The organism is Marinilactibacillus sp. GCM10026970 (genome assembly GCF_042660675.1).
Classification (GTDB): Bacteria; Bacillota; Bacilli; order Lactobacillales; family Carnobacteriaceae_A; genus Marinilactibacillus.
This window is the reverse complement of sequence record NZ_JBHSUL010000010.1, coordinates 1-57,671: the sequence shown is the minus strand read 5'-3', so window position 1 is coordinate 57,671 and position 57,671 is coordinate 1. Positions and strand designations below refer to the sequence as shown.

Genomic DNA, 57,671 nt, shown 5'->3' with positions numbered 1-57,671 from the left:
AATGCATAAAAAATGGTTCATTTTACCTGTTGGTTTAATCGTCCTTGCAGGCTGCACGCCTGCAGATCAAACACCAATAGAGGAAACATCAAAGAGTTCCAATGGGCAAAACACATCTTCTGAAACATCTGAACAAAAAGAGGAAACAACAGAAACACTTACCGAAGAAGAAATTGCGCATCTTGAGATTTTGGAATCGTTACCAGAAGATGCAAATTCCAAAGACTGGAATCTTATTCTAGTGAATAACTGGAAGCCATTACCAGACGATTTTGAACCCAACCTTGTAGAAGTAGAACCAGATAAAGAAGTAGATGCAAGAATCGTAGAACCATTTAATGAATGGATATCTGCTGGTCTTGAGGCTGGTCATCGTCTATTTTTTGCTTCAGGTTACCGTTCTGTTGAAAGACAGCAAAATAACTATGATAATAGTATCAATAAATTCAAGAAAGAAGGCTTTACGGAAGAAGAAGCCATTTCTAAAACAGAAGAATATATCGCTATACCGAAAAGAAGTGAGCACCATACCGGTTTGGCGGTAGATATCGTTGATCAACAGTGGATTGCTGATGGTAATAGTCTGACACCAGATTATGATACTCAGGAATCGCAACATTGGTTACTGGAAACAATGACAGACTACGGCTTTATCTTAAGATACCCTGAAGGGGCAGAAACATTAACAGACATTAATTATGAGTCTTGGCATTTTAGATACGTTGGTAAAGAAAATGCCCAGTTTATCGAGGAGCACGAGCTTGTATTGGAAGAATTTATAGAATTGCTTGAAGAAAGAGAAAATCTATAAGACTAAATTATAGCGGAATCATTTTAAAGGAGTCGTTGGTTTTGGCTAAAAGGAAAACGAAAGCACGTAAGAGGGGCAAAAGAAACAAGCAGAGTCCACTTATGCTACTATTTAAAATCGGGCTAGTGTTTTTACTGTTTTTTGTTTTCTCTATCGCTTTTGTCGGTAAAAGGTTGCTAGACGATCCAGTTGGCATTTCTTCTTCTCGTGAGGAAGAATTTATTGATGAAGTTGGTGAGAACGCAGTGATTTTAAACGCAACCTATGGCATTCGTCCAAGCATCGCGATTGCTCAGGCAATCCTTGAGTCAAACTGGGGAAGAAGTGAGTTAGCGCAACGTGAAAATAATTATTATGGTATTAAAGGAACGAATGAAACAGATTATACTACAAAGGAATTCGAAGATGACGAATGGGTAGAGATCAGAGCTGAATTCAGAAGTTATAACACGTTGCTGGAGTCTATGGAAGATTATGCGAAGCTTTTGAAAAATGGAACAGATTGGGATGACAGCCTCTATACAGATGTTATTGAATCTTCGAATTATCAGGATGCTGCAAAAGCCCTTAAAGATGCGGGCTATGCTACTGACCCGGACTATCCTGATAAAGTCATCTCGCTAATTGAAACTTATGACCTTCAAAGGTTTGATAACGATACTATTGAAAACGAGGGACAAACTAATGACCAATAAAAAAGAAGTGCCAGTCGTTGAGACTAATCTAAGAAAAGATTATATTGCAGTACCTGATGTCATAAGAAATGCTAGTGGTATCAACATCAATGGCAAAAGATTTAAAGCCATGATGTTTACGACGGATATTGCGATTATCATGAACAATAACGCGGATGCCATCATGGCAGTTTATCCTTTCACGCCGCACCCAGCAATCATTGAGGCAATTACTTCTGTCTCGACAATACCTGTCCTCGCTGGAGTGGGTGGTGGAACGACACAAGGACCAAGATCAGCAAATATGGCGCTCTTTGCCGAAGCTCACGGGTGCTTGGCAGTTGTAGTGAATGCACCGACACCTATTGAGACCATTGAAGCCATCAATGAAGTTATAGATATTCCAATCATTATGACGATTGTTTCTGAATATACAGATATAGACGAAAGACTGGCTGCTGGAATCGATATTTTAAATATCTCAAATGCTGCGAATACCGCAGAACTTGTCAGAGAAATCAGAAGCAAGTATCCTAAGCTTCCCATCATTGCAACTGGTGGTCCGACAGAAGAAAGTATCAAAGAGACCATTGAAGCAGGCGCAAATGCAATCACTTATACACCACCTTCCAATGGGAAATTATTCAGCAAAAAAATGGATAAATATAGAAAAAAAGAAAAAGACATATTCGATCAATAAAAAAACAACCAATCATAGTTGAATCATTAGAAAGTAGGTAGGAATATGAAGCGATCTTCAAAAGGATTTACAAAAAATGGTAAAAGTAAAAAAATCTGGTTAATCCCCGTAGCTGTCATTCTGATTGTTCTGGTATGTATTGGAGGATATATTGGCTATACTAGATGGCAAGAAAATCGCGAAGCTCAATTAAGACAAACTCGAGCAGAGGATATTACCGAAAATTACTTAGAAGCGCTTAGATCAGAAGAAATCTCAGATATGGTTGACCTTCTATCAGAAGACTCAATTTCAAATTCTTCTTATTCAGATGAAGAAATTGTTGAAAGATATCAAAACGTTTTTTCAGTAATTGGTGCAACAAACTTGAATGAAACGATGTCACAATTAAGACTAGATGAAGAAACGGATACTTATCACTTTAACTACACATTGTCTATGGACACTTCTTTAGGCACGATAAACGATCTAGCCTACGAAACAACTCTTCATGAAGAGGGAGAAACCATGTCGGTTAACTGGGATACAACATTGATATTTCCGGATTTGGAACAGGGAGACCTTGTTAGAATCAGTTATGAAGAAGGGGACCGTGGAAGTTTGAATGATCGCAATGGCAATCTGCTTGCTGGCAACGGAGACGCTTGGCAAGCGGGACTCTATCCATTATCTTTAGGTGAAGGTAGTGCGAGAGAGGAAAATCTCAGCCGTATTGCAGATGCCTTAAATCAGGAAGTTCCAGCACTAGAAGGGTTACTCGAACAATCATGGGTCAATGAAGATAGCTTTGTACCCTTTACAGTTGTAGATGAAGGGAACAGACCGGAGCTTGCAGGCGTCCGCTATCAACAGACTGCTGCGCGTATTTATCCCTTATCTGAAGCAGCAGCTCACCTAACAGGATATGTTGGTCAAGCGACTGCCGAAGATATAGAAGCTAACCCTACCTTGCAAGCTGGAGACACATTAGGAAAATCGGGTTTAGAAGCAGCTTTTGATCAGAGACTTAGAGGAACAAAAGGTGGAAGAATCTTTATTGAGTCAGAGGAAGGCGAACAAAAATCTGTATTGATTGAATCAGAAATTAAAGACGGAGAAAATATTCGTCTTACAATAGACATCGACCTACAACAGTCATTTTACGACCAGTTACAAGGCGAACCAGGAACAGCTGTTGTGATGGAACCTGAGACAGGAGAGTTACTGGTAGCAGCTAGTTCACCTTCTTATGATCCGCAACTTTTTGTAAGAGGAATTTCAAATGAAGCGTATCAGAGTTATAACGATGATCCTAATACACCCTTTATCGCTCGTTATGCAGCAAGATACGCACCAGGTTCAACTTTTAAAATATTAACCTCTATGATTGGTTTAGATACAGGCATTACGACGCCTGAAAAACTCCACACAATTGAGGGACTACAATGGAGTCCAAATGATGATTCTTTTGGAGGACATCAAATTACTCGTGTAAGTGACGCGGTGACAGAAGTTGACTTGCAAGCAGCCATTACGTATTCAGACAATATCTATTTCGCAATGGAAGCACTCGAAATAGGTGGAGATAGATTCGTTAAGGAACTAAGTCAATTCCCATTTGGTGCCAGTATGAATCTTCCATTCAGTATGCAACCGGCTCAGATATCTAATGATGGCGCATTGAATAGACCAACTTTGCTGGCAGATACTGCCTATGGGCAAGGTGAATTATTGATGAGCCCGATTCATCAGATTTCATTTTACTCTGCTGTAGCCAATGACGGGATGATGACATTCCCTACAATCGTTATGGATGAAGAAGCAGGCGCAAATCAACTCACTCCAGTATCTTCAGAGTCTGCAGAAATTGTCAGAGAAGATCTGATTAGAGCTGTAGAAGATACAAATGGTACAGCGCATCCTTTTGCATCTCTGCCTTTCCAAGTAGGTGCTAAAACAGGAACAGCTGAAATAGAAAAAGATGGCGAAAATGTCACGAATGGATTTGTTTACGCACTGGATGCAGAGGATAACGATTTCACGTTTATTGGTTTCCTGGAAGGAAAGAGCAGTGGGGATGTAGTTGAGCGATTCTTACCCATTCTTCCAGAATTAAAAGATACTGAATAAAAAATAAAAGCAAAAAAGCCTACACTGAATGCTATTGTTCCAGTGCTCAATATGTGATATAGTGACTTTGATTTTGATAAATGAATTAAAGTGAACGTAAAAAAAGGAGAAAATATATAATGAATTCTGATCCTGGGAGTCTGCAGCCCTTAATTGGGCATGTAGCACTTATTGTTTTGTTGACGGTTGTCTATGGCATTTTCGCAGCAGTCGAAATGTCATTGATTTCACTGAATCAAACCAAAATTATCGAGTTATCAATTGAAGGAAACAAGAAAGCCAAAAAGGTGTTACTGTTGTTAGAAAAGTCGGATGATTATCTGATTGCAGTTCGTATTATTCTGACACTAGCTGCGCTCTTTAGTAGTGCGTTAGCGTCATTTTACTATACTGACTACCTGGCTGGTATGATGGGAGAATTTGCTTCTGCCAGAATTTTGAGTATGATCATTATTACATTGATTGTCTCATCTGTGTTTCTTGTATTTGGAGAGCAGCTGCCTAAAGCGATTGCTGCTCAAGACCCCGACCAAACTGCAATGTTGCTCGTAGGGATCGTTCTTATTGTTCGCAAATTATTTATCCCAATTGTTTGGACTTTGAAAATGATCACAAAACTAATGAAAAAAATGATTCCAATTAATTTTGATGCGCAGGAAGACACGATGACAAGAGATGAATTCCGTACATTTATAGAACAGAGTCATCACCATGAAGTCATCGATCTAGAAGAATTTTCAATGTTAAAAGGGGTCTTATCTCTGGACAACAAAATTGCCAGAGAAGTGATGGTTCCAAGAACCGATTCATTTATGTTGGACTACGAAGATTCGAATAAAGAAAATATTGATGCTATGTTGAACACCCCGCACTCTAGAGTGCCGCTATATTTTGAAGATAAAGATAACATACTAGGGATTGTTCACGTAAAGAACTTGTTGAAAGCTTCGAAAGATCAAGCCTTATATGATATTGATTTAAAAGAAATCAGTAATGAAGCGTTATTTGTACCGGAGACTATCTACATTGATGATTTGATTTTTCAAATGAAACGAACTCAAAACCAAATGGCTGTATTGAACGACGAATATGGTGGTGTGGTTGGTATCGTTACACTAGAAGATCTTCTTGAAGAAATCGTTGGAGAAATCGATGATGAATATGATCAGACGAATAGTTTGTTTGAAGAAGTTTCTGATCAGAAATATATCGTAGATGGATCAGCACCGATAGAAAAGTTTAATGATTATTTTGGTACCAAGATAGAATCAGAAGATGTTGATACGATTGCCGGATACTTCATAACGGAGTTTGGTAGTGTGCCGAGCAAAAACGATGAAGCATTTTTGAAATTAGAAGATTTATTGATGAAAGTAGATTCACTTGAAGGCTCCCGAATATTGACTTTACGCGTTGAAAAAATTCAGCTTGAAGATACTTTGGGAGAGCTAGTTGAAGATCAGGGATAAACAAGATCTATGGCTGAATTAGAAGAAATAACCATTCTTTTAATGAGGGAAATAGTCATATAATAAAAAGGCTGGGATGGGTCATACTTGTCTCAGCTATTATAGTATGTAAAACTTAAGGTAGGTAAAAAAGATAGGAGATTCTTGTGGATTTAGATTGGACAATGTTAATAACAATATTTTTAATAAACGTCGTTTACGTTACGTTAAACACACTTAGAATGATGCTGACTATGAAAGGGTATCAGTCGATTGCACCTTTTATTGCAATGGTTGAAATTTCTATTTACGTTGTTGGATTAGGATTAGTGCTAGACAACCTAGATAATGTCATAAATATATTCGTGTACGCCCTAGGATTTGGAGTGGGGATTTTTGCGGGTATGAAGATTGAAAATTATTTAGCACTAGGTCATATACTGGTTACAACAATTGTTCCAGAAGATGGATGGGAAATCGCTGACAAACTCAGAGATCAGGGATATGGGGTCACTACTACGCAAGCTTATGGTAGAGAAGGTAATCGATACGTACTTGAAATATTGACACCTAGATCAAATGAGCGTGATCTTTATAAAAAGATTCACCAAATCGAATCAAAAGCTTTCATCGTTTCGTATGAGCCTAGATATATTAATGGCGGTTTTTGGACGAAAAAAATTAAGAAAAATAAACTATCAAAATCCAAAAAATCTGGAAATAGTCCAAAAAGTTGAAGCAAAAAGAGTCAACAGAAGTAAGGAGCGAATATGATGATTGAATGGATTCAACCTGGAAAGACGATTGGAATTGTAGGGGGAGGGAGTGTAGCTAGATTGCTTGCACTTTCTGCGAAAAAAATGGGTTATAAGATTGGACTATTAGATCCTGACCCAATCTGTTCTGCGAGCAGCATTGCTGATTGGCATCTTAGAGCAGAACTTACAAACGAGAAAGCTTTCAGAGACTTAGCCCTCAAAAGTGATATGGTCATTTATGAAACTGAAGCCTTTCACACAGATTATTTGAGAATGATGAAACGCTCACTTCCGGTACCACAAGGAGAAGATTTACTGGCGATTTCCCAAGATAGAGTTTTACAGAAAGCTTTTCTTGAATCACACAGTATTAACATTGCTCCGTTCGCGACGATTGTCTCAATGGATGATGTCCGCGAATCTGTTCAAAGCATAGGATATCCTTGTGTGTTAAAAGCTAACCGCACAGATGAACGTTACCGTCAACACACCGTATTGTATGACGATAGCGATATTGAAAAAACGGAAGACTTATTGAATTCAGGAGCAAGCGTATTAGAAGCTTGGATACCATTTGAAAGAGAACTTTGTATTGCAATCGTAAAAGACTCATCTGGAAAAATCTTAACATATCCGGTTGCAGAAATGATGTACCGTCAAGACAAATTCTTCCAGAGTATTGTTCCTGCAAGAATTGACTATGAAGTACAGCAAGAAGTTACTCGTATTGCCCGTATTGTTGCTGAAAATATTGATTTTCAAGGGGTAATTGCTTTAGAAATACTGACCACATCTACAGGGTCACTGTATGTTAATGAGATTGTAGGACATCCTCATCAAGCCTATCATTACACAACGGACTGGGCTGAGCTTTCACAGTACGAAGCTCATATAAGAGCGGTTTGTGGATGGTCTTTACCTGAAGAAATCAAGACGCCTTCAACGAGTGTTATGAGACTGTTTAATCAAAATCAGTTAGAAGAAGCTTATACGCAAGCTAGAATACAACAAGACTGGAAATTCACCTTCTATCAAGGCGATCCAGAAGATATCTATACTGAAAAGGGGCATTTAACCGTACAGACAGATCATATCAATCAGACAGTGACCTTATTATCAGATATTGGTATGTAACTAGATTAAAATCAAGGAGATTCTAATTGAGAAAATACAGTCAATAGATAGATTGGGTGATTGATTAGAATTCAAGGACTGAAGATATGTCAAAGCAGAAAAGAAGAGAAATAGAAGCTTATCAATATATGAAAGCGAAGATTGATAATAGAGAATGGTTGCCGCAAAAGCAGCTCAAGGAGCAGGAATTGACCTCAGAGCTTAAAATGAGTCGCACACCGGTACGTAATGCGTTTCTTCAACTGGAAAAAGAAGGTCTCATTGTGATTGAGCCCTATAAAGGGGCAAAGGTTCTTTCAAAAGAAATTGATATCCGAGCTTTTCAAGATAGAATAAAATTTATTGAACTCATGATCATACATTATTTTCTAAAGCTTGAAAAAGAAGAAAAAAGTATCGATATGAAAGCACCTGCTGAAAAATTACAAAGTATGCAACGTTGTAGTCAATCGGCTCAGCCAGAATTTGAAAATCAGGAGCTGGAGTTCTGGCAGTATATTTTAACCATGGAAAACAATCAATACCACTATTCATTGATCATGACGTGTTTCAAGGAGCTGTTTTCAGAAGAAGGTAGTATAAACAAAGTGCTGTATCGAAGCCGCCAGACTAAAATAAAACAGTATCAGCAATTAGTGGCTTTTTTATCAGAAGCTAATTATCCCTATGCTAGAAGAGAAATAAGAATATTATTAAATCAAATCAGATTGAATATTATTCAAAGTATAGATTAAGAGATACTGGAAGAAATAAATAAAGTTGAATTTAAGAAAGCATATTGGAGTATAGCCGATTTAACCTATATGAAAAGTAATTGCTCTTCATATAGGATGTTGAAGTTATAAAACAATATGCTTTTTGTATGCCTTTTTTAGTGAATGACGCATAAAATATTTATAAGACATTACGAAGCGTGATCCAATAACACGGATCAGAAACAATCTAAGATTTAGATGATGGAATGCCTTGTTCTATAGAAAGAAGCACTCGTTTTCTGTATAATATAGGAATGTATGACTACCCGAGAGGATGACAATATTGGTACTGCGTAAAGATATTTTAAACGGAATGAATCCCAAACAAAAAGAAGCAGCTGCATATACTGAAGGGCCACTATTGATTATGGCAGGAGCCGGTTCAGGTAAAACAAGAGTACTGACTCACCGTATTTCTTACCTGATTGAAGAAAAAGGCGTAAACCCTTGGAATATATTAGCGATAACCTTTACAAATAAAGCCGCATCAGAAATGAAAGCCCGTGTCTCAAAGCTCGTCAAAGACGGCGGGAGCGACGTATGGGTCTCTACTTTTCACTCGATGTGTGTCCGTATTTTAAGAAGAGAAGCCGATCAAATCGGTTATAATCGTTCTTTCACAATCAGTGATCCTGGCGAACAACAAACGTTGATGAAAAGAATACTAAAAAGACAAAATATAGATCCTAAAAAGTATAACCCAAGAGCTATTTTATCTGAGATTAGCAATGCAAAAAATAAATTACAAAATGAAGCTGAATTTCGTGCGCAAGCGAGTGATTACTTCGGAAAGATCGTTGCAGATTGTTACGATGATTATCAGCGAGAACTTAGAACAGCTCAGGCAGTAGATTTTGATGATTTGATTATGCTGACTGTAAGACTATTTGAAGAACAACCTGAGACGCTGAAAGTTTATCAAACAAAGTTTCAATATATTCACGTAGATGAGTATCAGGATACAAACCATGCTCAATACCGATTAGTACAACTACTTGCAGATCGTTTGCGCAACATCTGTGTTGTTGGAGATGCGGATCAAAGTATCTATGGTTGGCGTGGAGCTGATATGGAAAACATCATGAACTTTGAAAAAGACTATCCAGAAGCTAAGGTGATTTTCCTTGAACAGAATTATCGTTCAACCAAAAATATCCTTGCAGCTGCCAATCATGTGATCTCTAATAATATTAATCGTAAAGATAAAAAACTATGGACCGATAACCACGATGGTCATAAGATTGTTTATTATCGTGCTGGAAACGAGCATGAAGAATCAAGGTACATCATTCAGCAAATCAAAGAAGAGATGGAAAATGATTCCAAAAAGAAATACGATGACTTTGCAGTTCTTTATAGAACAAATGCTCAATCAAGGGTCATGGAAGAAACACTGATCAAAACCAATATTCCTTACCGAATGGTAGGGGGGCACAAATTCTATGATAGAAAAGAAATCAAAGATATTCTTGCCTATCTTACATTGATTGCGAACCCATCAGATAACTTGAGTTTCAGTAGAGTTGTGAATGTCCCTAAAAGAGGTATTGGGACAAGTTCAGTAGATAAACTAAGACTGTCAGCAGAAGAAATGGGATGGTCTTTATATGAAGCTGCATTGAATGCTCAAGTCACCAATCTCACTGGGCGAGCGGCCAATAAGCTGGAAGTCTTTGCAACTATGTTGAATGACTTCAGAAAAATGGCTGAGTATTTAACGGTTACAGAATTGACAGAGGAAATCTTGGATAAAAGTGACTATCTACCAACGTTAAAAAAAGAGCGTACTCTTGAATCAGAAGCACGAATTGAAAATATTAATGAATTTCTTTCTGTTACACAACAATTTGATGAAGACCCTCAAGAAGACAAAAGCTTGATTTCTTTCCTAACTGATCTTGCCTTATTATCTGATCTAGACAGAGATGAATCAGACGAGCCAGCAAGTGAGATCACGTTAATGACATTGCATGCTGCAAAAGGTTTAGAATTTCCAGTTGTCTTCTTGATTGGTATGGAAGACGGATTGTTCCCGTTATCACGAGCAGAACTGGACGAGAAAGAAATGGAAGAAGAAAGACGTCTGGCTTACGTTGGAATCACAAGAGCGGAACAGAAACTATATCTTTCAAATGCTATGAATAGAACCCTTTACGGGAAAACTCAGATGAATCGACCTTCTAGGTTCTTGGATGAGATTGAAGAAGACTTGCTGGAAAGACTAGAGTCCAATAGTTTGCGACCATTTTCTAATGGAATCAATAAAGGCTTTGGTAACAGATCGAATGATCATACTCCAACAAATAAAAAAGTTAAAACCGTCTACACACATCCCACAGGTAATAGTGGTGCAGAAAGTCTTGAATGGACGGTAGGCGACAAAGCCAACCACAAGGCTTGGGGGATTGGAACAGTTGTCAAAATCAGTGGTTCTGGACAAGACCTTCAATTGGATATCGCCTTTCCAGGAATTGGAATCAAACCACTATTAGCCACTTTTGCACCGATTGAAAAAGTATAAGGATTGAAAAGACCGAAAGGAGCAGGAATATGGTACTAGATAATGATTTTAAACAAGCTCAAGAAAGAGTTGATGAACTGATTACTCTTTTAGATCGTTATAGTCATGAATATTATGTTCTGGACCGACCGTCGATCGAGGATAGCGAATACGATAAACTCTACCACGAACTCTTACATCTGGAAGAAACCTATCCTGCTCTCATTCAGCAGGATTCACCTACTCAAAGAGTCGGCGGAACCTTGCTACCGGGATTTGAAAAAGTAGAACACGATTTACCGATGTTAAGTTTGGATAATGCATTTGACTTTGAAGGTTTACAAGCATTTGATAAACGCGTTCAGCAATTAGTTAGCGGAGAAATTGAATACGAGTGTGAGCTGAAAATCGATGGATTAGCTGTATCGCTTAAATATGAAGAAGGAAAACTGACGCAGGCTGTTACCAGAGGAGACGGACGCGTCGGAGAAAATGTGACAGGCAACGTGAAAACAATCAAAGCAGTCCCGCTTAAATTAAGACGTCCTGTAAGTATTGAGGCACGCGGTGAAATCTATATGCCAAAAGCTTCTTTTATCAAGTTGAATACAGACAGAGAAGAACAAGGAGAAGCCGTTTTTGCTAATCCTAGAAATGCTGCGGCTGGAACGTTAAGAAATCTTGACCCAAAAGTAACAGCCTCTAGAAATTTAAACCTCTTTTTATATTCCATGGTACAGTATGGAGAATTGGAAATAGAGACGCAAAGTGAAGCTTTAGAGACTCTTGAAAAGCTTGGTTTAAGAACGAATCCGGACCGTGCTATCTTTCAATCCATTGAAGGTGTCTGGTCGTATATCGAAGAGTACCAAGAGAAAAGATCTCAGTTGCCATATGAAATTGACGGTATCGTAATCAAAGTGAATCGGTTTGATGAGCAGGAGCAAGCGGGCTATACAGTAAAAGCGCCTAGATGGGCCATTGCTTATAAGTTCCCAGCTGAGGAAACGAAGACACGGATCAACGAAATCGAATGGTCTGTTGGAAGAACAGGTGTTGTAACACCTACTGCAATCATGGATGCTGTCCAGTTGGCCGGTACGACTGTGAAAAGAGCTAGTTTGCATAATGTTGATTTGATTAAAGAAAGAGATATTCGTCTGGATGATCTGGTATTCGTTCGTAAAGCTGGTGATATTATTCCAGAAGTGGTACGCGTCGACTTTGATTCGCGAACTGAAAATAGTGTTCCTTGTGAGATACCAGTAAATTGCCCAGCTTGTGAGAGTGAACTCGTTCATTTAGAAGACGAAGTCGCTTTGAGATGTGTAAATCCTAAATGTCCTGCGCAAGCTAAAGAAAGATTGATTCACTTTGTTTCCCGCAACGCCATGAATATCGATGGATTAGGTGAGAAAATTGTTATTCAGCTCTTTGAACGTCACCTTGTTGAAGATGTGTCAAATTTGTATGATTTAGATTTAGAGCAGTTAATGACATTAGATAAAATCGCCGAGAAGTCTGCTGACAATTTGTTGAAAGCCATAGAAGGATCAAAAAGGAATTCTATGGAGAGATTATTATTTGGACTTGGAATCAAGCATGTTGGAGCCAAGGCAGCACGACTATTGTCTGAAAAATATGAAACGATTGAAGCTTTAAAGCAAGCTACTCAAGAAGATATACAAGTGATAGAAGGTATTGGGGAAATCATTGCAGAAAGTGTTGTGGCCTTTTTTGAACTAGAAGCGGCCATCGATTTACTTGATAAACTTAAAGCACATGGTGTCAATATGACTTATACTGGACCGAAAAAAGTGGAAACAGCTGATACGACGTCCGTTTTCTACGATAAGACAATTGTTATAACAGGTAAATTAGAGCACTATAAGCGAAATGAGTTAAAAGAAACACTGACAAGGTTAGGAGCAAATGTTACAGGTAGTATTTCTAAAAAAACAGATATACTGATTGCAGGTGCGGACGCGGGTAGCAAATTGACTAAAGCCCAAGAATTAGAAGTACCTGTTTGGGATGAAGAAGCGTTAATAAATGAGATTGGTCAATGATTTTGAAAGTGAGGTAACATCTATGAACAAAAAGTTGATACTGGCAAGTTTAACTGGACTAACTTTATTTCTAGCTTCCTGCAATAGTCTTCCTGACTCGGTGGGAACAGAAGAGCAGCCGGTTGAACAGACTGAAGAAAATGATGGGGAAGCAGCAGAAAGTAATGATTCAGTTGTTGTTGAAACTAGAATCGATGATAATTATTATCGCCCATTAATTACTGAAGAAGGTACCTATGAGCCTAGCCAAAATCGTGGAATAACGAGATCTCTAAATTCAAACGTGAATATCAAAACATTTGAAGAGGATTTAATGAGACTGTCGCATAAGTATTTTTCAACGGATAATCATTATTTTCAAGAAGGACAACTGCTTCCCGCGAATTTAGCTACTAGTTGGTTACGTCGTGCTGAGCCACTTACTGAAGAGCAGATAGAAGAAGGAGAAACGATTCTTGGGTTGAATCCAGAAGATAATGGAAGTCAAGATCCTGAATCGAGAGCACCGAATTATCTGAGTTCTATTTTAGAACAAGATTTCTATACCCAGACTGACGATGGAATTCAACTTGCTGGAATCAGTATAGGGTTATCATTGAATTCCGTTGATTATTATCGCAACGATCAGCAGCAGGAACAACAGCAAGAAATTAGTAAAGAAGATTTGTTACGAGAAGGACAAAGAATTGGGAATGAAATTGTTTCGAGAATGCGTGAACTAGAAGGCGTAGGAACAGTTCCAATCATGGTTGGACTTTATCAACAATCTACTCGAGATAATTTTGCTGGCGGGGTTTATATTTCTGAAGGTCTTAGTGAAAACGGAGCAGATTCTATCTCTAACTGGAACCAAGTCAATGAAAGTAGACTCGTATTTCCGGTAGAAGGCATGCAGAGTGCGGAAGGAAATAGTTTTGCCAATTTTAAATCAAAAGTAGAAAACTTTTTTCCTAATTTAAGTGGTATCACAGGGGTTGCGCATTACGTTGACGATAACTTAGTTAGTCTTCAAATCGAAATCGTTACACAATTTTATGGAAAAGGCGAGATTATTGCCTTCACTCAGTATTTGAACGAAGCAGCGAATTCATATCTATCAGAAAATCTACCCATTGAAATTAAAGTAGAATCCTTGAATGGTATTGAATCATTCCTGAAGCGAGATGCGGAAGAAACCGACTTTACGACACACGTCTTTAATTAAGCAATTTGAACGGTATATTATCAATCTGGAGGGAATTACCTATATGTCTATAAACGAAGAAACAGTTAAGCACGTTGCTAAACTGGCCAAGCTTGAATTCAAAGAAGAAGAGATCCATGACTTTACTGAAGGCATGGACAAAATCATTAACATGGTGGAACAATTAGAAGATCTGGATACGACAGGTGTAGAAGGCACGTATCATGGCATTACCCATCACAGTGTACTTCGTGAGGATAAAGCGAAGCTTGAAGTCTCTAGAGAAGACTTGTTTACAAATGTTAAAACCAAACAAGATGGGTTTATCAAAGTACCCGCAATTATGGATAATGGGGAGAGTGGAGCATAATGACGATATTAGATCATACGTTAGAGGAATTACATGAACTGCTCGTCAAAGGTGAGTTGACATCGCTCCAAATCATGGAGGCTGTATACGATAGAATTGAAGAAACAGAAGCAAACGTAGGTGCTTTTCTTGAGTTAAGTAAAACAGACGCTTTAGCTAAAGCACGTGCTATGGATGAAGCCGGTATTGATCCGAACAATATTTTGAGTGGTTTGCCCATTGGAATCAAAGACAACATCGTAACAAAAGGTGTTACCACAACAGCAGCTTCTAAAATGTTAGAAGACTTTGTGCCTGTATACGATGCAACAGTTGTTGAGAAGTTAAACGACTGCGGTATGATATCAGTTGGTAAGTTGAACATGGATGAGTTTGCTATGGGTGGATCTACAGAAAACTCTGCATTCAAAGTTACGGCTAATCCATGGGATCTTTCAAAAGTCCCAGGAGGATCTTCTGGTGGTTCAGCTGCAGCAGTGGCAGCTGGTCAAGTGCCTGTTTCACTAGGTTCGGATACTGGGGGTTCCATCAGAGAACCAGCTGCATTTACAGGAATAGTAGGAATGAAGCCTACATACGGACGCGTTTCACGTTACGGCTTGATTGCCTTTGGATCAAGTCTTGACCAAATTGGACCATTTACTAGAACAGTTAAAGACAATGCGCTAGTGTTGAATGCCATTAGCGGATACGATCAACGTGATTCTACTTCTTATGATGGAGAAACACCTGATTTCACTCAAGGAATCGATCAAGGTGTAAAAGGTATGCGTATTGGTGTTCCTAAAGAATACTTCAATGAAGAGTCAAAAGAAAAAGGCGTAATCGAATCTGTTCGTGCTGCGCTTAAAACGTATGAAAAACTCGGTGCTGAAATTGTTGAAGTCAGCTTGCCGCATTCAAAATACGGGATACCAGCTTATTACATTATTGCTTCTTCAGAAGCATCAAGTAACTTACAAAGATTTGATGGGATTCGATATGGATATCGTGCAGATAATGTTCAAAATCTTGAAGAACTTTATGTAAAATCTCGTTCAGAAGGTTTCGGATTAGAAGTTAAACGAAGAATCATGTTAGGTACATTTTCATTAAGTGCCGGGTTCTACGATGCCCATTTCAAAAAAGCAGCGCAAGCTAGAACGCTGATCCGTCAAGATTTTGAAAAAGTATTTGAAGAAGTTGATTTTCTAGTAGCACCGACTACTACAACGACTGCTTTCAATATTGGTGGTCAAATCGAAGATCCTTTAGCAATGTATATGGCTGATATACTGACTGTTCCAGTTAACTTGGCAGGCGTACCATCAGTTTCAATCCCTTGTGGGTTTTCTAATGAAATGCCAGTTGGAATGCAACTGATCGGAAAACATTTTGATGAACAAACACTTTATAGAGCGGCTTATGCTTTTGAACAATCAACTGATTTTCATAAGCAAAAACCACTTTTCAAGGGAGGAAAATAAATATGAATTTAGAAACAATCATTGGACTGGAAGTACACGTAGAGTTAAAAACAGATTCTAAAATGTTTTCTCCCTCACCGGCGCACTTCGGTGCTGAACCGAATACAAATACGAACGTCATTGACTGGGGATACCCAGGCGTACTTCCGGTAGTAAACGAACGAGCAATTGAATTTGGAATGCGTGCAGCATTAGCATTGAATTGTACGATTACACAAGATACAAAGTTCGACCGTAAAAATTACTTTTACCCAGATAATCCAAAAGCGTATCAAATTTCTCAATTCGATCGTCCTATTGGACACGATGGATGGATTGATATTGAAGTTAACGGCGAAACGAAACGAATCAGAATCGAACGTGTGCATCTTGAAGAAGATGCCGGTAAAAATACACACGGAACAGATGGCTACTCATACGTTGATTTGAATCGCCAAGGAACACCCTTGATTGAGATTGTTTCAGAAGCTGATATGCGTTCACCAGAAGAGGCGTATGCTTATCTAGAAGCTTTGAAGCAAATCGTACAATTCACGGGTGTATCAGATGTTAAAATGGAAGAAGGATCTATGCGTTGCGATGCCAATGTTTCTTTAAGACCATTTGGACAAGAAGCATTTGGTACAAAAGCTGAACTTAAAAACTTGAACTCATTTAATTATGTTCGTAAAGGGCTAGCTTACGAAGTTGAACGTCAAGAAAAAGTATTGATGGCTGGTGGCGAGTTACTACAAGAAACAAGAAGATATGATGAGTCAACTGGAAATACGCTTTTGATGCGTGTTAAAGAAGGTTCAAGTGATTACCGTTACTTCCCTGAACCGGATATTCCAAGACTCATCATTGAAGATGAATGGGTTGAAGCGGTTCGTAACTCTTTACCAGAGATGCCAAAAGAAAGAAGAGCTCGTTACGTTCGTGAATTAAATATTCCTGAATATGATGCAGAAGTGTTAACTTCTTCAAAAGAACTTTCTGACTTCTTTGATGGTACATTGTCATTTGATGCAGATGCCAAGCAAGTTTCTAACTGGTTGATGGGAGAAGTTTCTGCCTACTTGAATAGTGAAAAACTAGGGATTGATGACACAGCCTTAACACCGAAAGCGTTGGCTGAAATGATCAATTTAATAGCAGATGGTACGATTTCTTCAAAAATCGCTAAAAAAGTCTTCCGTGAGCTGATTACAAATGGAAGTGATAGCGTAGAGTCATTGGTAGAAGAAAAAGGTTGGGCACAATTAAGTGATCCGAGCAAACTCCTTCCAATTATCAATGAGATTTTGGATAATAATGATCAATCAATCGAAGACTTCAAGAATGGTAGAGACCGTGCCATTGGATTCCTTGTAGGACAGATTATGAAACAGACACGTGGTCAAGCTAATCCAGGTGTCGTGAACCAACTGTTGAAAGAAGAAATTGAAAAACGATAAACATTGAGTGTTAAAAAATGTTTATAGGGGGAACTCTTAGATATGAGAAAGAAAGCAAGGATTATTTACAATCCGACATCAGGAAGAGAACAAGTGAAAAGATCTCTTCCTGATATTCTCAAAGTTTATGAAGATTTTGGTTACGACACAAGTGCTTACTGTACAACAACTGAACCTTTATCTGCGCAGAAAGAGGCCAAGCGATGTGCTGACGAACAATTCGACCTTGTGATAGCTGCTGGTGGAGATGGAACAATCAATGAAGTAATTAACGGAATTGCTGTAGCTGAAAAACGTCCTAAAGTAGCCATCATTCCAGCTGGAACGACGAACGATTATGCTAGAGCACTGCACATTCCGAGAGGTAATCTGGTAGCTGCTGCAAAAGTGATTGAAAAAGATCAGTCTGTGTTTATGGATATTGGGAAAGTAAGTACAGCTTCAGAAGAACGCTATTTCATGAATATTGGTGCAGCTGGCTTTCTTTCGGAAGTATCTTATGAAGTTCCTGCTAATATGAAATCTTTATTTGGTTCATTGGCTTACTTTGCAAAAGGAGCAGAATTACTCCCTAGAGTGGGGAAAGTTCCTGTTCGTGTAGAATACGATGATGGTGTGTATGAAGGACAAGCTTCTATGGTATTTGTTGCTTTGACAAACTCTGTAGGTGGTTTTGAAGAAATCGCTCCTGATAAAACTTTAGGAGACGGTAAATTTACACTGATCATTGTGAAAGCAACGAATCTTGTTGAAATCATGAGATTGATCACACTACTAATGAATGATGGAAAACATATTAATAGCCCAAATATCGTGTATACTAAAACAAGTAAAGTTGTCACAGAGACGATTGGTGACCGTAAACTTATGATCAATATAGATGGTGAGTATGGTGGAGATGCACCAGCTACATTTATTAATTACCGACAACATATTGAAATGGTTGGAGATATTGATGGAATGAAACTGGACATTGATACACGAGATGCTACAATGGAAGAGAAGGAAACTGACTTTATCAAACAAGTGTCTGAACTGGAAGATCAAAGTCAGTAAAATGATGATGTGAAGCGTACAGTATCTTAGGTCTGTACGCTTTTATACTATATGTAAGAATTAAAAAGGAGTATTTATTTTGAGTAAAAAGAACAATAACTTTACAGCACCAGTATTAAAGAACAAAGATTACACAGCAACGGTTGAAGATCTGACACATGAGGGATTCGGTGTAGTTAAAATCGATAATTTCCCTGTGTTTGTAGAAGGCGCTTTGCCAGAAGAAGAAGTTACATTCAAAGTCGTAAAAATTGGTAAGAAATTTGCCTTTGGTAAATTGCTGGAAGTTTTAGCGACTAGCCCAGACCGCGTTGAAATTTTGGACAAAGTTTATGCTCAGACAGGTACTATGCCACTACAACATTTATCATATGATGCACAACTTAGATTCAAAAAAGATCAAGTCGTTCGCGTATTTGAGCGTATTGCAAAAATGCCAGAAGTTCCAATAGCAGATGTTATCGGTATGGATGAGCCTTATGGTTATAGAAATAAAGCTCAGATTCCAGTTCGTAAAATTAATGGTAAGATGGAAACGGGCTTTTTCAGAAAAAATAGTCATGACTTGATTCCTTTAGAAGATTTTGTAATTCAAGATCCTAAAATCGATGAAGCCGTTGTGACTGTGCGCGATATTCTGAAGAAATTCCATATTAAACCCTATGATGAAATCAATCATAAAGGTGATATTCGTCATATTCTTGTAAGAAGAGGACACTATACTGGAGAATTAATGGTTGTATTAGTTACTCGTACAAGTGATCTTTCTAGAGAAAATGAAATTATTGAAGCGATTAAAGAGAAACTACCAGAATTAGTTAGTTTAATTCAAAATATTAATCCTGAGAAAACAAACGTTATATTGGGAAGAGACCACCGTGTATTATACGGGGAAGATGGCTATCATGATACATTGTTAGGAGATACGTACTTTATTTCTCACGAATCTTTCTATCAAATTAATCCCGTTCAAACTCAAATTCTTTATCAGACAGCCATTGATTATGCTGAACTGACTGGAGAAGAAACAGTGATCGATGCTTATTGTGGTATCGGAACATTAACTTTAGGTTTAGCTAAAAAAGCGAAACATGTTTACGGACTTGAAATCGTTAATACAGCTATCAAAAATGCCAACCGTAATGTACAAGTGAATGATGTAGATAACGTATCCTTTAAAGTCGGCGCTGCTGAAGAGTTGATGGTTGAATGGAATAACCGTAACGACAGTGTAGATGTTCTTGTTGTAGATCCGCCAAGAAAAGGTTTAGCTAAAGAATTCGTGGATGCAGTACTTGTGATGAAACCTAAGAAAATGGTTTATGTCAGTTGTAACCCTGCAACCTTAGCAAGAGACTTAAAACTACTGCATGAAGGTGGCTACGAAGTCGTACAAGCTCAACCAGTAGATTTATTCCCACAAACGCATCATATTGAGACTGTTGTTCAGTTGCGCAGAAAATAAACTCAGTACCTCGTGCTACTGTGATTCGATAACTAAGCGAATCACAGTAGCTTTTTTTATAGTATTTAATGAATTTTCTTATTAAGGTTTAAGCAAAATTGTATAGAGACCGATAGATACGGTATAATAGCCTCAGTTTCAAAATACAGCGCCCAGTCAAAGGCATATACTAGATGAAGTAAGGAGAGTGGAAATAACGAGAAGAACGAGAGATGTTTTTTACATTAGTGCTAATAGTAGTGAGCAATATTACATCTATTATGGTATGGAATTTCATGAATTTATTAGACATGTCCCTATTGAGCTTGATAATATATTAGTAACAGATGGAAAATATACAACGAATCACTATAATAGAAATATGCTTTTGGAAACAGCTATGGGCAAAGAAGAAATCGTTGAGCTTTCAAAAGAGGATATTTATGGGTTAGGGAATTTCCATTGGATGGATTACGCTAGTGAAAATAGTCTAGATCATTGTACACCTCAAGAAAAAGCAGAAATACTTTATTTATCTCATTTCGGAAAACCTATAAATTCGCCTTTTTTTGACCGTTTAGATAATCAATTCACTTATCTTGCTCACGATGACGGATGGTTCTGCAAATTGTATTGTAAAGAGATGTCAGTCTTTAAGGAAATAATAGCTAATAAAATGATCGCTGAATTTTCTACCAATAAGAGAAGAAAGATATACCCGATGGATGAAAGTATTAAAAGCCAGCTTTTAGAATTAACAAACCAAGGACTATTAATAGATTTTTCTAACATTTATAGAGATAATAAAGAAATCAGTCTTCATTATTATGTGGTAGGTCACTATCAAAATATGGATGAGATGTATCATGATCTTGAACGAAATAAGCAGACAGCAAAAACTAAAGGGTATATTGAGCATAAGAACAAGAAGTGGACTATCCATCAGCAGTGACAACCTATTAAAAGTTATGAATAAAACGATTTAAAGGAGAATAACAGTGAAATTAATTACATGGAATATGGATTCATTAAATGCGACGCTGACAAGTGATTCAGCAAGAGCAGTATTATCAAGAGAAGTGTTAAAGACTATAATAAAACAAGAACCTGATGTTATCGCTATACAGGAAACGAAATTACCGAGAACAGGACCGTCTAAAAAACATGCAGAACTATTAGAGGGTTTTTTCCCGGATTACAATTATGTCTGGCGCATTTCCGAAGAACCTGCGAGAAAAAGTTATGCTGGAACCATGTTTTTATACAAAAATCACTTAGATCCTATTGTGACGTATCCTAAAATCGATGCACCGGATACAATGGACGCAGAAGGTCGGATGATTACTTTAGAATTTGATACATTTTATGTTACTCAAGTTTACACCCCTAATTCTGGCTCGGAACTAGTCCGTCTAAAAGAGCGTCAAATTTGGGATAAAAAGTATGCGGAATACTTAGCTAGTTTGGATGAAAAGAAACCAGTCCTTGCTACAGGAGACTTCAATGTGGCACATAAAGAAATTGATTTGGCGAATCCAAATAATAATCGTCGATCAGCTGGGTTCACGGATGAGGAGCGAGAAGGCTTTACAAAACTTTTAAATAAAGGATTTACGGATACTTTCCGTTATGTACATGGAGATGTAACTGGACAATACTCATGGTGGAATCAGCGTGTGAAGACAAGTAAAGTGAATAACTCAGGCTGGAGAATTGATTACTGGCTGGTTAGTGATAGAGTAGCTGAAAAAGTTCAGAAATCTGATATCATCGATTCTGGAATACGTCAAGATCACACACCACTTTTACTTGAAATAGAATTAGATTAATCAACTATACGAGTTTATAAACATTAAGCTTACCCTAAATCTATTTGAATAAAGAAATCTAGTTTAAGACATTAATACTAAAATACAACAGTCAAGGTTGCGTAACTTATGATTGTTGTATTTTTTAATTCCTTAAACATTAACTAGACTACTTTTGGGCGTACACATTTGCACTCGCCAAAATATAAATTGTAAAGATTTCTGTCAAAGGATATAATGACTTCAATCATTGAAATGAAGGAGAATAGAATAATGAAATTTGAGATTGAAGGAAAGTACCCAGCGCTTAGATGTACGCTATATCGTGGAGAAACGATTATAACGAGTTCAGGTAATATGTCTTGGATGACACAAGGCTTTGAACTCGAAACATCAAGTCGAGGAGGACTTTTTAAAGGATTTACTCGAGCGATAACTGGAGAAGGTATGTTTCAAAACATTTATAGAGCAGTAAATGATCAACAAGAAATTGTTTTTCGGCATCACTACCTGGAGAAATTGTTCATATTGAAATGAACGGTCAGATTATCATGGCTCAGAAAAGTGCTTTTCTGGCATCTACTGAATATGTGAATTTTGAAGTAGCACTAACTAAAAAGTTTTCCGCTGGTTTAATGGGTGGAGAAGGATTTGTCTTGCAAAAATTCTCAGGTAAGGGAGAATTGTTTTTAGAGGCGGACGGTTCTCTAATTGACTATCAATTAAAGCATGGGGAGACTTTGTTAGTTGATCAGGGACATGTATTCATGTTCGATGAAAGCATTACATATTCCATTGAAATAGTAAAAGGGCTAAAAAATATGATGTTCGGAGGAGAAGGCGCCTTTTTGGTCAAGCTCGTTGGACCCGGAAAAGTGACCTTACAAACGATGCCCATTAGTACACTTGCTTCACAAATTATTCCTTATGTTCCTTCTAATCAATAATCTAATAGTATAAATAGTTTGAAATCTATCCGATAAGATATTAAAAAAATAGTAGTTGAAATGAACAGTGCAGAGCCCTGCTACTTGTTCATTTTTTTGCGAAATTTAAAAAGACAAAAATAGAAATAGATGTTATGATAAAAGAACTGAATTTATAATAGAAAGAAGTAGTCGTATGAAATCTTGGATAAAAGATCATTGGAAAAAGATTATTGTTTCTTTTCTACTCATCACCTTACTACTTGTAGGCGGAATGTTAACTTACGTCCAAAGTGTTACTTATTCTGCCATGCCGGAAGCAGTAGCTCTACTTGAAGATGAGGCAGTTAAGACTGATGGAAATGTGATTGTAATAGAGCCTGATGAAGCGCTCGGAAATATTGTATTGTATCAAGGCGGTCTTGTTGAGAAAGAAGCTTATTTACCATTAGCTAAGGCATTAAGTGAAAGTGGATACCGCGTATTTATACCGCAAATGCCTCTGAATCTTGCTATACTAGGCATTAATCGTTTTGAAGATATTATAGAAGCGTATCCTTCTGAATTGCCTTGGTGGATAGGTGGACATTCTTTAGGAGGAACGAGTGCTTTGCTTTACGCGGTTGATCACCTAGATGATGTAGATGGTGCATTTCTGTTAGCCTCTTATCCTAGTGATGGAGCTGATTTGTCCCAAGTTGATATACCGGTCGTGTCATTCTTCGCAACGAATGATGAAGTTATCAATCAGGAACGATATGAAGAGTCTAAAGCACTTCTTCCAGATCAAACAGAGTATGAGGTCATAGAAGGTGGAAACCACTCCAACTTTGGATATTACGGCTTTCAAGATGGAGATGGTGAAAGCACGAATACACGACAAGAACAATTAGAGCAAGTGAGTGATTACTTTCAAAAAATAGCAAAATAAAAAACAGGAATCCTAGGATTCCTGTTTTTTATTTATCAGGTAACGACTACCTGGTATTGTTTTTACGACCAGTAATCATGTTGAAGATAAATACAATTAGTGCAATAACTAGTAAGAAGTGAATAAGTGAACCAGCAATGTTAAATACTAGACCTAACACCCAAAATAATAATAGCAAACCAATTAAAGTCCAAATCATGAATAACAACTCCTTTGTGATTTCTTACATTAAGTATAACAGGTTCGAAGTAAAATCAATAATGATATGAACATTGGGTAGATTCTTATAACTTAAGTAAGTGGGATTTTATTTGCCAACAAAGGCTCGTCTTCCGGTTTACCAAATAAATATCCTTGGAATAACTGATATCCTTGAGTTTTCAGCCACTCAAAATCCTCGTACGTCTCAATTCCTTCAGCTAGAGGTATAGAGCCGATTTTGTCCGCCTTTTCAAGAAATAAACGTGCAATAGCCTGCTTCTCTAAGTCAGTTGCGACCCCTTGAGCATAAATCATATCGAGCTTCATATAAGGAGGAGTGAGTTCTTCTAAAACATCTAATGTATTGTATCCAGCGCCCACATCATCTAATGCATAAGAAAATCCATGGGTGTGGTAATACGTTAGAATAGACTTTAAATGCATCAAATCTTCTACTTTCTCAGTTTCGACAACTTCAAATACGATTCTTTTAGGATCAACCTTCAGACGTTTAGCAATTAGTGTGGTCGTTCTTAAGCAATGTTCGGGAGCATAAATAGCTGTAGGAATAAAGTTAATAAAAACCTTTAAATGATCATCAAGACGATTGATTTGTTTAACGGCATTGATTCGACAGATTCGATCTAAAGCAAATGTTCTTCCTCGAGCTTTGGCAGCAGGGAAGATTTGATTCGGATAAATTGGCTGGCCTTCGTCATCTTTAAATCTGGCAAGCATCTCATAACCATAAATCGTTCCATTGCTCGTAATAATAGGTTGGAAATGCATAGTTAAATGATGTTCATTAATGATTGAATCGATCCATGCAGCGTCTACATATTCGTGAAACTCTTCGATAGATTTCCATTCCAACTGATTTACTTTAAACTGAATGCCTTTTGTGAGTCCCATTTCGTATAAGAAATCATACAAATCGATGGCACCAGATTCATCTGTAATTAAATTTGAGTTATGAATTTCATAGTCGTAACCAGAACGATAAAAGTGTTCATCCACGAGAGTTAAAAGTGAATCTTCTAAGCGGAAAGTGATTTTTTGTCCAAAAGTGGAGCAGTTTTTACAGACCATATTTTTCCTCCGAAATCGAGTTAATTGATTTAAATATCATATCACATGTATGATATTTAAAATAGAGAATAAATTAAGTAGTAACCAGTATATCTTACTGGTATAATAGCATACAGCTTAAGAATTTATCTCAGTTTAATTATAAAAGGAGTAGTAATTTTGCGAATAATTAATCATAAAGAAGTAGAATCTTTGAAAAAACAGTTGATAGATATACAAACAGATTCAGATGACTTCTATTCTAAAACGGTGCATAGACTCTTAGATGTTTTCTCTCATACCTTAAATATGGAAGAAGCTCATAATATCTCATTTGCTTTTGAGGACCTGTATTTAAAATACGAAAATAAATATCTTTTGTTATTTAAAGAATTATATAATCAATCACCTGATCAATCGATTATTATTGAAATGCCCTACAATGAAATCAGCGAGCAGATGCATTTAGCTGTTTTGGATCAAGTAGACCGCTTTGAACAGTTTCAATGGATAAAGTTATTGAAACAAACAGACGAGAAAACGGTCTCTCATTTTTTTGAAATTGAATCGTTTGAAGAGTTGAAACTCATGTATCAGATCAATTCCAGAGAAGTGTTCTTCTGTAATATCCATTTCAAAGAACTTGGATTTTCGCTTCGTGGACATTTTGATAGAAGTATGGAAGTATTTTTTGAATCAGAAAAAATTATTAAATGGCTTACAGGTATAGTCGAAAAAAATGGACTGTTTTTGAGAAAGTATCCAGAGGAATTGGAACGTGGGTTGTAAAGAAATGACTATATAAGTCAGACTGGTTGAAGGGGATAAAATATAAAATGGCTTTTTTAGCCTAAACGACGATAGGAAAAAAGAAGCTCAAACCGAATAAGTTTAGAAAAACAATAAATTAATGTAGGATAGTATTAGAAGGGCAAATGGTCTGTATGATACTATTTTTTTTATACAATCAACGAGTAAAGGAGAGAACGTCAATTGAGTATTGGTTATCCCTGTATTACAGTCGGAGTAGCAGACACTAAACAGAAGACTTGTAGAAAAGCGAGTGCTACTGAAGAACACTTAAGTTCTCTCATCGAGCATAACCTTACAGCTCTTAAGCATATTATAGAATTCAATGGACACCATCAGATTCGACTTTTTAGAATTAGCTCTGATATCATACCATTTGCTTCTGATAAAGAAGTAAATACACTGAACTGGTCAGAACAATTTTTTGATCAATTCCAGGAACTAGGACAATTAATTAGTCAGTACAAAATGAGAGTTTCCATGCATCCTGGTCAGTATACCGTACTGAATTCGCCAGATGAAGATGTTGTTAAAAGAGCCATTGCTGATCTTGAATATCATACGCTTTTTCTAGACAGTCTTGGTGTTGATTCAAGTAGTAAATTGATTTTACACGTCGGGGGTGTTTATGGAGATAAAGGATCAGCTATGGACCGTTTTGTTGAAGTTTACAATTCTTTGAGTGAGAATATAAAAGATCGACTAGTTATTGAAAATGACGATCGTTCTTATACGATTGAAGAGGTATTAACGATTAGCGAAAGAACCGGCGCACCAGCTGTGTATGATAATCTGCATAATGCTATCAACTCGAGTGATGATTCTAAATCAGACGCTCATTGGATAAAAAAAGCTAAACAGACATGGAAGACTAGAGACGGTAGGCAAAAAACCCATTATTCACAACAACAGATGAATAATCGAACAGGTTCTCATTCTAAATTTATCGCAATAGATGAATTTATGAAGTATTACAGCGAAGTAGAAGAGTTAGATATCGATATTATGCTGGAAGTAAAAGATAAAAATCTCTCTGCCGTCAAATGTGTCCTTGCAACCACTAAAAATGGTGACATCAAAGATCTATATGATGAGTGGAATCGATACAAATACGTTGTGCTCGAACGTTCTCAAGACATATACGAAAGTATTCAATCTTTACTACAAAATCAGTCATCCTACCCCGTTATTCCTTTTTATCGTCTCATTGAGGCCGCCCTTGATGAAGAGCCGACAAGTACAACAGGCACAAATGCTGCAAATCAGGTGTGGGGTTATATAGAAAATAGCGCAACGGAAAAAGAACAAGATAAATATCGGAAATTGGTTCAAGAAGTGAAAAATGAAGAGAGTACATTAAAAAAATTGAAAACTTATCTGAAAAAATTGATCAAAAAATACGATCAACAGGATATTCTTGATTCTCTTTATTTCGAATTCTAAGGTTATAAAAAATAGTTAAAGGAGAGAGAATATGTCAAAAAATAAAAAGTTTGGAATACTTTATTTAGTTGTTTTTGCAGTAATGATATTTTTAAATTATTGGTCCGCGACTGATGTAGGTTCCACCGCTGATGACCAGCAAGCATTAATTCAGCCAGCAGGATTTGCCTTTTCTATCTGGGGACTCATTTATTTGAGTGTATTGATTTGGATTGTTAGATTATTTTTCATCAAGCAATTTGAAGGAACAATCTATGATAAAGTTAAAGTTTGGTTATTGTTGAACTTTGCTTTAAATGGGACATGGATCATTATGTTTACTGGAGATCAAATCGGATTATCGACAGTTGTTATCGTAGGATTGCTCTTAACACTAGTGATGATTTACCGTACGATTTCAAAAATTAGATACAACTTTTTTGATCGATTCCCGTTTTCTATTTACTTTGCATGGGTTACTGTCGCAACAATTGTCAACATTTTTACGTGGGCAGTATCATCTGATATTCAAGAAATCTTAGGTTTAAATGAATTGAACTGGACGTTGATTCTACTAGTTGTTGCAACGGTACTATGTGTATACATTTCGTTAAAATATACAGATTGGTTGTATCCATTAGTCTTCATCTGGTCATTTACTGGCATCATTGTTGAAAATACCCAATCCACGATTATCTTGTTTGCAGGTGTTTGTATTGCTGTTCAAGCAATTAGTGCAAGCTATACTGCCTATAAAGCGTATAAAACTGAAAGGGTTCATGCCTAAATAGAAGTTGTCATGAAAAAGACCGATTTAGGTCTTTTTTTATGGAATCGCTAAATATAGTAGTGTGTAAACGAACCAAAAATCCTTTTCAAATACAATTTAAAAAATATGTTAAAATAAATAAGTGAAAATTTTATAGAATCAGGTGTAGAAAATGAAAAAAGTATTACCAGGATTTGTATTAACATTACTCATTGCGCTAATAGCTATGTGGGTGGAAGCTGTTTTACCTGTACACATTATTGGCTCAGCGGTACTGGCTATGTTTTTAGGTATTCTACTCAGACCATACGCTCAAAAGTCAGCAGTGATCCAACCAGGTATACAATTTACAGCTAAGAAAATTCTGAAATTTGCAATTGTACTTCTGGGTGCTTCATTGAATTTGAATATCGTCTTGGAAGTTGGAGGACAAACGCTGATTATTTTATTTTTTACGCTATTAACGGCTTTTGGCGGGGGAGCCTTACTCGCAAAATGGATGGGGATCAACTCGAAGTTGTCTAATATGATCGCAGCGGGTACCGGTATTTGTGGTGGTTCAGCTATAGCAGCGATGTCACCAGTCATTGAAGCAGAAGATAAAGACGTTTCTTATGCAATCTCTGCGACCTTCTTATTCGATATGGTTATGATTGTGCTATATCCAATTATGGGACGGGTACTTTCATTAAGCGATACGGTTTTTGGATACTGGAGTGGGACTTCTGTAAATGATACTTCCAGTGTAGTGGCGACGAGTTTTGCCTTTTCAGAAGCAGCTGGAGAAATTGCAACTATGGTTAAATTGACTAGAACATTGGCAATTATTCCTACTGTACTCATATTCTCGTATATTTATTTCAAAAAAAATCAGTCGCCCTCAACAGGTAAGAAAAAGGTTAAGCTGACTCAGCTATTTCCTTGGTTCATTATATTCTTCGTTGGGATGGCTACATTGAACAGTATAGGACTGATTTCTCCTTCTCAAATAGACTTATTAAAAGGGGTTAGTCGTTTCTTGATGGTAGCTTCATTAGCAGCGATTGGTTTAAAAACAGATATCAAAGCAATCAGACAGACAGGTGTTAAACCTTTTATCTTCGCCAATGTATTATCCCTTCTTGTAGTAGTCGTTTCTATTACAGTGATTTTAATCCAAAGCACGATGTAAAACATTCGATAAAAACGTATTTATAAAATCTACTTAACCTATTTCAGTACAAGGAATACATTTTCTCGTATGTGCTATAATAGTTAAGTAGTTTTTTTAGAAAGTTTAGGAGTGAATGATTATGAAAATGGCAATAGCCGGAAGTGGCGCTATGGGTAGTCGTTTTGGATTTATGTTACACAAAGCAGGAAATGACGTTATATTAATCGACAAATGGAAAGAACATATTGAAACCATTAGAGAAAATGGGTTGACCGTAAATTATAATGGAACAGAAGAAGTCGTTGATATTCCCATTTATTATCCAGACCAAGTTACCGATCAAGTAGATGTGGTTTTCTTGTTTACAAAAGCGATGTTCTTAGGAGAAATGCTTGAAGATATCCAGCCTATTATTGGAGAAGATACAAAAGTCGTTTGTCTATTGAATGGTATTGGACACGAAATGGTCATGAAAGAATATGTTGCTTTGAAAAATATTTTGATTGGGGTTACCATCTGGACTGCAGGCCTTAAGGGACCAGGGAAAATTGAACTAGAAGGAACAGGTTCAACTGAAATTCAGAACTTTTTACCGGGTGGGGAAGAAAAAGCAAAAGAAATCGTGGCTGTTTTGAAAGAAGCAGGATTAAACGGTATCTACAGTGAAAATGTTAAATTCTCAATATGGAGAAAAGCTTGTGTAAATGGTGTTCTGAACGCGACTTGCTCTCTTCTAGATACAACACTTGGAGAAATGTTCAAGACGGAAGAAGCCCTTTCCGTCACCAATAAAATTGTGAAAGAATTTGTTGAAGTAGCTAAGAAACAAGATGTCCTGTTAGACTTTGACGAAACAGTCGCGTATATTGTCAAAACTGCAGAGGAATTAGGACATCACTATCCGTCTATGCATCAAGATTTGATTCAACATAATAGACGCACAGAGATTGACTTTATTAACGGTGCGGTTGCAAGACTAGCTAATGAATATGGTGTAGACGCACCTATCAATGCCTTGATTACAGACTTCATTCATATAAAAGAAAAAGTATTGAAAGTGAATTAATCAATATAAAAAAGAACGGAGAGAATTTTCTCCGTTCTTTTTTTGTGGTTAAAAGTCTGATTGATTCAAGTAAGTTAATGCATATTGGGCATAGAGTTCTGCGCCAACTTTCATAGCTTCTTCATCCACGTTGAAACGACCGTGGTGATGTGCCCAGCAAGTATCTTTTGCTTCATTTCCAGCACCCACTAAAGCAAAGGCTCCAGGGCTTTCCGTCATGTAGTAACCAAAATCTTCTGCACCCATGGTAGGTGGTTCTTCCCTTATAACGTCTTTTCCGAAAGCTTCAGCAGCAGTAGATTGAACCAAGAGTGCTGAACGACTTTCATTAACAACGGGTTCCGTTTTTCGATCGTATTCTACTTCTACGTTTCCTCCAAATAATTGAGCAATCTGCTCAGCGTATTGCTTTAATGCATATTCAATTTTATCTCTGGTAGTATGATCGAAGGTTCGCACCGTTCCTTCAAGTAAAGCATTTTCTGCAATAACATTGAATCGACTGCCGACTTCCATTTTTCCAATAGTCACAACAGCTGGATGCAAAGGATCGATTTCTCTTGAGACAATCGATTGGATGGTTGATACAAATTGTGACGCCATAACAGCCGCATCTACTGTTTGGTGTGGCATTGCTGCATGACCACCTTTACCTTTAAAACGAACGGTTAATAAATCAGCCGCAGCAAAAGAGGGGCCAGGAGGACAAGAAACTTTACCAGATTCCAGTTCAGACCAGATATGAATGCCAAAAACATTATCGATACCATCTGTTACCCCTTGCTCAACCATCTTGCGAGCACCTTCAGCGATTTCTTCGGCTGGTTGAAACAATAAACGAATGGTTCCTTGAATATCTGCTTTGATTTCATTTAGTGCTGAAGCAGCGGACAAAAGCATTGCAGTATGAGCATCGTGGCCGCAAGCATGCATTTTTGACGCAACAGTTGAAGTATAAGGTAGATGTGTATTCAATTCTTCAACCGGTAGAGCATCCATGTCTGCTCTTAACAAAATCGTCTTACCAGGTAGATCTCCTTTGATCTCTGCAAGAATACCTGTAGGATCCATCTTTTTGTAAGAAATCCCAAGTGCATCTAAACGAGCAGCTACTCGTTTTGTCGTTTCAAATTCTTCGAAAGCAATTTCCGGATACATATGTAGCTCTCTGCGGAAATCAATCAATTCTTGTTCGTGACTCGTAATATATTCTTTAATCAGCTGATTCATAACGACTGTTTCTCTCCTTCTCAGTAAAGCTTACCGCCTATTGTCTTATAAACTTCCTTTAAAATCAAGTACCGTTAGACGAATTGGCCAAGTGCGTCCATAACATATTTTAAGAAGGAAAGCAAAAACATAAAATTGACGAGATGTATACATTCTATTTACCTAGCATTAACAAGCGTGTGATAGACTGCAATTGTGTCAAAATGATACAGTAAAATACTATGAAACATAATTAATAAATAAAGGAGTGAGTACTTCGTGCAAGTGCGCTTTGAAAATGTTCAAATGTCATATGGAGATAAGAATGTGTTAAATCATATCAACTTTAACATTCCCGAAGGTAAACTGGTTTCCATACTGGGTCCTAGCGGTTGTGGCAAATCGACGACATTAATGCTGATATCCGGACTAACTTTTCCTTCTAGCGGGAAGATACTATTTGGAGATAAAGAAGTAACGAAATTAGATGCGGTAAAAAGAAAAGTAGGAATGGTTTTTCAGAATTATGCTTTATATCCCCATCTATCCGTGTTAGAAAATATTATGTTTCCCTTGAAGATGGAAAAAATGCCTAAAAAGGAAAGAGAAGCAAGGGCTCTTGAATTAGCAGAGTTGGTTCAAATCCTAGATCATGTACACAAGAAACCAAAACAGTTATCAGGTGGACAACAGCAGCGTGTAGCAATAGCCAGAGCTTTGGCGAAAGAACCGTCTATTTTACTTATGGATGAACCTTTATCCAACCTTGATGCAAGACTGCGGATAGAAATGAGAGAAGAGATTCGTAGAATTCAGCAAGAAACAGGGGTTACAACGATATTTGTTACTCATGACCAAGAAGAAGCTTTAAGCATTTCGGACGAAGTAATGGTATTGAATGAAGGAGCGATTCAACAATACAGTGACCCTATAACTCTTTACAATAAACCAAACAATCAATTTGTTGCGCAATTTCTTGGGACACCGCTTATCAATATGATCAATTTAAATCAAGGCAGAGAAATTTTAGATTGGATACCGATTTCTGATGAAACGAATACGCAAATTAAAAAAATTGGTATTCGTGCAGAAGATATTCTTGCGACAGAAGACCCACACAAAGCCTTGTTTTCAGGAATTGTTCGACATGTTGCTCGAGTAGGAAAAGATATAACTGTCTATATCAAAGATGGAGAAAATGAAATAGTTGCAACAGATTTGGATACTATTCCAGAAGAAGGGGAGCAGCTATACTTAACAGCTAGTGCGGATAAGATTCACTTTTTTAATAGAGAAGGAGGAATCGTTCTCGTCAAGGAGGTTTCGACAGTATGATCGATAAGCCGACTTTTAAAAGTTCTTTTAAAGCCTTTTTTTATTTATTACCGATGATGGTTATTATCGCTACGTTTAATTTATATCCTATTGGACGTTCATTTCTAATGAGTTTTTATACAGATTTCAATATTTTCACCCAAGCAGTAAATAGTTACGGATTGGATAATTTTTTTACGATTTTTAATGATTCCAATTTCTGGTTAGCTATTAGAAATACGTTCATTTTTGTGCTTGGAGTCGTTCCAATGTCCATTATTTTGTCATTAACGATTGCAATTTTACTCAAGCAAGTCCGTTTTCTTTCGGGATTTTTCCGTTCGATTTACTTTTTACCTTTTGTTACAAGTACAGTAGCCATTTCGATTGTGTGGAATTGGATTTATCATAGCCGATTTGGATTGATGAATTATGCACTCAGTTTCCTCGGAATCGATCCAATAGCCTTTATTACTGATCCGAATTTTTCAATGTTAGCTTTAGTGATCTTAGCAATTTGGAAAGGTTTAGGGTTCAATATCATTTTGTTTTTAGTTGGATTAAATTCAATTGATGAAAATTATTATTCAGCTGCAAAAATTGACGGTGCTAAAGGTTGGCAACGATTCACCAATATCACAATCCCGCTTTTAGGACCAACTATGTTCTTAGTTTCCGTCATGGGAGTCATCAATAGCTTTAAAGTATTTGATGAAGTTTTTGCATTATTTCAAAGTAGACCAGGTCCTGCTGGTTCTGCATTAACAGTCGTTTATTATATTTTCCAGAAGTTTTATCAGGAAAGTCAGTACGGTATCGCAGCAGCAGCAGGAATCGTTTTGTTCCTAATTATTTTACTGTTCACATTGATTCAAATGGCTTTTAATAAAAAGTTTGTTCATTACTAAGGATAGGAGATCAATTGATGGAAGAATTGAAAGAAAAAGATCGTCTATTTTTTATGAAATGGACGAAAGTTAAAAAAACAAAAGAAATTGAATTTGTCACTAGTGGAGAAAGAGGAACGAAACTAGCCGCATATTTTCTGCTATCTATTGGTGCTTTTACAATGCTGATTCCTTTTTTATGGATGGTTTCGACTTCTTTGAAATCTCCGGCAGAAGCTGTTTCAATGCCGCCAGTCTGGATTCCTCAAATATTACGGATTGAAAATTATTTAAAAGCCTTTGAGGTAGCGCCGTTCGGTAGATACTTTTTAAATAGTCTATGGATCACATCGCTGTCGACAATAGGCGAATTGTTCACAACGATACTAGCAGCATTTGCTTTTTCGAAGATGCATTTTTACGGAAAAAATGTCTTGTTTACGATTCTGATTGCTACGATGATGGTGCCGGGAGAATTATTGATTATTCCCAATTACTTAACGATATCGAGAATGGGTTTGATGAATACATACACTGCCATGATTCTACCCTATGTAGCTAGTGTATTTTCTGTCTTTATGTTGAAGCAGAATTTCGAATCCGTACCAAACGAACTTTACTATGCTGCGAAAGTTGATGGCAGTAGTGACTTTAAGTTTTTATGGAAGATTATGGTTCCTTTATCTAAGTCAGCTATCGTAGCCGTGACAATTTTAAAAATTATTGGTAGTTGGAACGCTTTCATGTGGCCGTTGATTGTAACAAATGACCGCTTATTAAGACCTTTACCAGTAGGTCTACAGGCTTTCACAACAGAGGCAGGAACGCAATATGAATTGCTGATGGCCGCGTCGGCGATTGTAGTTGCACCAATGGTCGTCATTTATCTATTCTTGCAGCGCTATATCATTATGGGTGTATCCAAAAGTGGACTCAAAGGCTAGTTCCTTCCGCGATACTTCATTCGAAAAATTACTTATAGATTTATGAAATATAAAAAAGTATAAAAGGAGATTCAAACGATGAAGAACAATAAAAGATTTTTGAAAATAGGTACAGGCATCTTAACAGCTAGCGCATTATTACTTACTGCATGCAACAATGAAGCAGCTAGTGAAGATACTGGAAACAGTACATCTGATAATACGAGTAATAATTCTAGCGAAACAGTAGAAATCACTTTCTGGCATGCGATGAACGGTCCTCATCAAGAAGCTGTTACAGCATTAACGGAAGCCTTCAATGAGTCGCAAGATCAATACAAGGTAGTTGAACAAAACCAAGGTGGATATGATGAGCTAAACCAAGCAATTACGGGAGCCGGAGTAGCGGGGAATCTGCCTACAATGTCTCAATTAACACTAACGGATGTACCTGAATTGGCGACAAACGACCTATTACTTCCTTTATCTGATGAATTTTTAATTGAAAAAGGATTTCAAGAAGAAATTTTAGATGATATTTACGACGGATTCAAAGAATCTTCTATTTTTAACGAACAAAGATACGCGATGCCTTTTTCTAAATCAACTCGTTTAATGTTTGTAAATGAAGATATATTAGATGAGTATGATGTAGAAGTTCCTGAATCTTGGGATGATATCCGCTCATTAGGTGAGATGATGGTAGAAGCTGGAGACGACCGTGTTGCTATGGGACTCGAAAACGGTTTTGATATGGAATTTGAAACAATGGCTCGTCAGAATGGGACGGACTTTATCAATGGAGAAACACTGGAAGTCGGCATTGATTCAACTGAAAGTGTGGAAGCTTTAACATTCTTGAGTGAAATGCTTGAAGAAGGATATGCTCGTACAGCAGGAGAAGATGGATACTTCTCAGGTCCATTTGGACGTGGGGAATCGGCACTTTATATTGGATCTTCTGCTGGTTTAGCACACGTTGCACCAGTAGCAGATGAAAATGGCATTCAATGGGGAACAGCTGAAGTACCATCTTTCAACGACACTCAATTAACGATGTTCGCTGGTAATGATATTGGACTTTATAGTTCAGCAAGTGAGGAAGAGCAAGCAGGGTACGTTTCTTATATCAATTTCTTATTACAACCAGAGAATACTGCTCAATGGGCAATGGAAACTGGATATGTACCGATTGTTGAATCCGCACTGGAAGTACCAGAATATGCTTCATTCTTAGAAGAGGACCCGCGTAATGAAGCTGCCAACAATATGTTGAGCTATGGAATCACTTCTCCTGTATTTGCTGGTTATGGCGAGTATCGAAATGCGTTAACAGATGCAATGGAAGAAATCTCAATCAGTAATGGTGATCCTCAAACTGTACTGGAAAACTTACAGTCTGAAACAGAATCCATTATTGAAGCGAACAATTAAAAAAACAACTAGAACTGAATTATAAATAGAATAGGATGGATTTCAATTATGGCATCATACCGCTTTTGGAATGGATTAAAAACCATTGGAGGAAACATTGTCGAAATCCGCACAGATAAAGCCAGAGTCCTTTGTGACTTTGGCTTAACTGTTGCCGGACAGACACCCGAAAAAGAGACTCAAAAATCAGAATTAGAACTCTTCGTACAATCCAACAGTTTACCTGCTGTTCAAGGACTATATGATACAAGCTTATTTCAAGATACAAAATTAGAATCTAGATCTGAAGAGACAATAGACACAGCTATTTTCATTTCTCACCTTCATCTTGATCACATGGGTGGGCTACGGTTCTTACCAGCTCAAACTAAAGTTTATCTTTCACATGAAGCTTACAAACTATATAATGAACTTATTAAAGTTGAAGAAGACCGAGCGATTGAATGCGAACTGATTCCTTTCGATTTTGATCAGAAGATTCAAATTGAGGATATCACAGTATTGCCTAAACATAGTGACCATGATACAGTAGGATGTAGCGCATTCTTTATCGAGACACCCACTTTAAAATTGATTCATTCAGGAGACTTCAGACTTTCGGGCATTCATCCTGAAAGAGTCTTGAATTGGGCAGAAGAAGCGAAAAGTTGGAAGCCTGATGTTCTGTTAATTGAAGGAACCTCATATAGTTTTGAAGAAGAAAGTGAAAAAGGTAATCAGAAACCTTTGGATGAGGCTACGCTGTTGAACGAATTAAAAGACCTTCTGGCTATGAATACGGAAGAGCTCTTTGTGATTAATCCGTATATCAGAAATGTCGAGAGACTAAAAGCAATTGATGAGACTGCTAGAGAACAAAAAAGAGTCATGGTCTGGGAACCGGAATATGCTTCGCTTTTGCATGCATTCTACCCAGAAGAGAAATGGACGGTGCTAGGAGAAAATACAGAAGATCATCTCGAGAATTATACTCTAGAGGAAGTATCTATTCATACCATCTCACAGCAACCATACGCATATGTTTTACAAAATAGCTTTAAAAATATTCAATTACTTGAATCTATGAAAAAAGTGATTTATTTACACAGTAATGGAGAACCTCTTGGAGAATATGACGAGAGGTTTGCGGAACTCAAAAACTTTTTAGAAATTAAAGGATTTGAGTTTCTGTCTTTAGGAGCAAGTGGTCATGCATCAAAAGAAGATTTGCTTAAAGTAGCTAAAATCGTCAATGCTCGTTTGACTATTCCTTGGCATACTTTTAATCCTGAGAGGTTTTGCCAAGACTTAAGGTCAAATGAGTTGAACGCCATCGTTCCAGAGTACGAAACGATTTATCAAAGAGAATAAAAAAGCTCAACACGAGCTTTTTATACATAGATTGGAGACAGTATGATGAAGTTAACCATTTTTGAAACAAGTGATATTCACGGGTACTTGTTCCCGACAGATTATCAAAAAAGAGGGCAAGAATTAGGATTTGGGCTGTTCAAATTAGCAAATGTCTTGAAACAGCAAATGGAATCTGCAGAAGGGCCTTCTGTTTTGATTGAAAATGGTGATTTTATTCAAGGATCTCCGCTCAGCTTTTTTGTACTCAAAGAAAAAGGAGACGCAAATTCTTTAATGGAGTCAATTAACGACTTACCATACGATGCTGGTGTCATAGGAAACCACGAATTCAATTACGGCTTAGACTATCTCCACTCGGCGGTCAAAGCAGCGAAACACCCAGTGTTAGCTGCCAATATTTTAAACGAAGACAAGAAAGCTGCTTTTGGAGAGCCGTACATTTTAATAGAAAAAGAAGGCGTGAACATTGCCATTCTAGGTTTAACCACTCAGTATATCCCTCACTGGGAGCATCCAGAAAACTACGCAGGGTTAACGTTTAAATCGGCTCTGGAAACTGCAAAAGAATATGTTCCAAAACTTAGAAAACTAGCGGATATCGTTATCGTGAGTTATCACGGAGGTTTTGAAAAGGATATTGATTCTGGAAAAGAAACCGAAATTCAGACGGGAGAAAATGAAGGGTACGGACTACTGACTGAAGTAGAGGGTATAGATGTCTTGCTTACTGGACATCAGCATAGAGTGATTGCTCAAAAGAAAAACGGTATACCGACTGTGATGCCAGGTCATAAAGGAAGTTTCCTTGGAAAAGTGACATTAGATCTTGAACAGGAAAATGGAAAGTGGATCGTAAAAGATTCCCTTCCAGAACTGATTAAAGTTACAGAGGAAACACCGGTAGAGTGCTCGCTTGCGCGTAAGCATGAGGAATTGAATCAAGAAGTAGAAGACTGGCTAGATCAGCCAATTGGCAAGGTTCAAGGAGATATGACAATCAAGGATGTAGAGAAAGCACGTAGAGAAGAACATCCTTATGTTGAATTTATCCAAAAAGTACAGATGTACTATGCAGAATGCGACATTTCTGGGACAGCTTTATTTAATAATGAAAGCAGTGGATTTAATCCTCAAGTGACTATGAGAGACGTTGTCACGAATTATATTTTTCCTAACACATTAGCAGTACTAGAAGTAACAGGAGATGATTTGAAGAAAGCCATCGAACAATCCGCAGAGTATTTTGTACTGAATGATCAGGGAGAAATTGATGTGAATCCAGAATTTGTAGAACCTAAACCGCAAATGTACAATTATGATATGTACGAAGGAATAGAGTATACGGTGAAAGTGTCGAAACCTTTTGGAGAAAGAGTCACAGAGTTTAAATATAAAGGGCGCGCTATTCAACCTGAAGATAAACTTCGGGTTGTGATCAATCAATACCGAGCAGTAGGTGGTGGAGATTATGCCATGTTTGATGCTTCTAAAATCATTCGTGAAGTAACGATTCCAATGAATGAATTGATTGGTAACTACTTCAAGGAAATGGGTACAGTAGAAGCAACGGCAAACCACAACTTTAAAGTTATAAAATAAAGATAAAAAGCAGATCTCTTCAAAGAGGTCTGCTTTTTTAACAAATTAAAGATAGCGTTCAATGGAATCAAAGAGGCTTGTAGCTACTAAAGAATCAAATCTATATCGATTGCTTATTAATTAAAAGAAGAGGTATGATAAATTCGTTATAATAGGCTTCAAAGTAGTAGGATTACTTTAAGGAAGAGGGGGAGTATTTTGAAAAGTAAAAAGATGGGTGAAATGGTTTTATTTATTGGAGGCGCTTTATTTCTTGTAGGGTGTGGAGAGCCTAGTGCAAGTCAGACTTTAGACGAAAGCATAGATGCTTACAATAATTTAGAGAGTTATACACAGTCTGTTGACCAAACCGTTGTAGTTGAAAACCAAGAAAATTCAGAAGAACTGAATATTAAGATAGATTCAACATTAACAATCGATACATATGCACTAGAACAAGTCATTAGTGATAGGGTAACAGAAGGGAACACGACAATCAGATATGTCAACGATGTCTTTTATCTAGAAGATCCGGTAAGTGGTTGGATTGAATTAGGAGATGAAGGAGAAGAACTGTTATCTGATTTGATTGAAGGCATTGTTCAAGAGGATGCTGAAAAGATCTTTTTCGATACAGCATTTCTGGAAACAATGAAAGAATACGAGGATGATATTGAATTCGAAGAAGAAACAAGTCACTATAATATGAAGTTAATATTAGAAGGCGAGGAGGCAAACAATTTCGTAGCTTCGGCAGTTATGGAAAATAATGTCGAATTTGAAACATTGTTTTCAGATGAAAATATGGTCATTACAACCCAAAGTATAGAAATCGATCTGCAGATGAACAAAGAAACCAAGTATCTTTCAAACCAGAGCATAAAAATGCAAGGTGACATTGAAGGGGCTGCAGATATGGTCATAAGCTTTACTCAAGACATTCAGGTTGCGTATGATCAATACAATGAAGTTGCAGAGATTGAAGTTCCTCAAGATGCTATTGAGTTATCTGAACTAACTGGTGAGACGGAAGAGGAGGAAGGCTTTGTGGATTTGGAAGAAGAGGGGGCTGAAGCAGACTTGTCATCACAACCAGGAGTTTTAGCCACAGGTGAAGGATCTGAAGAAGGCGCGGAAGACTTGTATATCTCTATTCCACCGATTTATCAAGATACTCCGTATGCGGGCACACTGTCTAGTCTAGAAAATAGTATACCAGGGTTTAATACGATGACACCTGGTGGATCAGCTATGATGATCTGGTCAGCTTTGGCAACCCAAGAAGAAGATCAATGGATTGCTTGGTTTGTCGTTGTAAACCGCTTAGGTATGGATATCAAAAATATTGATACTACGTTCTCATTCGAAAACGAAATGGGTGAAGTACTTGTTGAAGATTATTCTATTCAATTATCTGAAGAAGAGTACGGGGTCATAGGAAACGGGGCAATTGTGCCATTTCAAGTCATGATCCCTGAAGAGTCTCAAGAAGACTTTATGGATGTGCTGACTTATATTCACGCATGGCCGGTCGTTGATACTTTTGAGTATGAAGTCATGGAATAAATCTGTTTAGAAGAATTAAGATCAGTAGTCTTATAGTCAAAAAGCGTCTCTCTACTGGAAGTTTCCTGTAAAGAGATGCTTTTTATAGTGTTACTGATTTAACTAATCCACTTGTTAATCGTATCCGGCTCAACATGAACGTCTACATGCATAACATCGAAGTCGTTAAATAACAGTTCTTCTATTTTTTCCGTTACATCGTGTCCTTCTTGAACAGACATATTGGCATCGACAAGAATTGTAATATCTACATAGATGTTCGTACCATAATGGCGTGCCTTCAACGATTCAATACTATGAATTTCTGGAAGTTGTTTAACAGCTTTTTCGTAATTATCTAGCTCATCTTCATGAAAACCATCTGACAGTGAAAAGGTACTTTCTCTAAATACCTCAACACCTGTTTTAAGAATGATCAGAGATACGATTAATGCCATCACACCGTCAATCCAAGCCCAACCTAAAGCGGAAGCAAGAATAGCGACTGCTGTAGCCAAGCTGGTCAACGAATCTGCGAGGTTGTCTTTAGCGACAGCAGCAAGTCCACTCGATTTCACTTTTTTCGACAAGTTTAAGTTATACCTGTAAACAAAGAACATTACAACGGTACCAATCAAAGAAGCGATAGCAGCTAATCTATTAGGAGGAACCACTTCCCCAGACAATAATCGAATAACCGTAGATTGTAGTACTTGAAACCCCACAAACAACATTGCAAAAGATGTAATTAAGCTGGCAATAGGTTCAGCCTTCCAATGCCCGTAAGGATGATTAGAGTCCGCTGGCTTTCTAGCAGCTCGCAGACCGATTAGAATAGTGACAGAAGAAATGACATCTGTTAAGTTATTGAACCCATCTGCACTGAGCGCAGAAGATCTGAATGTAAATCCAATAAATAATTTCAAAGTAGCCATAAAAATATATACAACAATACTGACTCTGGCACCACGTTCGGCAGAACGAATCCGATCAAAACGATTTTCCATATAAATCCCTCTTCGTTTTCAATTTATTTCATTTAAGACAATGATTTTAGTTAGGTAAAACTTTTGTTTTTAGCATGACTATCATCGTACTGTTAATTTTAAGTTATTTCAATAAGAAGTACTTTAGTCTAAGAATATCTTTAGTTTATAACAAATCAAAAAATCAAGTTTAGGAGCAACAAAAAGATCACTGAAAGAATCCCAGAAGGTTCTTTCAGTGATCAATAAAAGCATATTGATTAGTATTTTATAAGCAAGTATATTCGTTATACACCAATATTTGCAGGTTCAAGCACTTCAAGGTACTGCATAGCTTGATAAATGTCGTTGGCCGTAACATCTGGAATAACGAGATTAAAAGTTTCTTTATCTGAAGCAGAAAAGGTAGCAATTTTTTCCATTGCCTCTTCAAGGCCATCTGTTACGCCGAAATCTTTCAGAGAATGTGGGAAAGCATTTTCTTTGTAAAAGCTCTGCAATCTATCAACTTCATCGTATCTTTTACAAGTCGCTAGTTGAACTAAAACTCCGTAGGCTACCTTAACACCATGCTCGTAATTATGTGTTTCAGGAATCAAGGACATACCATTATGCACAGCATGCGCGCCAGCCATTCTACCGTATTCGCCAGCAAAACCTCCGACAGTTCCGGCTATAGCTACGACAGCTTCTGCAACTTTTTGAAATGCGGGAGTGACTTCGTGCGTCTCTATACTTTTTAAAGCTTCTTCGCTATCCTGAAGCAAAATTTCTTGGGTAAGTTTCGCAGTTTGCAGTCCAACAGAGACCATAGCTGGTAAGGTTCCTTGAATGTGATTCGTGATTCCTTCAGCTTCGTACCATTTAGCAAGTGTATCTCCAATACCGCCCGCAAAGTAATGTTTTGGTGACTCTACTAGTAAAGAGAGGCCCATAAAACAAAAAGAAGCAGATCGATTATAGTAGTCAACGCTCCTAAATGTACCATCAGGATGATATACAGCTGAGAGAGGGGTATAGGCAGCGCAAGTTCCTAAAACGGTCGGAATCGTTACGTATTCAATTCCTAACAGGTCAGCAGTACCTTTAGCGGTATCGAGTACTTTGCCACCACCGATTCCAACGATACAATCCGCTCCTGCGCACTCTTTTGCTAGTCTGTTCATATCCTCGATGGATGCAGTATGATTATACTTTAGTACAGGAAAATCATTTTGACCAGGATAATGTTTTTCGAAAGCTTCAAAAGATAGTTCTCCAGTGATGATAACAGGAGACGTATATCGTTTCATTTTTTCATCAAAATAAACTAGAGCAGCTTCCTGGCAGATATATTGATCAGGACCACTTCTTACGGTTTGACTTAATTTCATATAAATTCACTACTTTCTTCTAAATTATGATTGGATTTTTATAGGATGAATAATCGAGTGTCGGGTGGAATCTTTTTGATCACGTCTTCGGCACAGGTTAGCATATACTGTTCCAAATAATGTATGCACGATTGTTCCAGCTGCGGCAGCGAGTGCCGTTGCGGGTGTGAAGTGTGCTAAACCAAGATTTGCAGCCAAGCCTGTATTTTGGAGACCGACTTCTATGGCAATGGTGCGAGTGGTCGGAATGTCTCGTTTTAATAATTTGCAAATTAGATAACTGATTCCGTATCCGCTCAAGTTGTGAAGCCAAACAATAAAGAAAATCACTAACCCAGTGCTAAGTAAGTTTTGTTGATTAACAGATACAGTACCAGCAAGTACTAAAAGTACAGCGATAGAAGAGAAAGAAGGTAAAATCCTTTCAGCTTTTTCCGTGTGTCTGCCAAGGAAGTGACTGATGACTAAACCAAGTAGGACAGGCAATAAGACAACCTGAATAATTGATTGGAACATCGTCCAGAAGTTAATATCCAGATAAGCTCCTCCATAAAATGAAAGAATAAGCGGTGTTAGTAGTGGAGATAACAGCGTAGAAACAGACGTTGAGCTAATAGACAAAGGTAAATTTCCATTGGCTAGATAAGCAATCACGTTTGAAGATGTTCCTCCAGGTACAGAACCGACCAATAAAAGACCTAAGGCAATTTCAGTTGGTAAATCGAACAAAGTTGAAAGTGCTAGGGCAGATAGAGGCATAAAGACATACTGGGTGATGACGACTAAAAAGACTTGCCAGGGCCGCCTTAGAACTTCACTAAAATCCGCTGGTTTCATTGTCAGCCCCATTGTAAACATAATGAACTGTAAGGTATACGTTGTGATACCGGCTGCCCATAGAAATAAATTAGGTAAAAGTAAAGCGAGCACAGCAGTTGCTATGACGACCCATGATAAGTACTTTGTAAAGGTTTGATTTAATTGCTTTAAGAACATGAGCATATGAGATTCCTCCATCTTTCTATAATGTTTGATCAAGTAATGGATTATCTTTAAAAAATTCTATGGAAACAGAAAAGACCTCTCATTCTTTAAAAGAATGAGAGGTCTAAGTCCCATTCACACCAAACCATGAATAGGACTAAACAGCTGTAAAAATTTATACAGTGTTAAGCCCTGAGCATAATAATTAAAATAATTGAGTTCACTGGTTGAGCGTTCATGAGGATTCCAACTTCCTTTTTCAGATAAAACATTTCTTTTTATTAGTTATTTATTAGAATACAGGTAGTAAGAAGTGGATGCAACCTTAGACATACAATTAAGTGATTAAAATAGATTGTAAAGATAAAACCATTTTGAAAACGATTTATAGTGTCTAGTCATTTATTAAATAAAGTAAAAAAGAGACCCTCTAAAATAGAAGGTCTCAATCTTTAAAAATGGATGATTACCATTTTTCAATATCTTGGCGTTCACCTTTGAAATTATTCTTTTTGTGATGACGTTCAGCTAGAACCGCTTCTACATCGGAAACCTTTACACCAGATTTATGCATCAAAACACCTAAGTGATACAAAACATCCGCAGCTTCGTCGGCAACTTCTTTTTTGTCCTCGTTTTTAGCACCGATGACAACTTCAAATGCTTCTTCTCCAAATTTCTTGGCAATTTTATCTATTCCTTTTGAAAGCAAATAATTTGTATAAGAGTCCGTGTCAGTTGCTTCTGCTCGATTTTGAATGGTTGCTTCGATGTCTTTTAATGTGAATGTAGATTCCAAATTAAAGCAACTGTCTGTACCAGTGTGACAAGTTGGACCAACTGGATCAATCATTAAAAGTAGAGCGTCCTGATCACAATCCAGATACATATCTTTCACATATTGAACGTTACCGCTAGACTCTCCTTTTTTCCAGAGTCTTTCTTTGGATCTAGAGTAAAACCACGCAACTTCTTCATTCTTAGTTAGTTCAAAAGCCTCTTCGTTCATGTATCCAACCATTCGAACTTCTTTGTTCGTATAATGTTGCAAGACTACTGTCAGTAGCCCTTTAGAAAAGTCAGGTTTTAAATCATCATATTTAGACATTTCTCATTGGCACTCCTTTTTTTATGCAAAGATCTTTTACTTCTTGAATTGACACGTCTTCGTCATGGAAGATAGAAGCCGCTAATCCAGCAGATACATCTGTTTCAGAGAACAATTCAGAGAAGTGAGCCGCTGTTCCAGCTCCACCAGATGCAATCACGGGTATATTGACAGATTCTTGAATCAGACGTAAAAGTTTATGATCAAAGCCTTGTTGCATGCCGTCAAAGTCCATACTTGTCACAAGCAACTCTCCTGCTCCAAGTGTCTCAACTTGTTTGACCCAATCAAGAGCTCTAGTATCAGTTGCCTGTTTTCCACCATGCGTATAACAAAACCAGTCTTGCTGTTCTTCATCCCATTTGGCATCAAGTGCAATACAGATACATTGAGAACCAAATTTTTCACTTGCTTCTTTAATTAGCTGTGGATTCCTGAGTGCAGAAGAGTTCAAGCTCACTTTATCCGCACCAGCACCAAGCAAGGTAGAGATATCTTCTACTGATTGAATACCGCCACCTATCGTCATAGGGATGAACAGTTCTTTAGCAGTCTGTCTAATAACATCAAGCATTAAAGCATGTCCCGTTTCTGTTGCAGAAATATCCAGAAAGACTAATTCATCTGCACCTAAGGCATTATAGCGTTTAGCAAGATCAACAGGATTTCCAATTTTTCTTAGTCCTTTGAACTGAATGCCTTTAACGACCGAACCATCTTTAACATCTAGACAGGGAATAATCCGTTTCTTGATCATCTGTTAATGCCCTCCCAAAATTCAGATGTGTTCGCAGCTTTACCGACAATTGCTGCCTTGACGCCAACAGCTTCTAATTCTTTCATATCTTGAAGACTTCGAATACCGCCTGAAGCTGTAATCGGATGAGGGGATAATTCAACGAGTCGAGCCGTTAATTCAATATTTGGACCACTCATTTTGCCGTCTTTAGAAATATCTGTATAGATAATACCACCTAAATCATAAGTAGCGGTTTCTTTAGCGATATCGTAAATTGTACGTTCTTCCGTTTCAGTCCAACCATTTACAGCGACTTGATCTTTCATCGCATCAAGACCAAGATAAATTTTTCCAGGGTATTTTAGGGTCATTTCCTTCAGCCAAGGAAGATCTTTTAAACCGCGCGTGCCTACAATAATGTAAGAAGCGCCATTTTCAAGATAGTATTGAATCGATTCTTCTGAGCGTATACCGCCACCAATTTCAATAGGCACCTTACTTGTCTGCATCAGTTTAGTGATAAAGTCTTTTTCAGCTGGCTTCTGGTGAAGGGCACCCATCAAATCAACGATATGAATACGTGCAACTTGCTCGAATTGGTTATAGAAAGCAATGGCTTCTTCAGCTGTTCGGCTCATGACTTCTTTTGATTCATATTTACCTTCCGTTAACCGTACGCTTTGCTGATCGATCAAGTCGATTGCCGGCCATAATTCTATCATGATATAAACCCACCTTTTAATGCCTGATCTAGTATTTTAAGTCCTTTTTCACCACTTTTTTCTGGATGGAACTGAATCCCAATAATGTGATCTTTTTGTACGATTGCGACAACGTCTTCTTCGTATTCTGCAGTAGCAACGACATTTTCATCCGTGTGTACTTTGAAAGAATGGATAAAATAAACGTCATCATTTAATGAGGGCACTTCAGAAGACAGTTTATTCCAGCCTAGATGAGGAACCGTTACGTTTCCAGTAATTTTTTTAACATCACCAGGAAGATAGCCAAGTCCATTGACATTCCCTTCTTCAGAAGAGTCAAAAAGCAACTGCATCCCTAAGCAAATACCCACAAAAGGTTTGGTTTCTTTTAATTCTTCTAGAACAGGTAAAAGACCGAGTTGCTGAATTCTACTCATAGCATCTTTAAAATGTCCTACACCTGGTAAAATGATGCGGTCAGCTTGCTTGAGTCGTTCTTCGTCATGCGTGATTTCCACTTCATATCCTAAATATTCTAAAGCATTGGTAAGATTCGCAATATTACCTAGCCCATAGTCTACTATGGCGATCATTCTTCAATCACTCCTTTAGAGGAAGGGATTCTATCGATTTCTGAATTGCTTAAAGCGATTCTCAGACTTTGAGCAAAGGCTTTGAACAAAGCTTCAATTTCATGATGCGTATTGCCGCCTCGAATTAAGTCTAGATGAGTGGTTAAACGAGCGTTGATGGATAACGCATAGAAAAATTCTTTCACAAGCTCAACATCGAATGATCCAACTGTTTGAGTAGAAAATTGTGCTTCAAAGTGAAGGAAAGGACGGCCACTGACATCGACAACAGAACGCGCAAGTGTTTCATCCATCGGGACATAAGCCGTTCCGTAACGCTGAATACTAGATTTATCAACATTCAGCTCAGCAATCGCTTGACCTAGTAGAATTCCAACATCTTCCGTTGTGTGGTGATCATCGACATCCAAGTCACCATCTACCTTAATATCAAAGACAAAATGACCATGAAACGCCAGTAAGTCCAGCATATGATTTAAAAACCCGACACCTGTATCAATTGTAGAAGCGCTCAAACCACGTTCAACTGATAAGTGAATAGCTGTTTCTTTTGTTATCCGTTCTTTCTTGATGGCCATTTTTCATCTCTCCATTTTTGAATAATTTTTCTAATTTCTTCTAATTGGTCTTCAGTTGCAATTGAATAGCGGACAGCCTTTTTAAGAGAAGGGGAATCCTCATCAGGATACATCCGGGGAAGAAATCCATTTTCAACGATGTAATTTCCAAGATCCATAGCATCATCACCATAAGTGAACAAGAAGTTTGTACTGCTTTCTAACATTGGAATGATTTCTCCAACTTCTTCTTTAAAGATACTGTGCAGCTGTCTGGAAAGAGACCGATTCAATTCAATAAAATTTTCCAGTCTTTCTGGTTGATTCAATAAGTGTACGGCAACATTTAAAGAAAAAGTATTTAAAGGATAAGGGTGGGCGACTGAGTCTAGAAGATCCATCGTTTTACGAGTAGAAGTAGCGACACCAACGCGTAATCCTGCTAGACCATAAACTTTAGAAAGGGTACGCAAGCGAATGATATGATCGCCAACAGGTGGTTCAGTAGCTTCTTCTACAAATTCTCCATAAGCTTCATCTATAATGAAATAGCCACCGACTTCTTTCATCAGTTCAGCAGCTTTTTCGATAAACGCATCAGGGTGCAATGTACCGAAGGGATTATTAGGTTGTGAAAAGATGAATACAGAAGGACGTAAAGTTTTGATTTGTCTATAAACTTCTTCATAATCGAAAGTGAAGTCTTCATTTGCAGGCAACTTAACGATTTCGCGTCCGAACTGTTTAGCGTAGACATCATACATGACAAAATCAGGATCAAAAGTCAAAACGGGTCCTTTTCCAAGAACAATGATTGATTTTTGAATCCATTCGTCTGAACCATTAGCAAAAGAAACCAGCTCAGGATCAAGCTGATTGAATGCAGCATAGGTTTGTTGTAGATCTTGGTATTCATTTTCTGAGTACTGATTGAACTGAGTATCAATCGCGATTTTCGCAATCTCTTCTTCAGTCAATGCTCTATAAGGACTTTCATTTTTATCAATTCTGATCATTCGAATTATCCTCCAGTCGGTAATAAAGGGAATCGCGGTGTGCCTGTAAGGCTTCTTCTTCTGCAAGGCGAACTCCAGAAGATGCCATTTCTTCAAATGTTGCTTGAGATAAGTGGATAACAGAATTCGTTCGTAAAAAGTCATTCACAGATAGTCCATTTGAAAAACGGGCATTTCCTCCAGTAGGAAGTACATGGCTCGGTCCGGCAACATAATCACCGATAGCTTCAGGAGAACGGTCTCCAATAAAAATAGCACCAGCCGTTGTAATCAAGTCAACGTAACTTTCAGCATCGTTGGTTTGGATGGAGATATGTTCACCTGCGATTAGGTTTACGACTTCAATCGTTTCTTCTTTTGATGCTGTATGGATAGAATAATGATGTTGTTTCAAACTTTCTTCAATAATCGCAGCACGTGATTGTAAAGGTGCTTTTCTCTGGACTTCAGTAAGGATCTCTTCTATCTTTTCTTTGGATTCACTAATCAAGAAAGTTCGTGCTTGAACGTCGTGTTCAGCTTGAGCAAGTAGATCATAAGCAACCCAATCTGCTCTAGTCGATTCATCCACGACCACAACTATTTCACTAGGGCCCGCTATAGAATCAATTCCGACGTCTCCGTAAACCAGTTTTTTAGCCATTGCGACAAACTGGTTTCCAGGTCCTACGATTTTATCTACTTTTTGAATCGTTTCAGTTCCATAAGCAAGTGCAGCCACTGCTTGAGCACCACCAACTTGATAAACATGGTCCGCTTCTACAATGTAGCAGGCTGCTAGTATGGCTTTTTGAATGCCATCTGCTTGCGGTGGCGTTACGATAATCGTTTCCTTAACGCCAGCGACATTAGCCAACACAGTTGTCATTAAGACAGTAGAGACGAGGGGAGCTGTACCTCCAGGGACATAGATACCTACACGATTTAAAGGGTGGATTTTTTGATACAATTCAGAAGAAGGGCCTTGTTTCCATTTTATAGAATTTTGATACGTTTCAATATTCGACTTAGCCTCTTCGAGCGCCTTTCTCAGGTCCGCATCGATTGATTCATAAGCTTCTTTTAAAGTAGAAGATGGAACTTCTAGGTCAGTTAATTCAACAGCGTCAAATTGCTTTGAATAGTCAAACAAGGCTTGATCACCTTGTTGTTGTACAGTTTTGATGATAGACTGAACGCTTTCTAGTAATGTCCAATCGATATCATTTTTTGTTGCATAAATGTCTTTAAAGGTATTTGTCGTATACATATCAGTTCATCCTTAATTGATTCATTATGGTCTGAATCTCATCATTTTTAGCAAAATACGCATGTTTATTTGAAATCAGACGAGCATTAATCTCATCTAGTTGAATTTGTTCATAAAGACCATTTTCTCTAAGTGTTGTTCCTGTTTGTACGATATCCATGATTGCATCAGCCATATCAATCGTAGCAGCGAGTTCAACTGAACCTTTTAGTTGAATGATTTTGACGGGTTGCATAATAGAATCAAAATATTTTTTTGTAAAATTGACATATTTTGTAGCAACTACTGGATACGTATCTCTTGGTTCTTTTGCAGCTACTGCAAAATGACAATATCCAAAAGGCAAGTCCATCAAGTTATTAATCTGACGGTCTTGTTCAAATAAAACGTCACTTCCTGTAATTCCAAGGTCTGCAACGCCTTCTTCTACATAAACTGGAACATCTTCACCTTTAACAAGTAAAAATCTCACTTGTTCCAATTCGATAACAAGTTCTCTTGAAATGGATTTCAAGGCTGAGCTCCAGCTCGTTAATTCTTTTTCATCAAGGTACTGTATAAAATCTTTTAATTGTCTTCCTTTAGATAACGCAATTGTAATCATAGATTCTGTTCCTCCGTCTCTAGTTTTAAAGAAATGATTAGATATTTAAACCGATTCCAAAAGCATTGGAAGGACTTGAGTATTGTCCACCTGATGCGATTGGCTCAACGGTATCTTCCGCATAAAGTTGAATCGAAATACCTTTATAATAAGACTGTGAAGGTAAAGCTAGCATGTCTCCGTATACGTAAGTGATATTCTCTTCATTCAGTATGGCTTCCCACTGAGTCATTTCTTCGATATGACGTTTTAGATGAGGCATATGTTCTTTGACATAACTTGATTGTTTGGCTGCCGGTTGAGCCATTAATGCAATGATTGGATGCTCTGCACCCAATTTTGCTTTTAGTGCATCTCTATTGCGTTCTTTAATATATTTACGAGTTAGTTCATCAGATAAATCTTCTTCAGATAATAGATTTTTTAATAAAGTATTATGACTGATAACAGCTACAGATAAAGGTAAGTCTAATGATTCCTTGATATAAGCTACCATCTGTTTCAAAACGGCCATTTGTTTTTGAATATCTCCTGTAAAGGTTTCAAGTCCATATTGGTGTTTTTCTGAACTCTGAGTGTAAACTGGTCCAGAATAAGCGATGGTCTCAGAATGTAATTGATATTTTTGACGATACCGTACAATTGCGTTTGTCCAGTCACTTCTAAGTGCATACAAAGAGCCCTCGTGCTGCCATTTATGGCGGTCATTCATTAATCCTAAATCGTCTTCTGACAATTTAGTCCAGTCGAATTGTTCGATAGCGGATAAATCGATCAAATCGTAGCCCAATCCATGGAAATGATGGAGGAAGTCCAGTTCTTGTCTTTTTTGATGGAGTATGGATTTGTTAAGGCTAATAGAGTTCATAATAATTCCTTCCTCGTTTCTATTTTTTTAAAGTTCTGATACAATCAGACTTGTTATTAGTAAGTTTTACCAATAACAAAAATAGTACCATAAACTAGGCTTTATATGAATAGATTCAATGAAATTAATGCGGTACACTAGTTGAGTACGAGATAACAAGAGAGACCATACTATTTAGAAAGTAGGTAGGAAAATGACGATAGATGGACACGTACATACGCAATATTGTCCTCATGGATCTGATCATAAAATGGAAGCTTATGTGAAAGTTGCTATTGATAAAGGAATCAAGGCCCTGACCTTCACAGAACACGCACCTTTACCAATAGAAGATACGGTGCCCACAAAAGACAGCGCAATGGCCGAAAATACAGTTTATGAGTATTTGAAAGAGGCAAAAGGGCTTCAAGCAAAATATGGCCATAAAATTCAAATCAATGCAGGATTTGAGATTGATTATATTGAAGGGAAAGAACAGGAAACGCAGCTGTTTCTTGAGCAGTATCCTGAAGCAATTCCTCACTCTATATTAAGTGTGCATTTTTTGAGATTGTCAGACGGTTCTTATTACTGTATTGATTACAGTAAAGAATCATTTATTGAAAAAGCTAAAGAAGTAGGATTTGATACATTATACAAACTTTACGAAAAAACAGTCCGAAAGGCTTTATCTAATCCATATGGAGAGTTGACACCAAAAAAAATCGGTCACATCAATCTGATTCATAAGTTTAGTAAAGCTTATGAGTACACGGATACAATCAACTGGAAAAAATTGCTAATGTTAGCTGAAAAAAATCAGTATAAGTTGGATTATAATTTTGCGGGTATGGATAAAGCCTATTACGGTAAAACGTATCCAGATGATGTCATTTTAAAAGTGGCTAAGCAACTTGAGCTTGTTCTAGAAACTGGATCGGATGCACACAGACCGGAAGAAGTTGGCCGGTACTTTATGGAAGGAGAGAGTTAAAATGGCGGGAATTGAATTTGAAATTATGGAACATATCGGTACCATCAGCGAAGGCAAGAGTGGATGGAAAAAAGAACTCAATTTGGTGAGTTGGAATGGTAATGATCCAAAATTTGATATTAGAGACTGGAGCCCTGATTATTCGAAAATGGGGAAAGGTCTAACCTTATCTGCTGAAGACTTGACAGCTTTAAAAAACGTTTTGGATAAAATGGAACTATAATGAGCCAATTTGGTAGATTGTTATTAAGAATAGAATACTACGAGAATATTTATTACGAATTTGTAGTTTTTTATTGCATTTAGTAAAATTAAGAGTATAATGAATTTAGTTACAAAAAGTAAGATATAAAAGAAGGAGAGATTTAAGCATGCAATTTTTAGATGAATTAAAAACACGTCGTTCAATATATAGCCTAGGAAATGATATCTCACTATCAGAAGAAGAACTAATTACTTTGATTAAAGATGTTGTAAAAGAATCACCAACATCATTTAACTCTCAAACTTCTAGAGCCGTTATCTTGTTAAACGATGAACATAAAAAATTATGGTCAATCACTGAAGAATTACTTAAACCATTAACACCAGAAGAAGCTTTCCCAAATACTCAAGCTAAACTACAAGGTTTTGCTCAAGCTAAAGGAACTGTATTATTCTTTGAAGATCAAGATGTTGTTAAAAACTTGCAAGAACAATTTGCACTTTATGCTGAAAACTTCCCAATCTGGTCTGACCAGGCAAGTGGAATTGCTCAAGTAAACGTGTGGACTGCTTTGGCTCAATTAAACATTGGTGCTAACTTGCAACACTATAACCCAGTAATCGATGAAAGAGTTGCTCAAGAATGGGGCACTCCGGAAAACTGGAAACTTAGAGCGCAATTAGTATTCGGTTCACCAGAAGCTCCAGCTGGAGACAAAGAATACATGAACGACGAAGATCGTTTCAAAGTATTCGGTAACTAATACAATAATCGAGAAAAACGATCTCTCCTGAAAACGGAGAGATCGTTTTTTTCAATCTTCTATTTTTGTTAGCACTAGCTCAGTCCAGCCAAGTTTAAATCCAGATCGGATAGCTAAGTTGATTGATTTTGTATGAGTGAACTGTGTACTGTACACAGGAAGAACTGCTTGCTTGTTTCTAATTATAATTTCACGGGTCATCGCTTTGACTAAATTTGTTGCAATTCCTTTTGAGTGATGGTCTTCTACAATTTCAACTCCAATCTCCCAAGTATATTTACCATTATGATTGGCTCCAATCATGGCAACGATTTCGTCATCAATTACATGAGCAATTCCCAATTTATCCGGATCTGTTTTATCATATAAGAAAGATTCTTCAAACCGTTCGTCTTCTTTGAAAGAGACGATTTCGGTTTCTTCGTATATTTTGAGATTTGATAACTCTACTTCTGGTAAAGTCCAATGTTTTGGAACAAAAAAGGGAGAGTAGTGATTTAGTTTATACTTAAACGGTTTCAATAATTCGTTTAGTTCTATAAGGCTATCAATTTCACCGAACCATTCTCCGGCACGGTTTTTGTATGTTTCTTGGAGTTTTTGAGTAAGAGCCTGATTTCCTGTTCTACAAAATATTCGATCTTTATAAAAAATCAAATCTCCATCATTACGAGCCCAGTAACGGCTAGTCTCTGAAGGAGGGGATGTTTTGAAAATATGTTCAAAGCCTTCTAGTTCTTCTAGCGTACAATTTAGATCAATTGCAAACTGTTTTAATATCAACTGATCGATTGTTAATTTTTCCATGAAGGTACTTCCTTTACTTTTTTGTAGATAATCACAAATACAAGACATATGAACGTTCAATATAAGTTGAATCAGCGTTAAATAATTTTAGATCTTCTTTTTCATAAACCCAAAAAGTATGAGGATAATCCGGAGAATATGGAAGTGGATTTCCTTGCGAATCTAATTCTCCGATTTTCTGAGTAGAAGGATCAACCATAAATTTACCAGATGGATAGGGAGATTGCTTTAATTGTCCTTTTACACGGTAGTGCTCTGTCAGTAATTGCGCACCGTTTTTTTGATAGAACTGATTAGCTGGTAAATCATCTCTAGTAAAAATCGTTAAATAGTGTACATCTTTACTTTTTAAAATCTGTATGCTTTGATTCCACAAAGATTGTGCAATACCGAGTTTTTGAAAGTCTGGGTGGATAGCAATAGCATCTACATAAGAACCTTGATAAGCATCTTTTACATACAGATCATTTTTAGTTCTTTCTTCAGAATATATACCGATATCTATTAGGCCGACCACTTCATCTTTAAGCAATGCAACTAGTTCTATTGTTTCCTTATATCCATCCTCTTTTTCAGAATAGATATCTTTTTCTTGTGACATTTGATCTATGAATTGACTATGTAAATAAGCAAGTGCTTTACATCTGACCCAGCTTTTCTCGAAAATTGGCTGATAAGGTAGAATGGTGAACTCTGAACTTTGTTGCAATACAGACAGCTCCCTTCTTTTTAAATCCATTTCTTTTTCATCTTAGCACAGTAAAGTGCCAAAATGTATCAATAATTTAAGAGAGATACAAAAAACCAAATAGAAAATTCTGAATGATCAGAAGCTTCTATTCGGTAAAAATTATTTTAATGCGTCTTTTGCAAGTTGATCAACGAGTTCGTTAAATTCAACACCAGAGTGCGCTTTAACCTTTTTGAATACAACTTCTATTCCTTGAGAGACTTGTTGGTAAAAAGTGATGTAGTCTTTTGATACTTGTTTGTTTGCGCGCCAGCGTCCAGTTGCCCACATTTCTATTCCTAAGTAATCATAATGAACGATGACCTTTTTGAAGCCATTTTCTTTTGCCCACTTGATCGCGTTCAAACTACCAAAACATTCACCTGCGATTTGAAAGCTTTCCACATATCTAGGATCGTTATCGGCATGACTCATAGTGCCAATGACTTTGTCGTCTTTAAGCATCACAACACCATAACTGTAACGATTACTGATTTTATCAAAAGAGCCATCTACGTAAGCAAAGACAGTATCTTCATCAGAAACAGTGGAAACGACCGCTACAGGATTAATAAATTGTTCTGCTTCAATCTTTGTCGTAAATGATTTAAATTCGGCTCCCGAGAAACCAGAAATCTGTTTCTGAGCTTCAGGCCATGTAGTATAAATTCCAGGTTTTCTACCCTTTTTAACTGCATAATATTTTTGAACCATAGGTACCTCCATTTTTTCAAGCACTTTATACTTTATGGAAGAATCGGTTAAAAGTCAATATTGAAAGTACGGGTTAATTCGTTTATTATTATTGACAAGTCAAGTAGAGTTCAGTACATTAACATTATCTTAGAATTGAATAGTTAATCTGCACTGAAAAGGATAGTATGATCAATTATCTTGCAAAGAGAGCTCTTTAAAGCTGAAATGGAGCCAAGAAATTGATAGGAAAATGACCTTTGAGCAGAATTGTCGAATGGTTCAGTGCCATCAGACTTTTCCGGAAGCAACCGTTATTAATGCATCAGTAACTGAGTCTAGCTTTTAAAGTATGGACTTGTGCTGAGTAAGATCTATAGTGATATAGATAAATAAAGGTGGTACCACGTTAATATCGACTAACGTCCTTGAGTAAGAAGAAGATTCTTATTCAAGGATTTTTTGTTTACAATTCAAAAATTAAGGGGATGAAGTAGATGCAAGAAGCAAATATTTGGAATCAAAAAGGACCATTTAAAGTTGATCATGTAGGTAGTTTGTTGAGACCGGAAAGATTGAAGAAAGCTAGATTCGCTTACGAAAAAGGTGAAGTTACTAAAGCACAGTTAAAAGAAGTAGAGGACCAGGAAATCAGTAGAATTGTCCAAAAACAAATAGATATTGGATTAAAAGCTGTAACTGACGGAGAATTCCGTAGAGGTTGGTGGCACCTTGATTTCATGTGGGGGTTAAATGGAATAGAGCAATATAGAAAGGATCACGGGTATCAATTCGCTGATGGTATCGAAAGTGAACCACTTGATGTTCGAACGACTGGTAAAATCAGTTGGAATACAACTCATGATTTTCTGGAACATTTTAAGTATTTGAAGAAAGCAGTAGGAGCCGGCGCTATTGCTAAATTATCAATCCCAAGTCCAAATCAGTTTTTACACGAAGGGATTAGAAGAGAAGAGCATTACGAAAGCGCGGAGTTATTTGCAGAGGACCTCAAAAAAGTCTATATCGATGCAGTACAAGCTTTTTATGATTTAGGGTGTCGCTACCTTCAACTAGACGATGTATTTTGGGGGTTTTTAGCGGCTGATGGCATTAGGGGCGGGGTCGTTCCAGAAGAAGAATGGCTTCTGCTGAAACGACTATCTAAAGAAATGATTCAAACCATTATTGAGCATAAACCAAAAGACCTTACACTAACGACACACGTTTGTCGTGGAAATTATAAATCCTCATATGCTGCTGCAGGTCCTTATTATCCAGTGGCTAAAGAACTTTTCGATGAAATTTCTTATGATGGATACTTTTTAGAATATGACGATGACCGTTCCGGTGATTTTGGTCCACTTGAACATTTCTCTGGAGAAGGTAAAGTGGTATTAGGATTAATGACCTCTAAGTTTCCAGAATTAGAAGATATTGAGGTGCTGAAAAATCGAATTAATGAAGCCGCTCAGTATGTACCTAAAGAGCAGCTTTGTATCAGCCCACAGTGTGGGTTCGCTTCTACTGAGGAAGGAAATCTATTGACTGAAGAACAGCAATGGGCGAAGTTATCACACCTGATCAATCATATCGATGAGATATTCTCGAATAAACTTGTATAATAATCTCATATATTCTATCGAGCATGATAAAGGAGATTAATATGATAAAAGAATTCTGTGCAGAAAACTTCACTCAAATACCATTAGCGATTGAGAATGGAGCTAACCGAATTGAACTTTGTGATAACTTATCAGTTGGTGGAACGACGCCTTCTTATGGCGTAATCAAAAATACCATAGAATATTGCAAGGACTATTCTGTTCCAATCATGACAATGATCCGCCCAAGAGGAGGCGACTTTGAGTATTCGATACAAGAAGGCATTATTATGGAAAATGATATTGAACAAGCGATTGAACTCGGAACAGACGGCGTCGTTTTAGGATGTCTAACTTCTGAGAACAAAATTGATCGTGTGTTAATGGAAACTTTATTGAAAAAATGTAAGCACGTAGAAGTAACCTTTCATATGGCCTTTGATGAAATCGCAAAAGAAGATCAGTTCAATGAAATGGAGTGGTTGATTCATCATCATGTGACACGCATTCTAACACATGGGGGATCTGCGGGAGATATTTTCCGTCATCAGGACAGATTAAATGAACTGATTAGCCACGCGAAAGGAAGAATAGAAATTCTTCCCGGTGGTGGAGTGACGTACGAAAACCTTACTGAACTTGCAGGAAAAATTAACGCAAATCAATTCCATGGTACAAAAATCGTTGATTATTCATCATAAAAAAAGAGGCTGGGACAAAAGTCCCAGTTAAATAATAAGATCCACCGGGAAATCTACTTGAGATTTTCCAGTGGATCTTATTTGTTTATGTAAGCAAAAGGAGC

Annotated in this window: 54 protein-coding genes, 1 pseudogene and 1 other annotated feature; of the genes and pseudogenes, 37 read left to right on the top strand and 18 right to left on the bottom strand. The window is 37.3% G+C overall.

The window, feature by feature from the left end:
• Window position 1: 1 nt before the first annotated feature.
• The 20 genes and pseudogenes from ACFP65_RS03850 to ACFP65_RS03755 all read left to right on the top strand — a co-directional run bounded on the left by ACFP65_RS03850 (window position 2) and on the right by ACFP65_RS03755 (window position 23,578).
• The gene (locus tag ACFP65_RS03850; RefSeq protein WP_379916051.1) at window positions 2–811 is read left to right on the top strand and encodes a M15 family metallopeptidase; all 810 of its coding nucleotides are present in this window, start codon (window positions 2–4) and stop codon (window positions 809–811) included.
• Window positions 812–852: 41 nt separating this feature from the next.
• Entirely contained in the window at window positions 853–1,506 is a 654-nt protein-coding gene (locus ACFP65_RS03845; protein ID WP_379916049.1) for a glycoside hydrolase family 73 protein, read from the top strand.
• Window positions 1,496–2,185 carry a hydrolase gene (locus ACFP65_RS03840; protein ID WP_379916047.1) on the top strand — a complete coding sequence of 230 codons (690 nt, stop codon included), beginning with the start codon at window positions 1,496–1,498 and terminating at the stop codon, window positions 2,183–2,185. Before ACFP65_RS03845 ends, ACFP65_RS03840 begins: the two co-directional genes overlap by 11 nt.
• Window positions 2,186–2,230: 45 nt before the next feature.
• Window positions 2,231–4,294: a penicillin-binding transpeptidase domain-containing protein gene (locus ACFP65_RS03835; RefSeq protein WP_379916045.1), complete on the top strand. Its 2,064-nt coding sequence runs from the start codon at window positions 2,231–2,233 to the stop codon at window positions 4,292–4,294.
• A 119-nt stretch (window positions 4,295–4,413) separates the two neighbouring features.
• Complete coding sequence (locus ACFP65_RS03830) at window positions 4,414–5,763, top strand: hemolysin family protein (RefSeq protein WP_379916044.1); 1,350 nt, start codon at window positions 4,414–4,416, stop codon at window positions 5,761–5,763.
• A 164-nt stretch (window positions 5,764–5,927) separates the two neighbouring features.
• Window positions 5,928–6,479: a DUF2179 domain-containing protein gene (locus ACFP65_RS03825; protein ID WP_379916059.1), complete on the top strand. Its 552-nt coding sequence runs from the start codon at window positions 5,928–5,930 to the stop codon at window positions 6,477–6,479.
• A gap of 36 nt (window positions 6,480–6,515) precedes the next feature.
• Window positions 6,516–7,634: a 5-(carboxyamino)imidazole ribonucleotide synthase gene (locus ACFP65_RS03820; RefSeq protein ID WP_379916042.1), complete on the top strand. Its 1,119-nt coding sequence runs from the start codon at window positions 6,516–6,518 to the stop codon at window positions 7,632–7,634.
• An 86-nt stretch (window positions 7,635–7,720) separates the two neighbouring features.
• Window positions 7,721–8,368 carry a GntR family transcriptional regulator gene (locus ACFP65_RS03815; protein ID WP_379916040.1) on the top strand — a complete coding sequence of 216 codons (648 nt, stop codon included), beginning with the start codon at window positions 7,721–7,723 and terminating at the stop codon, window positions 8,366–8,368.
• A gap of 304 nt (window positions 8,369–8,672) precedes the next feature.
• Complete coding sequence (gene pcrA / locus ACFP65_RS03810; protein ID WP_379916038.1) at window positions 8,673–10,910, top strand: DNA helicase PcrA; 2,238 nt, start codon at window positions 8,673–8,675, stop codon at window positions 10,908–10,910.
• 29 nt (window positions 10,911–10,939) lie between these two features.
• Entirely contained in the window at window positions 10,940–12,958 is a 2,019-nt protein-coding gene (ligA, locus tag ACFP65_RS03805) for an NAD-dependent DNA ligase LigA (RefSeq protein ID WP_379916036.1), read from the top strand.
• Entirely contained in the window at window positions 12,942–14,162 is a 1,221-nt protein-coding gene (locus tag ACFP65_RS03800) for a CamS family sex pheromone protein (protein ID WP_379916034.1), read from the top strand. The genes ligA and ACFP65_RS03800 overlap by 17 nt, the downstream gene beginning before the upstream one ends.
• Window positions 14,163–14,205: 43 nt before the next feature.
• Window positions 14,206–14,511 carry an Asp-tRNA(Asn)/Glu-tRNA(Gln) amidotransferase subunit GatC gene (gene gatC, locus ACFP65_RS03795; RefSeq protein WP_225743469.1) on the top strand — a complete coding sequence of 102 codons (306 nt, stop codon included), beginning with the start codon at window positions 14,206–14,208 and terminating at the stop codon, window positions 14,509–14,511.
• The gene (gene gatA, locus ACFP65_RS03790; RefSeq protein WP_379916057.1) at window positions 14,508–15,977 is read left to right on the top strand and encodes an Asp-tRNA(Asn)/Glu-tRNA(Gln) amidotransferase subunit GatA; all 1,470 of its coding nucleotides are present in this window, start codon (window positions 14,508–14,510) and stop codon (window positions 15,975–15,977) included. The genes gatC and gatA overlap by 4 nt, the downstream gene beginning before the upstream one ends.
• 2 nt (window positions 15,978–15,979) lie before the next feature.
• A complete protein-coding gene (gene gatB, locus ACFP65_RS03785; protein ID WP_379916032.1) occupies window positions 15,980–17,413 on the top strand; it encodes an Asp-tRNA(Asn)/Glu-tRNA(Gln) amidotransferase subunit GatB in 1,434 nt (477 codons plus the stop codon).
• Between the two features lie 42 nt (window positions 17,414–17,455).
• The gene (locus ACFP65_RS03780) at window positions 17,456–18,469 is read left to right on the top strand and encodes a diacylglycerol kinase family lipid kinase (RefSeq protein ID WP_379916030.1); all 1,014 of its coding nucleotides are present in this window, start codon (window positions 17,456–17,458) and stop codon (window positions 18,467–18,469) included.
• Between the two features lie 79 nt (window positions 18,470–18,548).
• Window positions 18,549–19,934, top strand: coding sequence for a 23S rRNA (uracil(1939)-C(5))-methyltransferase RlmD (gene rlmD, locus ACFP65_RS03775; protein WP_379916028.1), 1,386 nt, complete (start codon window positions 18,549–18,551; stop codon window positions 19,932–19,934).
• 187 nt (window positions 19,935–20,121) lie between these two features.
• Window positions 20,122–20,865 carry a hypothetical protein gene (locus ACFP65_RS03770; protein ID WP_379916026.1) on the top strand — a complete coding sequence of 248 codons (744 nt, stop codon included), beginning with the start codon at window positions 20,122–20,124 and terminating at the stop codon, window positions 20,863–20,865.
• A 46-nt stretch (window positions 20,866–20,911) separates the two neighbouring features.
• The gene (locus ACFP65_RS03765) at window positions 20,912–21,742 is read left to right on the top strand and encodes an exodeoxyribonuclease III (protein WP_379916024.1); all 831 of its coding nucleotides are present in this window, start codon (window positions 20,912–20,914) and stop codon (window positions 21,740–21,742) included.
• A gap of 216 nt (window positions 21,743–21,958) precedes the next feature.
• Window positions 21,959–22,668, top strand: a pseudogene (locus ACFP65_RS03760) (TIGR00266 family protein).
• Between the two features lie 175 nt (window positions 22,669–22,843).
• On the top strand, window positions 22,844–23,578 hold the full coding sequence (locus ACFP65_RS03755) for an alpha/beta hydrolase (RefSeq protein ID WP_379916022.1): 735 nt from the start codon (window positions 22,844–22,846) through the stop codon (window positions 23,576–23,578).
• A 46-nt stretch (window positions 23,579–23,624) separates the two neighbouring features.
• Here ACFP65_RS03755 and ACFP65_RS03750 read toward each other — a convergent pair whose 3' ends face one another.
• Together ACFP65_RS03750 and ACFP65_RS03745 are read right to left on the bottom strand one after the other, a co-directional pair.
• Window positions 23,625–23,777, bottom strand: a complete 153-nt coding sequence (locus tag ACFP65_RS03750; protein ID WP_379916020.1) for a lmo0937 family membrane protein — start codon at window positions 23,775–23,777, stop codon at window positions 23,625–23,627.
• 92 nt (window positions 23,778–23,869) lie between these two features.
• Entirely contained in the window at window positions 23,870–24,868 is a 999-nt protein-coding gene (locus ACFP65_RS03745) for an EAL domain-containing protein (protein ID WP_379916018.1), read from the bottom strand.
• Between the two features lie 159 nt (window positions 24,869–25,027).
• On the opposite strand from ACFP65_RS03745, the gene ACFP65_RS03740 reads away from it, so the two are divergent.
• The 5 genes from ACFP65_RS03740 (at window position 25,028) to ACFP65_RS03720 (ending at window position 30,067) form a co-directional block, all read left to right on the top strand.
• Window positions 25,028–25,636, top strand: coding sequence for a hypothetical protein (locus tag ACFP65_RS03740; RefSeq protein ID WP_379916016.1), 609 nt, complete (start codon window positions 25,028–25,030; stop codon window positions 25,634–25,636).
• A 204-nt stretch (window positions 25,637–25,840) separates the two neighbouring features.
• Window positions 25,841–27,100, top strand: a complete 1,260-nt coding sequence (gene uvsE / locus ACFP65_RS03735; RefSeq protein WP_379916014.1) for a UV DNA damage repair endonuclease UvsE — start codon at window positions 25,841–25,843, stop codon at window positions 27,098–27,100.
• A 31-nt stretch (window positions 27,101–27,131) separates the two neighbouring features.
• A complete protein-coding gene (locus ACFP65_RS03730) occupies window positions 27,132–27,866 on the top strand; it encodes a TspO/MBR family protein (protein WP_379916012.1) in 735 nt (244 codons plus the stop codon).
• A gap of 154 nt (window positions 27,867–28,020) precedes the next feature.
• A complete protein-coding gene (locus tag ACFP65_RS03725) occupies window positions 28,021–29,019 on the top strand; it encodes a YeiH family protein (protein ID WP_379916010.1) in 999 nt (332 codons plus the stop codon).
• A gap of 121 nt (window positions 29,020–29,140) precedes the next feature.
• Entirely contained in the window at window positions 29,141–30,067 is a 927-nt protein-coding gene (locus tag ACFP65_RS03720; protein ID WP_379916008.1) for a 2-dehydropantoate 2-reductase, read from the top strand.
• Between the two features lie 48 nt (window positions 30,068–30,115).
• Here the strand turns inward: ACFP65_RS03720 and ACFP65_RS03715 are convergent, their stop codons facing one another.
• The gene (locus ACFP65_RS03715; RefSeq protein ID WP_379916006.1) at window positions 30,116–31,297 is read right to left on the bottom strand and encodes an amidohydrolase; all 1,182 of its coding nucleotides are present in this window, start codon (window positions 31,295–31,297) and stop codon (window positions 30,116–30,118) included.
• A 258-nt stretch (window positions 31,298–31,555) separates the two neighbouring features.
• Here ACFP65_RS03715 and ACFP65_RS03710 point away from each other — a divergent pair, with 258 nt between their 5' ends.
• The 7 genes from ACFP65_RS03710 (at window position 31,556) to ACFP65_RS03680 (ending at window position 40,331) form a co-directional block, all read left to right on the top strand.
• Window positions 31,556–32,611: an ABC transporter ATP-binding protein gene (locus tag ACFP65_RS03710; RefSeq protein ID WP_379916004.1), complete on the top strand. Its 1,056-nt coding sequence runs from the start codon at window positions 31,556–31,558 to the stop codon at window positions 32,609–32,611.
• Window positions 32,608–33,498, top strand: coding sequence for a carbohydrate ABC transporter permease (locus ACFP65_RS03705; RefSeq protein ID WP_379916002.1), 891 nt, complete (start codon window positions 32,608–32,610; stop codon window positions 33,496–33,498). The genes ACFP65_RS03710 and ACFP65_RS03705 overlap by 4 nt, the downstream gene beginning before the upstream one ends.
• A gap of 161 nt (window positions 33,499–33,659) precedes the next feature.
• Window positions 33,660–34,421 carry a carbohydrate ABC transporter permease gene (locus ACFP65_RS03700; RefSeq protein WP_379916055.1) on the top strand — a complete coding sequence of 254 codons (762 nt, stop codon included), beginning with the start codon at window positions 33,660–33,662 and terminating at the stop codon, window positions 34,419–34,421.
• Between the two features lie 78 nt (window positions 34,422–34,499).
• On the top strand, window positions 34,500–35,834 hold the full coding sequence (locus ACFP65_RS03695) for an ABC transporter substrate-binding protein (RefSeq protein ID WP_379916000.1): 1,335 nt from the start codon (window positions 34,500–34,502) through the stop codon (window positions 35,832–35,834).
• 48 nt (window positions 35,835–35,882) lie between these two features.
• Window positions 35,883–37,184 carry an MBL fold metallo-hydrolase gene (locus ACFP65_RS03690; protein WP_379915998.1) on the top strand — a complete coding sequence of 434 codons (1,302 nt, stop codon included), beginning with the start codon at window positions 35,883–35,885 and terminating at the stop codon, window positions 37,182–37,184.
• Window positions 37,185–37,229: 45 nt separating this feature from the next.
• Entirely contained in the window at window positions 37,230–38,786 is a 1,557-nt protein-coding gene (locus ACFP65_RS03685; protein ID WP_379915996.1) for a bifunctional metallophosphatase/5'-nucleotidase, read from the top strand.
• Window positions 38,787–38,984: 198 nt separating this feature from the next.
• Window positions 38,985–40,331 (top strand): DUF6612 family protein, encoded by a 1,347-nt coding sequence (locus ACFP65_RS03680; RefSeq protein WP_379915994.1) that lies wholly within the window; start codon window positions 38,985–38,987, stop codon window positions 40,329–40,331.
• Window positions 40,332–40,429: 98 nt separating this feature from the next.
• On the opposite strand, the gene ACFP65_RS03675 is transcribed toward ACFP65_RS03680, so the two are convergent.
• From ACFP65_RS03675 to ACFP65_RS03620, 12 genes are all read right to left on the bottom strand, one after another.
• Window positions 40,430–41,317, bottom strand: a complete 888-nt coding sequence (locus tag ACFP65_RS03675; protein ID WP_379915992.1) for a cation diffusion facilitator family transporter — start codon at window positions 41,315–41,317, stop codon at window positions 40,430–40,432.
• A gap of 266 nt (window positions 41,318–41,583) precedes the next feature.
• The gene (locus ACFP65_RS03670) at window positions 41,584–42,669 is read right to left on the bottom strand and encodes an iron-containing alcohol dehydrogenase family protein (RefSeq protein WP_379915990.1); all 1,086 of its coding nucleotides are present in this window, start codon (window positions 42,667–42,669) and stop codon (window positions 41,584–41,586) included.
• A gap of 24 nt (window positions 42,670–42,693) precedes the next feature.
• Entirely contained in the window at window positions 42,694–43,671 is a 978-nt protein-coding gene (locus ACFP65_RS03665; RefSeq protein ID WP_379915988.1) for a bile acid:sodium symporter family protein, read from the bottom strand.
• Between the two features lie 448 nt (window positions 43,672–44,119).
• Complete coding sequence (gene hisIE / locus ACFP65_RS03660) at window positions 44,120–44,761, bottom strand: bifunctional phosphoribosyl-AMP cyclohydrolase/phosphoribosyl-ATP diphosphatase HisIE (protein ID WP_379915986.1); 642 nt, start codon at window positions 44,759–44,761, stop codon at window positions 44,120–44,122.
• Window positions 44,754–45,518: an imidazole glycerol phosphate synthase subunit HisF gene (gene hisF / locus ACFP65_RS03655; protein WP_379915984.1), complete on the bottom strand. Its 765-nt coding sequence runs from the start codon at window positions 45,516–45,518 to the stop codon at window positions 44,754–44,756. Before hisF ends, hisIE begins: the two co-directional genes overlap by 8 nt.
• Window positions 45,515–46,222, bottom strand: coding sequence for a 1-(5-phosphoribosyl)-5-((5-phosphoribosylamino)methylideneamino)imidazole-4-carboxamide isomerase (gene hisA, locus ACFP65_RS03650; RefSeq protein ID WP_379915982.1), 708 nt, complete (start codon window positions 46,220–46,222; stop codon window positions 45,515–45,517). Before hisA ends, hisF begins: the two co-directional genes overlap by 4 nt.
• A complete protein-coding gene (hisH, locus tag ACFP65_RS03645) occupies window positions 46,219–46,797 on the bottom strand; it encodes an imidazole glycerol phosphate synthase subunit HisH (RefSeq protein ID WP_379915980.1) in 579 nt (192 codons plus the stop codon). The genes hisA and hisH overlap by 4 nt, the downstream gene beginning before the upstream one ends.
• Window positions 46,794–47,375 carry an imidazoleglycerol-phosphate dehydratase HisB gene (gene hisB / locus ACFP65_RS03640; protein WP_379915978.1) on the bottom strand — a complete coding sequence of 194 codons (582 nt, stop codon included), beginning with the start codon at window positions 47,373–47,375 and terminating at the stop codon, window positions 46,794–46,796. Before hisB ends, hisH begins: the two co-directional genes overlap by 4 nt.
• A complete protein-coding gene (locus tag ACFP65_RS03635) occupies window positions 47,351–48,370 on the bottom strand; it encodes a pyridoxal phosphate-dependent aminotransferase (RefSeq protein WP_379915976.1) in 1,020 nt (339 codons plus the stop codon). Before ACFP65_RS03635 ends, hisB begins: the two co-directional genes overlap by 25 nt.
• Window positions 48,357–49,619: a histidinol dehydrogenase gene (gene hisD / locus ACFP65_RS03630; RefSeq protein ID WP_379915974.1), complete on the bottom strand. Its 1,263-nt coding sequence runs from the start codon at window positions 49,617–49,619 to the stop codon at window positions 48,357–48,359. The genes ACFP65_RS03635 and hisD overlap by 14 nt, the downstream gene beginning before the upstream one ends.
• Window position 49,620: 1 nt before the next feature.
• Window positions 49,621–50,223, bottom strand: coding sequence for an ATP phosphoribosyltransferase (hisG, locus tag ACFP65_RS03625; protein WP_379915972.1), 603 nt, complete (start codon window positions 50,221–50,223; stop codon window positions 49,621–49,623).
• Between the two features lie 37 nt (window positions 50,224–50,260).
• Entirely contained in the window at window positions 50,261–51,091 is an 831-nt protein-coding gene (locus ACFP65_RS03620) for an ATP phosphoribosyltransferase regulatory subunit (RefSeq protein ID WP_379915970.1), read from the bottom strand.
• Window positions 51,092–51,284: 193 nt separating this feature from the next.
• Between ACFP65_RS03620 and hisJ the strand changes: the two genes are divergently transcribed.
• The 3 genes from hisJ to ACFP65_RS03605 all read left to right on the top strand — a co-directional run bounded on the left by hisJ (window position 51,285) and on the right by ACFP65_RS03605 (window position 53,032).
• Window positions 51,285–52,064 (top strand): histidinol-phosphatase HisJ, encoded by a 780-nt coding sequence (gene hisJ, locus ACFP65_RS03615; protein WP_379915968.1) that lies wholly within the window; start codon window positions 51,285–51,287, stop codon window positions 52,062–52,064.
• Between the two features lies 1 nt (window position 52,065).
• On the top strand, window positions 52,066–52,287 hold the full coding sequence (locus tag ACFP65_RS03610; RefSeq protein ID WP_379915966.1) for a YdbC family protein: 222 nt from the start codon (window positions 52,066–52,068) through the stop codon (window positions 52,285–52,287).
• 148 nt (window positions 52,288–52,435) lie between these two features.
• Entirely contained in the window at window positions 52,436–53,032 is a 597-nt protein-coding gene (locus ACFP65_RS03605; protein WP_379915964.1) for a nitroreductase family protein, read from the top strand.
• Between the two features lie 51 nt (window positions 53,033–53,083).
• Here the strand turns inward: ACFP65_RS03605 and ACFP65_RS03600 are convergent, their stop codons facing one another.
• From ACFP65_RS03600 to ACFP65_RS03590, 3 genes are all read right to left on the bottom strand, one after another.
• Complete coding sequence (locus ACFP65_RS03600; protein WP_379915962.1) at window positions 53,084–53,839, bottom strand: GNAT family N-acetyltransferase; 756 nt, start codon at window positions 53,837–53,839, stop codon at window positions 53,084–53,086.
• A 31-nt stretch (window positions 53,840–53,870) separates the two neighbouring features.
• A complete protein-coding gene (locus ACFP65_RS03595) occupies window positions 53,871–54,548 on the bottom strand; it encodes a GNAT family N-acetyltransferase (protein ID WP_379915960.1) in 678 nt (225 codons plus the stop codon).
• Window positions 54,549–54,689: 141 nt separating this feature from the next.
• The gene (locus ACFP65_RS03590; protein WP_379915958.1) at window positions 54,690–55,283 is read right to left on the bottom strand and encodes a viroplasmin family protein; all 594 of its coding nucleotides are present in this window, start codon (window positions 55,281–55,283) and stop codon (window positions 54,690–54,692) included.
• A 144-nt stretch (window positions 55,284–55,427) separates the two neighbouring features.
• Window positions 55,428–55,695: a binding site (T-box leader), on the top strand.
• Between the two features lie 64 nt (window positions 55,696–55,759).
• Here ACFP65_RS03590 and ACFP65_RS03585 point away from each other — a divergent pair.
• Both ACFP65_RS03585 and ACFP65_RS03580 read left to right on the top strand, forming a co-directional pair.
• Window positions 55,760–56,887, top strand: coding sequence for a 5-methyltetrahydropteroyltriglutamate--homocysteine S-methyltransferase (locus ACFP65_RS03585; RefSeq protein WP_379915956.1), 1,128 nt, complete (start codon window positions 55,760–55,762; stop codon window positions 56,885–56,887).
• 41 nt (window positions 56,888–56,928) lie between these two features.
• A complete protein-coding gene (locus ACFP65_RS03580; protein ID WP_379915954.1) occupies window positions 56,929–57,567 on the top strand; it encodes a copper homeostasis protein CutC in 639 nt (212 codons plus the stop codon).
• Window positions 57,568–57,671 lie beyond the last annotated feature (104 nt).

Bases quoted from the DNA above. Each gene is read 5' to 3' on its own strand.
- ACFP65_RS03695 (WP_379916000.1), top strand. From the start codon at position 34,500: ATGAAGAACAATAAAAGATTTTTGAAAATAGGTACAGGCATCTTAACA.
- hisG (WP_379915972.1), bottom strand. From the start codon at position 50,223: ATGATTACAATTGCGTTATCTAAAGGAAGACAATTAAAAGATTTTATA.
- ACFP65_RS03610 (WP_379915966.1), top strand. From the start codon at position 52,066: ATGGCGGGAATTGAATTTGAAATTATGGAACATATCGGTACCATCAGC.
- ACFP65_RS03605 (WP_379915964.1), top strand. From the start codon at position 52,436: ATGCAATTTTTAGATGAATTAAAAACACGTCGTTCAATATATAGCCTA.
- ACFP65_RS03830 (WP_379916044.1), top strand. From the start codon at position 4,414: ATGAATTCTGATCCTGGGAGTCTGCAGCCCTTAATTGGGCATGTAGCA.
- ACFP65_RS03815 (WP_379916040.1), top strand. From the start codon at position 7,721: ATGTCAAAGCAGAAAAGAAGAGAAATAGAAGCTTATCAATATATGAAA.
- hisA (WP_379915982.1), bottom strand. From the start codon at position 46,222: ATGATAGAATTATGGCCGGCAATCGACTTGATCGATCAGCAAAGCGTA.
- ACFP65_RS03700 (WP_379916055.1), top strand. From the start codon at position 33,660: ATGCTGATTCCTTTTTTATGGATGGTTTCGACTTCTTTGAAATCTCCG.
- ACFP65_RS03665 (WP_379915988.1), bottom strand. From the start codon at position 43,671: ATGCTCATGTTCTTAAAGCAATTAAATCAAACCTTTACAAAGTACTTA.
- ACFP65_RS03685 (WP_379915996.1), top strand. From the start codon at position 37,230: ATGAAGTTAACCATTTTTGAAACAAGTGATATTCACGGGTACTTGTTC.
- ACFP65_RS03755 (WP_379916022.1), top strand. From the start codon at position 22,844: ATGAAATCTTGGATAAAAGATCATTGGAAAAAGATTATTGTTTCTTTT.
- ACFP65_RS03690 (WP_379915998.1), top strand. From the start codon at position 35,883: ATGGCATCATACCGCTTTTGGAATGGATTAAAAACCATTGGAGGAAAC.
- ACFP65_RS03745 (WP_379916018.1), bottom strand. From the start codon at position 24,868: ATGGTCTGTAAAAACTGCTCCACTTTTGGACAAAAAATCACTTTCCGC.
- ACFP65_RS03780 (WP_379916030.1), top strand. From the start codon at position 17,456: ATGAGAAAGAAAGCAAGGATTATTTACAATCCGACATCAGGAAGAGAA.
- hisIE (WP_379915986.1), bottom strand. From the start codon at position 44,761: ATGTCTAAATATGATGATTTAAAACCTGACTTTTCTAAAGGGCTACTG.
- hisB (WP_379915978.1), bottom strand. From the start codon at position 47,375: ATGGCCATCAAGAAAGAACGGATAACAAAAGAAACAGCTATTCACTTA.
- ACFP65_RS03820 (WP_379916042.1), top strand. From the start codon at position 6,516: ATGATTGAATGGATTCAACCTGGAAAGACGATTGGAATTGTAGGGGGA.
- ACFP65_RS03825 (WP_379916059.1), top strand. From the start codon at position 5,928: ATGTTAATAACAATATTTTTAATAAACGTCGTTTACGTTACGTTAAAC.
- ACFP65_RS03835 (WP_379916045.1), top strand. From the start codon at position 2,231: ATGAAGCGATCTTCAAAAGGATTTACAAAAAATGGTAAAAGTAAAAAA.
- ACFP65_RS03800 (WP_379916034.1), top strand. From the start codon at position 12,942: ATGAGATTGGTCAATGATTTTGAAAGTGAGGTAACATCTATGAACAAA.
- ACFP65_RS03600 (WP_379915962.1), bottom strand. From the start codon at position 53,839: ATGGAAAAATTAACAATCGATCAGTTGATATTAAAACAGTTTGCAATT.
- ACFP65_RS03750 (WP_379916020.1), bottom strand. From the start codon at position 23,777: ATGATTTGGACTTTAATTGGTTTGCTATTATTATTTTGGGTGTTAGGT.
- gatB (WP_379916032.1), top strand. From the start codon at position 15,980: ATGAATTTAGAAACAATCATTGGACTGGAAGTACACGTAGAGTTAAAA.
- ACFP65_RS03580 (WP_379915954.1), top strand. From the start codon at position 56,929: ATGATAAAAGAATTCTGTGCAGAAAACTTCACTCAAATACCATTAGCG.
- hisF (WP_379915984.1), bottom strand. From the start codon at position 45,518: ATGATCAAGAAACGGATTATTCCCTGTCTAGATGTTAAAGATGGTTCG.
- ACFP65_RS03620 (WP_379915970.1), bottom strand. From the start codon at position 51,091: ATGAACTCTATTAGCCTTAACAAATCCATACTCCATCAAAAAAGACAA.
- gatC (WP_225743469.1), top strand. From the start codon at position 14,206: ATGTCTATAAACGAAGAAACAGTTAAGCACGTTGCTAAACTGGCCAAG.
- ACFP65_RS03590 (WP_379915958.1), bottom strand. From the start codon at position 55,283: ATGGTTCAAAAATATTATGCAGTTAAAAAGGGTAGAAAACCTGGAATT.
- hisJ (WP_379915968.1), top strand. From the start codon at position 51,285: ATGACGATAGATGGACACGTACATACGCAATATTGTCCTCATGGATCT.
- hisD (WP_379915974.1), bottom strand. From the start codon at position 49,619: ATGTATACGACAAATACCTTTAAAGACATTTATGCAACAAAAAATGAT.
- ACFP65_RS03730 (WP_379916012.1), top strand. From the start codon at position 27,132: ATGTCAAAAAATAAAAAGTTTGGAATACTTTATTTAGTTGTTTTTGCA.
- ACFP65_RS03675 (WP_379915992.1), bottom strand. From the start codon at position 41,317: ATGGAAAATCGTTTTGATCGGATTCGTTCTGCCGAACGTGGTGCCAGA.
- hisH (WP_379915980.1), bottom strand. From the start codon at position 46,797: ATGATCGCCATAGTAGACTATGGGCTAGGTAATATTGCGAATCTTACC.
- ligA (WP_379916036.1), top strand. From the start codon at position 10,940: ATGGTACTAGATAATGATTTTAAACAAGCTCAAGAAAGAGTTGATGAA.
- ACFP65_RS03705 (WP_379916002.1), top strand. From the start codon at position 32,608: ATGATCGATAAGCCGACTTTTAAAAGTTCTTTTAAAGCCTTTTTTTAT.
- ACFP65_RS03585 (WP_379915956.1), top strand. From the start codon at position 55,760: ATGCAAGAAGCAAATATTTGGAATCAAAAAGGACCATTTAAAGTTGAT.
- ACFP65_RS03840 (WP_379916047.1), top strand. From the start codon at position 1,496: ATGACCAATAAAAAAGAAGTGCCAGTCGTTGAGACTAATCTAAGAAAA.
- ACFP65_RS03850 (WP_379916051.1), top strand. From the start codon at position 2: ATGCATAAAAAATGGTTCATTTTACCTGTTGGTTTAATCGTCCTTGCA.
- ACFP65_RS03725 (WP_379916010.1), top strand. From the start codon at position 28,021: ATGAAAAAAGTATTACCAGGATTTGTATTAACATTACTCATTGCGCTA.
- ACFP65_RS03670 (WP_379915990.1), bottom strand. From the start codon at position 42,669: ATGAAATTAAGTCAAACCGTAAGAAGTGGTCCTGATCAATATATCTGC.
- ACFP65_RS03720 (WP_379916008.1), top strand. From the start codon at position 29,141: ATGAAAATGGCAATAGCCGGAAGTGGCGCTATGGGTAGTCGTTTTGGA.
- ACFP65_RS03715 (WP_379916006.1), bottom strand. From the start codon at position 31,297: ATGAATCAGCTGATTAAAGAATATATTACGAGTCACGAACAAGAATTG.
- ACFP65_RS03635 (WP_379915976.1), bottom strand. From the start codon at position 48,370: ATGATCAGAATTGATAAAAATGAAAGTCCTTATAGAGCATTGACTGAA.